The sequence below is a fragment of the Polaribacter sp. MED152 genome, assembly GCF_000152945.2.
GTDB lineage: Bacteria > Bacteroidota > Bacteroidia > Flavobacteriales > Flavobacteriaceae > Polaribacter.
Window position 1 is genome coordinate 57,672 of sequence record NC_020830.1, and the last position, 57,671, is coordinate 115,342.

Here is a 57,671-nt window from a genome sequence, read left to right on the forward strand (position 1 = left end):
GAGGAAATGAAAAAAGAGCTTACTAGTAAAATTAGATCTAGTGATCGCTTACAGCTTTCTGAAAAAGCAGTTGTAAATAGATTAAAAAAAGAATATAAGATTAAAGAATTCGATAATGCTAAAAGCATTTTTAATAATCTAAAATTAAGAAGCATACCAAGTGATTCTTTACAATTACCAATTCTAAAAATAAACGAGAAAAGCTATACTCAAGCTGATTTTGTAAACTACATCAAAAGAAGAAATAATAAGCCAGTTTTTGACTTGTTTAACGATTTTAAAAGTCAAGAAATTTTAGAATATTATAAAAGTAACTTAGAGAAAACAGAACCAGATTTTGCACATATATTGCAAGAGTATGAAGATGGTTTGTTGCTATTTGAATTAATGCAACAAAAAATTTGGGATAAAGCTTCTAAAGATACTTTAGGGCTTAAAAATTTTTATCAAAAGAATTTAACAAAGTACAATAACAGAGAACTAAATAAAATTAAAGGAGAGGTTATGAATGATTATCAAAATCATTTAGAACAACTCTGGATTGCAGATTTAAGAAATAAAACTGCAATTGAAGTCAACAAAAAACAACTTAAAAAACTCATTAAATATTACAAAAAGGAGTAATGAATAGAGGTCTAATTTTTATCGGAATTTTATTGCTCTTCGCTTCTTGTGATTATTTGACTGTACAGGAAAAAGAAAGTACAGCTTCAGAAATTGTTGCTATTGTAAATACCGAAAAATTATTTAGAGAAGATATAAGAAAGTTTTTGCCCAAAAACATTAGCAAAGAAGATAGCTTAGTTTTGGTAAAGGGCTATATAAACGATTGGGCCATAAAACAACTATTACTTATAAATGCAGAAAGTAATAGTTCTTTAGACGAAGTAAATAATATAGATGCTTTAGTAAGAGACTATAAAGAGAGTTTATTAATTAATAATTATAAAGAAAGATTAATAAAACAACAATTAGATACTACAATAGTAGACGAAGAAGTAGAAGGTTTTTACGAGAAAAATAAAGAGAATTTTAAACTGAATGAAGAGTTATTAAAAATTAAATACCTTCATTTAGATGATAAAATTATCAATAAGAAGGAACTTACCAAGCTATTTAAGTCAGATAATATTGAAGATTTAGAAGAATTAGAAAAACAACAATTAAGCTTTAAAAATTATCAGTTTAATGACTCTATTTGGACACCTTTAGATAAGGTTTTGTTAAAACTGCCATTTTCTAAAGAAAATCTGTTAAATAAAACTAAATTCCTTGAAAAACAAGACTCATTAGGTTTATATTTGGTGACCATAAAAGATGTTTTAGTTAGAAATGATACAGCACCATTAAGCTATATTAAGCCTACAATAAAACAAATGATTTTACACAGACGTAAAATCGAATTAATAAGAGATATAGAAAAAATTTTAGTACAAGATGCAACAAAGAACAACAATCTTAAAATTTATTAAATCAGCAATACTAGTCGCGTTTTTTGGCTTAGTTAGCACATATACATCAGCTCAAATTAAGATTGATGGTGTAGCTGTTGTAATTGGTAAAAACATTGTTTTAGATTCAGATATAGAAAAATTTAAGCAAGAAGTAGAAGTAAGATCAGAAGGAAAAATTAAAATTTCTGATTGTGAAATGTTAGAAGAGTTAATGCAACAAAAATTACTTGCACATCATGCAGTAATTGATAGTGTAACAGTTTCTGATGAAGAAATTTCAAGCAGAGTAGAAAGAAGTGTTGCGTTTTTCACAGAACAATTTGGCTCTGTAGATAAAGTGATAAAAGCTTACGGATTTAATGATTTAGATGATTTAAAGAAAGAACTTTATTCTGTTCAGTCAGAAAATGTGTTGATAGAAAAAGAGCAGTTAAAAATTACAGATAAAATAGATGTAACTCCAGAAGAAGTGCGTTTGTATTATGTAGGTTTAAAAGAAGATGGTGAATTGCCAGAGTTTTCAGCAGAAATAGAGTTGGCACAATTGGTAATTAAAGCAAAGCCAACAGAAGAAGAAAATCAACGAATTATTAATAAGTTGAATGAACTTAAAAAAGAAATTGAAGATGGAGCTAACTTTAAAATGAAGGCTATTATAAACTCAGATGATCCTGGTGTAACAAATAATGGTGGTAGATATGAGGTTACAAAAGAATCTCAATTTATTAAAGAATTTAAAGAAATGGCTTTTTCTTTAGATGTTGGTCAGGTTTCAAAACCTTTTAAATCAGATTTTGGTTATCACTTAATGCAATTGCATGAAATTAAAGGTAATATGAGAATTGCGTCTCATATATTAATGCAACCAAATGTTCCTGAATCATTATTAACAGAAACTAAAGAAAAAGCGATAAAAATTGCTAATGACATTAAACTTGGTAAAATAACATTTACAGAAGCAGTTAGAAAATATTCTGATGATGAAGACACCAAAAATGATGATGGTTTATTAATGAATCCTTACACAGGTGAAAATACTTGGGATTTAACAAGAATGGATCCTGCATTATATGCAAGAGTAGCAGAATTGCAAAAAGGGGAACTATCTGATGTTTATTTTGATGAAAATAGAAGTGGTGAAAAGATGTATAAGTTTATCATAATGAGAGATAGAACTAATACGCACACTGCAGATTTAGTAAACGATTATGTAAAAGTGCAAGAATTAGCTTTGGCTAAGAAAAAAGAAGAGGCTATTACAAAATGGGCTAAAGAAAAAATTTCAGACACTTACATCAAAATGTCTGATGAGCATAGAAAATGTACTTTTGAAAAAAATTGGAAAAAAGAAACAGGTAGATAATGTCTGACGTTAAAGCTGTAAACGATTTAGTCGTAAAATACAATACATTAAAATCTGAAATTAGTAAGGTAATTGTTGGTCAAGAAGATGCTGTAAACTTTACCTTATTGTCTATATTTTGTGGTGGCCATTCTTTATTGATTGGTGTGCCAGGTTTGGCAAAAACCTTATTGGTAAATACAGTATCTAATGTTTTAGGTTTAAACTTTAAAAGAATTCAATTTACTCCAGATTTAATGCCTTCAGATATTTTAGGTAGTGAAATCTTAGATGAAAACAGACATTTTAAATTTATAAAAGGCCCAATATTCTCGAACATCATTTTGGCTGATGAAATTAATAGAACTCCGCCAAAAACACAGGCAGCACTTTTAGAGGCAATGCAAGAACGTTCTGTAACTGTATCTAATAATCATTATAAGTTAGAGTTGCCATTCTTTGTATTGGCTACTCAAAACCCTATTGAGCAAGAAGGTACTTACCCATTACCAGAGGCACAATTAGATAGATTCATGTTTTCTATTCATTTAGAGTATCCTTCTTTTAAAGAAGAGGTACGTGTTGTAAAAGCAACTACCAGTAATGTTTCTACAAGTGTAAATGCAATTTTATCGAGCGAAGAAATTATTGCTATTCAAGAATTGGTTCGTAAAATTCCAGTTACAGACAATGTAATAGAATATGCAGTAGGTTTAGTGGGTAAAACAAGGCCAAAATCTGATGCTGCTACAGAATTGGTTCAGAAATATTTAGATTGGGGAGCTGGTCCAAGAGCATCACAAAATTTAATTTTAGCAGCCAAAGCACATGCAGCTATAAATGGTAAATACTCTCCAGATATTGAAGATGTTAAAGCAGTTGCTGTTCCAATTTTATCTCATAGAATTGTAAAAAACTATAAAGCAGAAGCAGAAGGTATTACAATACAAGCTATTATAAAATCTTTGCTTTAATCTTCCTCTTCTAAAGCAGGATTTTCAAAGAAACTGAATACATTTCCTCCATATCTCTTATCATATGCATGATTATTGTGCGATGAAATATCTGTATGTTTGGAATGTTCTACAATTAAAACACCCTCTTCTTTTAATAATTCGTTTTTGAATATCAAGTCTACAATTTCTAAGAACTTTTCAGTAGTAAAATCATAAGGAGGATCTGCAAATATTATATCTGCTTGTAAGGTAGTTTTATCTAGAAATTTGTACACATCACTTTTATAGGTGTTAATGTTTAAATCTAGCTCTTTAGCAGTGTTGTAAATATAACGAATGCAGTTATGGTTTGCATCTATAGCATAAATGTTTTTAGTGCCTCTAGAAGCGAACTCGTAACTAATATTTCCAGTTCCAGAAAATAAATCAATTACATCAATACTATCAAAATAATAAGTATTGTTAAGTACATTAAACAAACCCTCTTTTGCCATATCTGTTGTAGGACGAACAGGTAAGTTTTTAGGCGCTTTTAAACGTCTTCCTTTTAATTTTCCTGATATTATTCTCATTATCCTAGTAAAATATAGTTAGTATGATGTGCCAGCTCTAAATTCTTAAAAATAGCATTAGTGTTTTTGACGAAGTCTACATTTCTTACAAATTGATACGTAACTTTAAATAGCTCATCATCTTTTGCAATGATTCCACTAAAAAGAAGTTTAAATTCTTCAGGATTTAACGCTAATTGCTCAGCAGTAAATAAGATGTAGTAGATGAAATCTTCTTTAGTTTTGAAGTGAAATGAATTTAAAAACACAAGGTTATTATTGTGCAATACAATTACATCAAAATAATGTCTGGAAACATTTACATACATTATTTTATCTTCTGAATTAGGCAGCTTTAAAAGCTTTTCTAATAAAACCGTTTGATGATGTTGGTATTCAAATTCACCAAAACTATTAAATAAATAGTTGTTGATATTTACATATGGAATGTAAACATTATTGATTCCTAAAGATTCTATTTTATCAAAGGCAATAAAATCATTCTTATAGGTTTTTATTGATAAGTTTAAATAAGAAGCTAAAGTGCTTTCATCAAAATATTCATTCGGTACAATAGTAGATAAGTGATTTTCATGAATTACTTCAATAGAATCAAAATCATATTGTAAATGCTTATTTTCTTGAAAAATACGTTTTATATTTTCTAATAAACTTTGAGGCGTTTTTAAAGTTTCTTCAAAGTTGTAATTAGATAAATATAAAGACTCTTTAGTGTCTGTATTTCTTATACAAAAAGAAAATCCATCCAAACTAAATTGGATGGATAATGCTAAATTTTTTGTATTCAGTAAAGCTTTTGTACTATTCTTTATCTGCAATTTTTCTGTCATATGATGGTGGCCAATTACCTCCAGTAGTTACTTCTTCTAAAGAACCTACAGAAACATACTCACCTTTAATTTGGTCTGTTTCAATTGCCTCTAATTCTTGTTTTACTAAAGACTCATTCATACCATCTAAAATTCCTCTTTTAGGAGTTCTAGCTCTGAATGTTGGTTGCATTAAACCAGGTACTTTTTCTACTTCACCAATTTCTAGTTCAAATTCAGTGTTAGGTACGCCTGGTACATTAAACATTGTTTTATAGTCTCTATCTCTAAAGTACTTAATTACTGGTTCGTAACCAATAGTATCAGTAACTCTTTTTTCTTCATCTACAATAATACCACCACCTTTATTAACTTGCTCTACAATAGTTTTAGTTTCAGTTAACGCTAATTGTGCAGTATCTATAAACTGTATTAAACCAGCTTTATCTTTAGTGTACTTACCATAAACTTCATAATACTTTACCTCAGCATCTCTAATAATTTTTAAGCTATTAACAACTTTAGCATACTTTACTATTTTTTGTTCATTAAATTTAATTGGCTCCATTATTCCACCATAAATTTGAAAGCCTAAGAAAATTGCTAAGGCTAAAAGTAAAATAGAAGGAATCCATCTTAAGTTTAGAGGTAAAAATTTAACGATTACATAAGCTACTAGAACTGCTACTAACACAGCTCCTAAAATCATTAGTATTAAATTCATTATAAATTTGTTTTTAATAGTATTAACGCAAATCTACAATTTTTTTTCAATGATAAAAATTTTTCTTTATAAAGAAATGTATCTTTGATATTTTAAGATTTATATGATAAAAAACCCTGCTAAATTCAATAAAGAGCTACACCAAAAGTTTCCTCATACACCAACAAAAAAACAGGGAGAATTGCTTAATTTACTAAGCAATTTTATCTTTAATGAGGATAAGAATACCTTGTTTTTATTAAAAGGTTATGCAGGTACTGGTAAAACCACTACTATAAGTACGTTTGTAAATTCTTTATGGTCTGCGCAAAAGAAATCTGTTTTGTTGGCACCTACAGGTAGAGCTGCCAAAGTAATTTCTGTTTATTCAAAAAGACCTGCCTATACTATTCATAAAAAAATATATTTTCCTAAGAAACAAGCTAATGGTGGTGTAGATTTTGTTTTGCAACAAAACAAGCATAGAAATACCATTTTTATTGTAGACGAATCTTCGATGATTCCAGACTCTAGGCAGAATCAAAAGCTTTTTGAAAACGGATCTTTGTTAGATGACCTAATAAATTATGTAGACAAAGGGCATCAATGTAAATTAATATTTATTGGAGATACAGCTCAATTGCCTCCTGTAAAACTTACTTTAAGTCCTGCTTTAGATGCAGATACTTTATCAATCGATTATCAAAAAAATGTTATTGAGATAGAGTTAGATGAAGTTATGCGTCAGCATGAAAACTCTGGAATTTTAGCGAATGCAACACAATTAAGGTTTTTAATTCAGAATGATGGTTTAGATTTTAAGTTTGATCTAGATTATCCAGACATTATAAGGTTAGAGGATGGTTATGATATAGAGGATGCACTAGTTTTAGCATATGAAAATGATGGAGTAGAAGATACTGCCTTTATTGTGCGTTCTAATAAAAGAGCAAATCAATACAACCAACAAATTCGAATGAATATTAGAGGGCAAGAAAATGAAATTTCTGCTGGTGATTTTGTGATGGTTGTAAAGAATAATTACTTCTGGTTAAAAGAATCTTCGGATGCTGGATTTATTGCAAATGGTGATATTTGTCAGGTTCTAAAAATCCTATCAATTAAGGAGTTGTATGGTTTTAAATTTGCTGAGGTAGAATTAAGAATGATAGATTACCCTAACATGGCTCCTTTTGAAACGGTATTGTTATTGGATACCATTTCTAGTGAAAGCCCTTCATTGACGTATGAAGAATCGAATAAGTTATATCAAGCAGTTAAGGAAGATTATGCAGATGAAAAATCGAAGTACAAGCAGTTTTTAGCTATTAAAAAGAACATATATTTTAATGCTTTACAGGTAAAGTTCTCTTATGCAATGACGTGTCATAAATCTCAAGGAGGACAGTGGAAAACTGTATTTATTGAGCAGCCTTATTTGCCAAATGGAGTTTCTAAAGAATATTTTAGATGGTTGTATACAGCTATTACAAGAACTCAAGAAAAACTATACTTAATAGGTTTTAAAGATGAGTTCTTTTTAGATTAACGAATTAAATAACTTACGATTATCGTTCCATATTTATTACCATAAGTATATCTTAAATCTTCAGATTTACTAGTATTATAATTAAAAGCATAGCCAAAATTAAAACGATTTGCGGTAAACTTTAGACCAACCTCAATATCAAAAACAACAGGAATCAATTCTTTAGTGACCTCACTACCTTTGTTTAAAAAGCTACCCTGTAAAGTAGCATCATAAAGTGCATACCTAACCATTGGTTTTATATAAAAGAAAGATTCGCCCTCTCTTTTATAAATAGTATTGTTGTTATTTAGGTTTGTGTTGTAAGCTATGGTATTCATTAAATCTTGAAGAGGTATAAAACCTAATCTTAGATTTAAACCAGCTGAGATATCTGTATAAATAGTTCCTATTTGTGCTTTTGTTTCTAAATTTAAGTCAAAAGTTTTGCTTTCGTTAGTGGCTAATCTCTGAATGTAAGATGCTCCTAAATTGAAACCTAATGCATTTTGAATTTGGTGTTTCCAGCCTTCAGCTTTCTGAAATCCGTAAATATTATGAATAAACTCTTGCAATTCTTGGCCATATGCATTTGGTCCTACAATACCAATTTGAACTCCGTAGTTTAAAATTTTATTTTCTTTGTATACATTTTTTATTGAAAATCCTCCATATAAATAGCCTGCAAAGGGTCTATCATGATCGCTAATATCTGTTACAATAGCTTTATATGGTGTAAACATTTCATGACCCAATTGCCATTCAAATATTTTCTTGGCAAGTTTATCATTAGAAGTGTTGTTAATATATCTGTAATTTAAAAACATTCCATTTGTATAATATCGATCTCTTTTAAAAGAAACATAAAGGTCATTGTCTGTAACAAAACTAAATTCCTTAGAAAACTTATCTTGAGAAAAAATGAGAAATGGAATTAAGAAGAAGGCAATTGCAAAAGCGTTTTTCATAGGTTACAAATATAATTTTTACTATTTAAAATGATAAATATTTAACACGATAATAAAAAAAAGGTTTTATTTTTAGGGTTCTTAATTTTAAAGAAAAGATCTATGGGAAGATTAACGGAAGAAGATTTCGAAACCATTAGCACTAGCGAAGATTTATTAAAGCTAATAAAAGAAAAGAATGTTTCGTTTTCTAAGGTTAAAAAAACGCTTTCTTATAATGAGGAGTTACGTCTGTTACAAATAGAATTGGTTAAATTACAAAACTACATTTCTTTAAATAATAAAAGAGTTGCCATAATTTTTGAAGGAAGAGATGCAGCAGGTAAGGGTGGTAATATTCGTAGGTTTATGGAGCATTTAAACCCAAGATCTACTAGGTTAGTGGCTTTAAATAAACCTACAGAAGTAGAAAAAGGGCAATGGTATTTTCAAAGATATATTAAAGAACTTCCAAATCCTGGTGAGATTGTGTTTTTTGATAGAAGCTGGTACAATAGAGCAGTAGTAGAGCCTGTAATGGGTTTTTGTACAGAAAGTCAGTACAAGCAATTTTTAGTTCAAGTTCCTGAGTTTGAGCATATGATGTATGAAGATGGTGTAATTATTATCAAATTTTGGTTATCAATCACAAAAGAGGAACAAGGAAAACGATTTGAAGGTAGAAAAGAAAATCCTTTAAAAAGATGGAAATTTAGTCCTGTAGATAGACAGGGTCAAATTTTGTGGGATAAATACACACATTATAAAGAAGAAATGTTTTCTAAAACCCATACTTCTTATAGTCCATGGGTTATTATAAAAACAAACGACAAAATGTCTGCTAGATTAGAGGCAATGAGGCATGTACTTTCTCAATTTGATTATGAAGGAAAATCTGAGGCAGGTACAGCAGTAAATCCAGATCCTAACATTGTAATGCGTTATTACAGATCTAGTATTCATAAAATAGATTAAAAGAGTATGAGTCATAAATTATCAGAATCAGATTTAAAGAAATTAAATTCTAAAAAGGGTTTACTTGCACTCTTATCTAAGCAACCATTGAGTGTTGAAAAAGCCTTGAGATATGTCACCTATCAGAAAAAATTAAAAAAGCTTCAAGTAGAATTAATTAGAATGCAAACTTGGGCTATAAATAATGATGAAAGAATTATTGTAGTTTTTCAGGGAAGAGATGCAGCAGGAAAAGGTGGTGCTATTCGAAGAATTACAGAAAGAATTAATCCACGTTTTATGCGTATTGTGGCTTTACCAAAACCTACTAAAGATGAGCAGAGTCAATGGTATTTTCAAAGATATGTAGAGCAGTTGCCTAAAGCAGGAGAAATGGTTTTCTTTGATAGAAGTTGGTACAATAGAGCAGTAGTAGAGCCTGTAAATGGTTTTTGTACTTTAGAAGAGTACAATACTTTTATGAATCAGGTAAATGATTTTGAAAGAATGATTTTAGAATCGGGCATTCACTTGGTTAAAATATACATGTCAATTTCTAAAAAGGAACAAGCTAAGCGTTTTGCAGATATTAAGAGCGATCCTTTAAAACAATGGAAAATGACTAAATTAGATGAGAAGGCTCAAGATCTTTGGGATCAATACACAGAATACAAAAATGCCATGTTCGAAAAAACCAATACAGTTTTATCTCCTTGGAAAATTATAAGAGCAAATAGAAAGACAGAAGCAAGAATAAATGTCATTAATCATGTTTTAAAAAGTATTCCCTATGATAAAAATTTAGAAATTTAGTACATACTATTTTCTATAAAAATGAGTTATACTTTAGACCTTGAGTAAAGTTTTATGAAAAAAAACCAATCTAAACTACTTTTTTTTTTCTTATTCTTAGTACAATTTGCATGGACTCAAACAGCTCCAGAAGCAAATAATGACAGCAATACAACAGAGCAAAATACCAATTTAACGGTCTCATCTCCAGGTTTATTAGGCAATGATACAGATCCAAATGGAGATACATTATTAGTAACCGAATTTTTAATTAATGGCACAACCTATAATGCAAATGAAACTGCATCAATTATAGAAGGTGATTTAACAATTAATGCTGATGGAAGTTATAATTATGAACCTGCACAAGATTTTTTAGGTAATTTCCCTACGGTTACGTATACCATTTCAAACGGAGTTGAAACAGATTCTGCTAATTTAAATATCACTGTAATTTTACCTCCAATAGCTCCAGAAGCTAACGATGATACTTACGAAACTGAAGTAAATACACCTTTAAATATATCATCTCCAGGAGTTTTACAGAATGATACAGATGCAAATGGAGATACATTATTAGTAACCGAATTTGTAATTAATGGTACAACCTATAATGCAAATGAAATTGCAGCAATTGCAGAAGGTGATTTAACCATAAATGCTAACGGAAGCTTAAACTTAAACCCTACTTTTAACTATGTAGGAGATTTACCAACCATAATTTATAGAATTTCAGATGGTTCACTTATAAGCGCAGCAAACATAAATATAGCTGTTGTTTTTCCGCCAACTGCTCCAATTCCTATGGATGATTATGACACTGTAGAAATCAATACTACATTAAATGTTGCTGCTCCAGGTGTTTTAGCAAACGATACAGATATTAATAATGATGTTCTAACAGTAACTGAATTTGTTATAAATGGTGTAGGGTATCCTGCAGGTACTGTCGCTGTTTTTGCAGAAGGTAGTTTTACTATAAATGCTGATGGTAGCTATCAATTTGTGCCAACACCAAACTATTTTGGAGATGTACCTGTAATTACCTACAGAATTACAGATGGTACTTTTCAAGGACAAGCATTATTATTCTTTACAGTTGAACGTATTACAGATTTGTTGAATATTGCCAGTTTTAATAGTTGTAACCAAGGTTATACAGTAGATGGCACTTATAAAGTTCGTTATACCATGGTTTTGGAAAATACCAGTACAGCAAGAGATTATAACGAGTCTAGCCTATTAAGAAATATAGATATAGTTTCAGATTTACAAGGTACATTTGGAACGGGTTGTGTAGTGGAGGTATCCGAATTTAATATTGAGAATAATACCTTTACTAGAGATTTTGTAAATGATGGTGCCTACCCTAGAGAGTTTACAAATGCAGCTATGAATGGAAGTTTTTTAAACAGTACATCTACTTCTGTTTTTAACCAGAATGCTATTGATAATTTAACTTTGTACCCAAGGCAAAATGTCACTGTTAGTTATTGTGTTACTATAGATCCTTTTTGTGATGGTAGATCAAATCCTACTCCTGCAGGTTCTGGACTTGATTTTACCAACGATATTAACATTACAACAAATAGAGGTAATGATTCTGAATCTCTTACCCTAACCGATTTTCATACTACAGAAGCTATTGTTGCAGCAGGTTTATTTATTCCTGAATTTAATGATTCTTTAGATCCACCAGGTGTTATTAATTCAGATGGTACTTATGATTATATCAATTCTGTAATTATTACAAACGAAGGTACAGCTACTGCAAACAATATTAATTACAACATGGGTTTAGGTAATTTTATTGATAATGGAATTACCTTCACAGAACTCAGAATTCAACAAGCTTCAGGCCCAACTGTTACCATCAATCCTAATTATAATGGAGAGACAGATACATTTTTATTAGCACCTAATAATTCATTAGCTCCAGGAGAAGTTGTAGTATTAGAGTTATTTTATCTGATAGAACCATATGCATCCACTAGATATAGCTTTTTCTATCAAAATGGTAGGTCTTTTACCCAAGGAGCAGATGATAATTACGATGAAACAACTGCTGCAAGAAGAAGATCGGATTCTTATGTAACTTGGTCAGATAATTTGGGAGATCACTTAGATAGATACTATGTAGTAGGTTCGCCTACAGAAATCCCATCATCAGCCAATCAATGTGAATGTGTTACAAGCAGCATGCGTTTTCTGTTTGATACAGATACTGATGTATCAAAAACAATTACCTCAGTAAATGAAATGCCAAATGATATTTTAGAACATGAAGAGGTTACTTTCGAAATTACTTTTGAGAATAGTAGTGAAGCTGTTCAATTAACCAATTTACAATTGGTAGATGATTTAACCAATAGTTGTGGTGGTAATATTGTATCTGTAAATCCACCAATAATTTCAAGTTCTACAGCTACTACAAATCCTACACTAAATGCCAATTTTAATGGTGTTTCAGATACTGATATTTTTATAGGTACAGATGGTGTTCTTATGGCAGATGAAACTATTACTGTACAATTTTCGGTAGTCTATTCAGAAGCTTGTATTGGCGATAATATTGCTACATTTTCTGCAAGAGATCCTTTAGGTTCAGCTGCAACCTCTAGTGCAACCATTACTGTAGATGCTTCTACAGATTCAGATGGAGATTCTATTATAAATTCTATTGATTTAGATGATGATAATGATACTATTCCAGATACTGAAGAGTATAATGGTCTAGATCCTTTGCAAGATGATGATGCCGATTTTATACCTAATTATAGAGATACAGATTTTGATGTAGATGCAAACGCAGATGGAATTGTAGATCTTTTTGATTTTGATAACGATGGTGTACCTAATCACTTAGATTTAGATTCTGATAACGATGGAATTTTAGATATCAACGAAGCAGGAAATGCAACTGAAGATACCAATAACGATGGTGTAACAGATAATAATGTTGGTGCAAACGGATTAGATAATTCTCTAGAAAGCGATGATTCTGCAACAGCAACTATCAACTATACACTTTTAAATTCTGATACCGATATTAACTTTAATTATCTAGATATAGATTCTGATGGAGATGGAATTGTAGATAATATAGAAGCACAATTAACCACAAATTACATCACCTTAAATGGTGTTGTAAATAATTTGGGTATAGATACTGCATATCCAAATGGTTTAGATCCTATTGATACAGAAAATGATGGAATAGCAGATTATTTAGATCTAAATTCAGATGATGACATTCGTGAAGATATCATTGAAGGTTGGGATACTGATGCAGATGGAACAGCTGAAACTATTGCTTCTAATTCAGATGTTGATAATGATGGGTTAGATGATGCTTTTGATACTGATGATACTATTGTAAACCCTACCAATAATCAAACACCACTTAGCTTTCCAAATGAAGATAATATAGATACTGAAGAAAGAGATTGGAGAGAAATAATTGCTATAGAAATATTAATTTCTGATGTAACAGAAACCGAAGGAAATATCTTTGATTTTGTGTTGACTTTGGTTACTAAAAGAGATAATTCTGTTTTAATAGAAAGTGCCTCTCCAATAGTAATTAACTTTTCTACTGCAGGTGGTACAGGAACAACAACTCAATTTGAAGTTGCTACAGCACCTTTTGATTTTACACCTGTAAATAATGTAGATTTTACAATTCCACCATTCACAAACACAACACAATTTTCTGTAACTTCTTTAGAAGATAACATTGCTGAATTATCAGAATTATTTTCTTTGAATGGAGCTGTAACTTCCAACAATACAGATAATACTACAATTACAGGAATTGGAACTATTTTAGATAATGATGATCCTCCTTCAATTACCATGAACGATTCTAGAGAAGATGAAGGCATAGATTTGGTTCATACCATTACAATTAGCAATCCATCCTCAACACCCATTGCTATTAATATCAATACTAATGATGATTTAGCCATAAGTCCAGATGATTATACTGCGATTTCAGATGTTGGAGTGATTGAAGGTACAGTAGATCCTAACAATGCAAATACGCAAGTCTCCTTCTCAATAAGTTCTAACCTAGATAATTTAAATGAGTTAGATGAAGAAAATTTAGCTGTTATAGGTGTTGTTACAAGTAATAATGTGGGTGTAGAAGATTTATCAAAGGTGGCAATTATTGTTGATGTTGATCCAAATCCGTTTATAGAAATTACAAACCCTATAGTAGAAGAAGGGAATGTATTAGAATTTACCATCACTTTGCTAAATGCAAACGCTGAACCTATGCAAAATTATTTACCAATCAATATCATTTTAGAAACGATAGATGATACTACTTTTGCAACAGAAGATTATGAACCTATAAATATTTTAACGAGCATACCTGCTTTTACATCAACAATAAGCCAAAATGTAATTACTGTAGATGATCGATTGAATGAAGAAACAGAACAACTGTTTTTACAAACAACCACTAATTTAGATAACATCGCAAATACAACTATGCCAAGAGGTATAGGTACTATTAAAGATAATGATTATCCTAATTTGTTTTCTCCAAATGGAGATGGAGTAAGTGATGTTTTCAAAATTTCTGGAATCGTAGAAGATTATCCAAATTTTAGGTTGGTTATCGTAAATCGATTAGGAAATGAAGTGTATAACTACAGCAATAATGGAAATGTAAATCCTTCTTGGTGGGATGGAACTTTCAACGGAAACCCTGTTTCTACAGGAGTATATTTTTATACCTTAGATTATAATGATGGTGTTACCAAACCAAAATCTAACTTTATACAGCTAATAAGATAATGAGAAATGTAAAATCATTTATCGGAAAAATAAAATGCCAAAAGCAACCGTTTTTGAGTGTTCTGTTTTTGCTTATTAGTTCTTTTTGTCTGTCTCAACAACTGCCCAATTACACACAATATTTGTATAATATGCAAATTATAAACCCTGCTTATGTTGGTACAAGAGCAGAATTAAGTATGTCTGCTTTGTCTAGAGAACAGTGGGTTGGCTTAGAAGGTGCACCAACTACAAGAACGTTTTCTGTAAATGGACGAACTAGAAGAGGTCTGGGTATAGGAGCTACCTTTGTAAATGATCAAATTGGTTTAACTACTACTAATAATGTAAATGTTGATGTTTCTTACACTTTAATAACATCAAAATACAGCAGATTGTCTTTCGGTTTAAAAGGGGGTGTCACTTTTTTTGATAACAATTTGGCTAACGCAATTACGCCAGATAATGAAATAAATGCATCCATTTCAGGTAACTATCCTAATGTTGGTTTTGGTGCCTTCTTTTACAATAGAAAGTTTTATGCAGGTTTATCTATGCCTTATATTTTAGAAACACCACAATTTTATATAGAAGAAAATTTTTCTGAGGCAAGGTTGGCTACAAATGCAAATTACTTTTTAACTACAGGTTATCTGTTCGAATTGAGAGAAGGTGTAATTTTTAAACCATCTACAATGGTTAGGTACACAGCTAACTTACCTTTATCAATAGACTTAAATGCTAATATTTTCTATAAAGATAAAATTGAAGCAGGCTTGTCTTATCGTCATCAAAATTCTTTAAGTGCTTTGTTTGCATTAATAATCAAAGAAAAGTTTAGAGTAGGGTATGCTTATGACCATAGGTTTGAAGCTTTTGGAGGTAATTTTAGTACACACGAATTCATTCTTCATATAGATATCAATCTAAAAAGAAACACAAGGTGGTTGTTAAGTAATAAGTGTTATTTCTAAGAAATAATTTCTTTTACTGCAGCAAAAATATAACCAATTTCTGTAGCTACTTTTTCACTTATTGCCAAATAGTTAGCCTCTTGTTCATTTGTACCATCAAAAGTTTTGAGCTCATTTAAAGGTAAATGATAACACTGAATTGCATTAGATATTAATGGGCAATGTTCTTCAGCTTTCTTGCTAGTAGTAATTGCTATAAATGGCTCTTTATTTGCTGAATTATCATACAATTTAGAAAAAACAATAATTGAATTTCTAGAATCACTGTAAGAAACACTGTATTTTGGATTTTGATGCGCAAAGTCTTCTAATTGAAAACTAAAACCAGTTTTCTGTAAGGTTTTAATTGTATTTCTATGAAAAGAAGATACCTCTAAACCACCAGAAAATGAATGTATATTCAGTCCATAATGATGTGCAGCTAAAAAAGCCCATGCTTGGCAAAGTTGACTTTCTCGAGAGTTGTCAGAGCATATAAAATTAAGATTAACAATCTCATTTTTAGTATATTCTTTGGCTATAGACTCTGCAATTTGAAGCAATAAATTTCTTCTACCTTCTAAGAAATTATTTTTCTTAGTGGCGTTGATAAAGAAACTTTTTGCAGAAATATTAGAAGTCCTCAACATCATTAATTATTTTTACTGCAAAAATAAGACTTACCATTATTTTTCGAAATTAAGATACAGTTAAGAATGCGTTTAGAAATTGGAAACAAAGTGGCTGTTTTAGATGATGTTTTAAAAGGCATTGTTGTTGCTATTGATGGTAATTCTATAACCATTGAGACTGAAGATGGAATGCTATTTAAGTTTGCTGAAAACGAGTTGGTTAAAATAGAAGCAGATCAATACGAATTGTCCAAATTTTCAGACATTAATAATCCACTTTTAAAAGAGAAAATTAGCGATTCAAAATCTAAAAAAAGCCTTTTTACTAAGACTAAAAATGAGGTGATTTTAGAAGTAGATTTACATATAAATCAACTTGTAAAATCTACGAGAGGATTAGATAATTATGATATGCTAAACCTACAGTTATCTACTGCAAAAAGAAAAATTGAGTACGCAATTTCTAAAAGAATTTCTAAAATAGTTTTTATTCATGGAGTAGGAGAAGGTGTTTTAAGGGCAGAACTTACTAGCCTTTTAAACAGATATCCTGTAAAATATTACGATGCTTCGTATAAAAAATATGGCTTAGGAGCTACAGAAGTTTATATCTATCAAAACGTGAATTAATTGTACTTTTGCAGTATGAATGCCATTTATTTAGACAATGCTGCTACAACCAAAATAGATGACGAGGTTTTACAAACGATGCATAAAAGTATGCAAGATGTTTTTGGGAATCCGTCTTCCACGCACCAATTTGGTAGAAAAGCAAAATCAGCAGTAGAAACTGCTAGAAAAAATATAGCAAAATATTTGAATGTAACTGCTAGTGAAATTGTTTTTACTGCAGGAGGTACAGAAGCAGATAATTTAATCTTAAAAAATGCTGTCTTAAATTTAGGAGTAAAAACTATAATTACTTCTAAAATAGAGCATCATGCAGTTTTACATACTTGTGAATTTTTAGAAAAATCAGAAAATATTTGTTTAGAATTTGTTGATGTTAATGCAGATGGTACAATCGATTTAAAGCATTTAGAGCAATTATTATCTAATGCTTCAACAAAGGTCCTTGTGAGTCTTATGCATATTAATAACGAAATTGGTACTATTTTACCGCTAAAAAAAGTTAGCTTACTTTGTAAGACTTATAATGCTTATTTTCATTCAGATACTGTACAAACTATTGGTCATTTTGCTTTAGATTTAGCTGAGGTAGCAATAGATTTCATTGCAGCAAGTGCACATAAATTTCATGGGCCAAAAGGTGTTGGTTTTGCTTATTTTAAAAAAGGATCTGGAATTTTGCCTATGTTTCATGGTGGAGATCAAGAAAGAGGAGCAAGGTCTAGTACAGAAAACGTACACAGTATTTTAGGTATGCAAAAAGCAATGGAAATTGCTTACACAAATTTAGAGAATGATAAAAAACACATTATAGAATTAAAACAATTTTTTGTTGATGGATTAAAAAATATCTCAAAAAATATTAGTTTTAATGGTAATTCTAATGAAGCTGATAAAAGTACTTATACTATTTTAAATGTGCGTTTTCCTTTACAGAATGATATGTTGTTATTTAGTTTAGATATGTCAGGAATTGCAGTTTCAGGAGGTTCTGCTTGTCAAAGTGGAAGCAATAAAGGATCTCATGTTTTGGCAGAAATACTTTCTGATAAAGATGCGGATAACACTTCAGTGCGTTTTTCTTTCTCAAAATTTACTACAAAAGATGAGTTAGAGATTACGCTAAAAAAAATAGAAGAGCTACTATAAAGCAGCTCTTCTAAGGTTAAAAAGAATTTTAAATTAATTGATAATCAATTTCTTTAAAATTTTGCCCTCAACATTTTGAGACATTACAATATACAAACCTTTTTCTAAATCATTGATAGAAAACGCGTTATTTGGTTCAAAATTTCCAATAAATTCTTTGATTTGCTTTCCATTAACATCAAAAATTACAACTTTTGATGCTGATACAGATAGACTAAAAGCTTCCTTTGCAGGGTTTGGGTATAATGAAACTGAATCATCGAAAAATAGATTTTCGGTAGATAAAACTGCTGCTTTATTACCATAAACCTTAAATTCTCCTGGAGCTAAGCTTATTAAATTATTGGTATTGCTAACATTTAAAGTTGCATTATCCTCTAACAAATCATACCAAATACCTGTTTGTTGAAATACAGGATTGATATTCTGTGTAGTTAAACCAAAATTACCAACCACAGTAATGTATTGCATATCTGAAGCAGATGCATCAGATAGTTGAATCTTTTTCAATCCATTTGAATTCGAAGCATCGATAGTAAAATCTGAAGTTTTAAAAACATCGTATTTTAATTTTAACTGAATTAACTTACTCCAAGTATTGTAGATAGATTTTCGGTTTTCATCATCAAAATAGTTCCATAAAATAGGTTTGTTTCCAGTTCTTCCATTTTGGTTGATGCTGATATCATACCCTAACTCACCAAATTGCCAAATCATTTTAGGACCAGGTACTGTAAAGTAAAAAGCACCTGATAACTCCATTTTTTCTAAGGCAGTTGTAGTGGTTTTTATATTATAAGAACCATTAGAATACCCATTGGTTATTGCAGCATAGGTAAGTCTTTCTTCATCATGACTCTCCATATAACTAACGTTTGCAGGTACAGACCAACCTCTGTTTTTGTAAGAAATCCAGTCAAAATTAGAAGCACCACTAGTATTGTTTCCAATGGTAGCATTGGTGTAACTTCCATGATGATTTCCCCAAACCATGATTCCTTTTCCTTCATCAAGTCTGTAGTTAATCCATTTTGTTTCTTCAGAATTTTGACCTAAGTGTTCAAAAATGATGTAAAAATCTGGATCAATTTCCCATTGATAATCTGCATACTCTTTTAATACTTCAACTCTATCTGCTTGTTCAGAGTTTGTACAACCTTCATCTGAGCTAGAGCAATTTTGTGTAAAACCTTTAGTTAAATCCCATCTGAAACCATCAATTTTGTATTCTTCTATTAGGTATTGAGTTGTTCTTTTTACATAGTCTTTTACACCTTGTTTTTGATGATTAAAATCATTAAAAACACTATAACTATGTGTAGCTACTACATTAAAAAATGGGCTGTCTGCACTTGCTTGTCCTTGAGTACCTCCATTATCTGTATTGTACATTCTATAAAATGGATGCTGACCTGTTGCATGGTTATATACCACATCTAAAATTACAGCAATTCCTCTTTTATGACATTCATCTACCAATTGTTTAAAAGCAGTTCTAGAACCATAATATTTGTCTATTGCCATGTGAAAAGAAGGATTGTATCCCCAAGAAAGATTACCATCAAACTCGTTTATTGGCATAAATTCAATTGCATTAATACCTAAACCTTCTAAGTAATCTAACCTTGCTTTCACAGCATCAAAACTATGTAGGTTATCAAAATCTCTAACAAGTAATTCATAAATTACTAAGTCAGTTTTAGCGGGCTTGGTAAAATTAGTAGTTTGCCAAACATAATCTGGTTCGCCAGTTTTAAAGAACGTTACAGCATCTGTTGTTTTGTTAGAAGGGTAAGAAGGTAAATTAGGATAGGTTGTACTATCAATATAAATATCTTCTGTAGGATCTAAAATTTGTGTAGAATAAGGATCTGCAATACGAATTTTTGCATCTACCAAATATTGATACATATGATTTGTATCTGGATTTAAGCCTGTTAGTTCTATCCAAAAACGATCTTTACTGCTGTCTTTTTTTAGTAAATAATTATTGTCTATTTCCCAATTATTAAAATCACCAATTACGTGCACAAATTCTTTATTTGGTGCATATAAAACCAATGTAGCTTTAGTATTGTCAGTAGAATTAATAGTTAAACCATCTTTTATATTTAATGGTAATGCAGCTTCTGTAACTGTTGGTTTTACAACCACGTTAAATTCTGTGGTTTGAATATCACCATTATTGTTTGCTTCTAATACAAAAGCTGTGTTTTCTGTAGGCGTTAATGAAAAACTATAATTTGTATTATTCATTTGTTGATCTATAGAAACACCATTTGCTTTTAAATTAAAGTTAGCTTGCAAAGAGGTTGTGGCTGTAATTTGAAAATTGGTTCCACTATCTAAAATGGTTGTAGTTTGTGAAGGTGCAGTTAAATTGATTTGAAACTTTCCAACATCATACAATTGATCTTGAGATTTTTTATCTCCTTCACCATTCTTTGCTTTTACCAAAAAACCGATTCTACCTATACCAGTTCTATTATAGAAATTTGCAGGAGTAAAGCTAATCGAATAAGTGCCATCACCATTATTGGTTAATTTTTGAGCTTCATTAGAGTTTGTCCAAGTACCATTTGTTGGAGAATCTGCAATGTTCTCAAAATTTGAATCGAAAGACCAAGCCCATAAATAAATATCTGAAACACCCCAAGTAGCAGGATTTACATCAGCTACTGTAATTGTAATTTCTTCGTTTTCTTCAAATGTTGCTGGGCTAACAGAGAAGTTAGCATTTTGAACTTGCGCAAATGCAAAAGATGAAATAAAAAGGAATAAAATGTATATATTTTTTTTCATAAGAATTTGATTAAAAAATAAGAGCTACCTAAAAAGATAGCTCCTAAAATTTTTAAAAGAATATTAATTCTTGGTATAAGTCGGTGCATCTGGATCAGAAAAATCTAATACAAACGTATAAGTACCAGCAGTGGTATTTAAGTTACCACCATTTAATTCTAATACTCCATCACCATCAGAATCTCCATAATTAGTTCCCCAATCATTGTTAGCTCTAAATTTATATTCACCATCAATTAAGGTAACGTTTTCTAAAACCCAAACATCATTAAAAGGTTTAGACCAGTCTCTTCTAAACTGTGCATCTGCAGTAGCACCCCAATCATTATAAGCACCACCTACAAGACCCCAAACATTTGTTACAGGCTCTAAAGTGTATGTTAAATCATTTAGATTTACAGTAGCAAAATAAGTACCAGCAGTTGCAGCAATATTTGCTCCTCCAGGATCTAAAGTTCCATCTACACCATCATCACCCCAATTGGTTCCCCAATCGTTGTTTAATCTGAACTTCATTTCACCATCTGTTAAAGTAACTAAACCTCTAAATACATCTGAAAACGGATCGTATTCTAGCATTAAATCTGGAGTAGCACCCCAATCATTAGCAGCAGAGCCAACGATACCTAAAGAGAAATTCTCAATAGAATAGGTCATGTTATTTAAATCTAAGCCAATTTTATAAGAACCAGCAGAAACAGCAATGTTTGCTCCATTAGAGGTAACTGAACCTCCAGTTGCGCTATCACTACCTAAGTTGTTGCTCCAATCGTTATTTTCTCTAAACTTAAATTCACCATCAACTAAATTTACATAGGCTACTAACTCACCATCTACATCTGTTTTAAAGAATGGTAAATCTGGAGTAGCACCCCAATCATTAGCCGCAGAACCTACTATACCCCAAGTGGTTGATAAGTCTAAAACTGTTAAATAGGTAGTTACATTAATAGTTACAGTTTCAGTAGTTCTTTCTAAAACAGTACCTGATGCAGCATCAGTAATAACAGATCTTAATCTCATTTCTAAATCTCCAGCAGCATCTACAGCAATACCAGATTGAATAGCAACACTATTAAGTTGTGAATTAGTTAATGAAATAGCATTCATATTACGTACAGAACCAACTTCTATAACATCTGCAAAAGACGTATTTGGAGCTGCAGCTTCTAATGTGTAATCTATATCAATAGATAAAGTTGAATCTAAAATAGGATCATCCCAAGTTACGTTTACAGCCTCTAAATCATTGTTATCTAAAGTTAAAACAAACGAATCTCCATCAGAAATACTAGCAAACTCAGGTGCATCTACAGGATAAGTTGTTACTAATAACAAGATAGAGTTAGAAGTATTACCACCTGATTGTACTCTCATATAAACTGCAACATCTCTAAAATTAGTAACGCCAGCATTATTTATGGCATCATTAAAATCACTAACAGTCATAGAGAAATTGCTGTTTGTAGTAGTTCCTAATGTTATAGGACTTGTAAATTCGGCATCTGTAGCCATTTCTACAGTGTAGTCTGACCCTGCTTTTAATTCATCTTGCCAAGAAATAGTAAAGGCAGGATTACTTGGAAGTGCAAAGTTTAAAAACACACTACTAATACCTGGTGTATCTAATGTAAATGCAGCTTCTGGGCTTGTTAATGTTAAGCTATCTTCAACTTCACAAGAACCTAAAAGTAAGGTTAATGAAAGTAGGAGGTAACTTACTCTTTTTAAATATTTTTTCATTTTATATTTTTTAAGATTTGTTTATTATAAGTTTAAAGGAATTAAAATATAACGTCCTGTTAAGTCATTAAACCAAACATCGTAATCATCCTCTACAATAACAGGTATTGCACTACCTCCATTTGTAGCTACTCCAGAAAATGAAGATTCGCTACCCCAATTTGCACCACTATCTGTAACAAAAGAAACTTCTCCAGGAGTAAGTCTAACACTATTTGCATACCATAAGTGCCCATCAAAAGATAATTGGTTCATTGCTATGTTTGCTGTACTTGAACCTTGTAAAGTTAAAGATGCAGGACTTGTAATTCCTGATGCATCAAAACTATCGAAGCTAAAAGTGTTGCTAGCAAAATTGATTTTAAAAGTATAGAAACCTTCAGGTATTCCATCTCCTCCTGCATAAGGAAAACGTTCTGGGTCAGAACCACTTCCTAAGTTAGCACCAACATCTCCAGATGATGTTCCATCAGGATTTTTAGAAGCACTATCTGTTCCATATTGAGGTTGCCATAAACCTTTTGTAGAAAGTACTTTGAAATGACCGTTTGCTGAAAATTTTCCAGTGTAGTAATACACATTACTATCACTTGCATCTCTAAAAAGAGCTGGATTATTATTGTTGTTATCCCAACCTGGAGCGGTTGCATCACCTACCAAATAAAAGTCATTGAATATATAGTTAAAGTAAGGATACACATTAAACTGAATGGTATTCGAAATTGAACTTTGAGAGCTTTGAGAGCCTAAAGTTGAAATTACACGTGTATACAATGGTGCCCACTCAAAAGGGTTTAACCCTGCATTACCTGCTGCTGAATTTACTTCGTTTACAGATAATGTAACCGATGTTCTACCTGTTACAGTAGCAGCTACAACTGGTGAAGTAAATGCTTCATCCATAGAAAACTCTATGTTGTAATTAATAGAGGCTTGTTGTCCATAATCAGCTTCCATCCAATTTAGAGTTACAGCAGGATTGTTTGTGTTTACAGCATCTAATTCAAGTTCTGTAAAGCCAAGCTCTGCCAAAGTTGGTGGAGTTGGATTTGTTATGGTAAATAATTCAGAATTATCATCACATGAATTAAAGATTAACATAAATAATCCAATAAACGTAATTGCTGAAAATCTTTTTATATTTTTCATCATTTGTAATTTATTTAATAGTTAGTACCCAGGGTTCTGAGTTAAATTTGGATTAGAAGCTAAACTTGCAGATGGAATAGGGTATAAGTTTAGGTTACTTGGTAAAGCAATTCCGTTTGTACCATTACCTTTCCAAACCCAGTTATATGCACCTCCAGTAAATAAACCATATCTAACTAAATCTTGTCTTCTATGAGCTTCCCAATGCAATTCTCTAGATCTTTCATCTAAAATAAAATCTAAAGTAATGTCAGAAATTGTTAAATTATTCTGAGGATTATTTGCTCTACTTCTTAACGAGTTGATATAAGCTGCAACGTCTGCATCATTTGCACCAGAACCACCTCTTAAATGAGCTTCTGCATACATTAAATACACATCTGCTAATCTAAATAATGGGAAATCTGTATCTACAAATGTTTGATCTACACCAAAACTTCCTGTTGAAGTTGCATTAGAGTATTTCTCTAAAATGTATCCTTGATCTCTATCTGAAATATCTGTAATTTCTATATCTCTACCAGAAGAAATAATAGTATTTCTAGTATCGTTATTAAAAATACTTGGCTCAAAAAGTAAAGCTAATTGCTTTCTTACTCTTAGAGCTCCACCCCAACCACCAGCACTAACTCCTAAAGGAGCACCATTGGCTTCAATGCTTCCAACAGAACCGTTAATCATAACAGTAGTAGGACCAAAGTTTTGTGTGAAAGTTCCATCAGAAATTAGAGGAAAAATAATTTCATTAGCAGCTGAGTTTGTGTTGTTATCTGCCATAAAATTGTGCAAATAATTAGAGGCTAATGTATAGCCACCACCAATAATTTTATTACAATAATCAATACACTCTGTATATTTAGCTTGACCAATATATACTTCTGCATTTAAATAGATTTTTGCTAAAATCATCCAAGCAACTCCTTTACTTGCTCTTCCATGCTCTACAGCCATAGGGTCAGCTAAATCTGCTTCAATAGCAGTTAATTCCTGCTCTATAAAATCAAATAATTGAGCTCTATCGTACACAACAGATTGTTGGTTTATAGCATCGTCTTCAGTTAAGAAGTTTGCTTGACCAAAAAGATCCATCATGTAGTAATAAGACATTGCTCTTAATAATCTTGCTTCTGCTCTGTATGCTGTAATTTCTGCTCTTGTTGCTGCAGAAACATTTCTTTCGTCTAATTTTGCATCTGTAGTTTCTCTTAAGAAATTATTTGCGAATGCAATAGTTACGTGACTTCTACCAAACATTCCTAAAATGATAGGATCATCTGCATTCCAAATATTTCTTTGAATTTCACGGGTTCCAGGGTCATTTTCATAAGACCAAATCATTTGATCTGCAGATAATGTCTGTAGGTATAATAAAACTCTACCAAACTGACTTGTACCAGCATCTAAACCATCTATATTAGAAGAACCTGGGCCATCTACACCTGTTAAAGATAAGTTTGCATAAACACCTGCAAGTAATTCTTTGTAGGCAGTTTCATTGGCAAAGAAATCTTCTCCTAATAAATCTTGATCATCTTGAGGAGTAATGTCTAAATCACTAGTACAAGAAGATAGCGCAATTACTAACACCAAAAGGAAGGTTGTAATTTTGTCTATTTTTAAAATTCTTTTCATCATTAATTCTTTATTAATTAAAATTTAATATTTGCACCTACCAAGAATGTTCTTGGTCTAGGGTAATTTGTGTTATCTATACCATTACCAGCTAATTCAGGATCTAAACCAGAATAGTTTGTAACTGTAAAAACATTTTGCATACCAGCCCATAAACGAATGCTATTTGATGCAAATTTTTTGATAGGTCTATCAAAAGTATATCCTAATGTTATATTGTCCATTCTTAAGAATGAAGCATTTTCTAAATAATAATCAGAAATAATAACGTCTGATGTACTGTTAAAGTTAGTGTCTAAAACTGATGTTGGTATATTACCTAATACAGCATTGTCTTGTAATAAATCGTATTGAGCTAAACTTGAATTAACATTGTTGTAAACATAATTACCAACACTTGCTCTTAAGTTAAAGGCTAAATCGAAATTTTTATAATTGAAGTTAGATTGAAAACCAAAAGTAAAATCTGCTTGAGGGTTACCTTTTAAGTATCTGTCTTGTGTATTTATAATTCCATCTCCATTTAAATCTGCATAAGCACCCTCAATTGGGTTACCTGCAGTATCATATAATTGTTTGAAAACATAGAATGAGTTTGGTGCAAAACCTTCTCTAAATAATTGAATAAAGTTTCCTGTACCACCTGCAATACCACCAACTGTAATATCTTGACCTAAAGCTAATTCTTTAATTTCTCTATCTAAATAAGTAGCATTGAAGTTAAAGTTCCAGTTCATGTCTTCAGTTCTTACTAAATCTGCATTTAAAGAGAATTCAAGACCATTTACTTGTAAATCACCAATGTTTTGTAAAACTCTGTTTGTAAAGTTAGAACCATCAGCAACTGGTGCATCAGAAATTAAATTTGTAGAGTTTTTCTGGAATGCGTTAATAGAACCTGTAAATTTATTGTCAAATAAACCAAAATCTACACCTACTTCTATAGTAGCAACATCTTCCCAACGTAAATTACTTCTTTCAGAAGGAATTGTAGATTGAATTGGGTTACCTCCAAAAATGTAACCTGATCCTTGGTTTCCAAAACGATATCTATCTAAATATAAGTCTCCACTAATACCTTCTTGCTGACCATTTAAACCATAACTGGCTCTTAATTTTAAATCAGAAAATACTTTGCTGTCTTTTAAGAAATCTTCATCGCTAATTCTCCATGCTAAAGCAGCTCCTCCAAAATCTCCCCATCTGTTTTCTGGGCCAAATCTAGAAGTACCATCTCTTCTATAGTTTAACGTTAATAAGTATTTTTCGTTAAACGTAAAGTTTGTTCTACCTATAAAACCAATTAAAACTACTGGTGTGTTTGTATATGTTGTAAAACCTGCATCATTAGGGTTTCTTAAATTTCCTGTATTGTTACCTGAACCGTTAAAAGATTGATAGTTGTAACCAACCATTGCATCTAGTTTAACTTTACCAAAAGTATTGGTATAGTTTAAGTAAGCATCTAAGTTTTCATTATTAAATTCATTTAAGAAAGTACCTTCTGCACCTACAAATAGATCTGTATAATTTGCAGGGCTATTTAATGGGCTAAAGAAAGAACCTTCTTCTGTAGATTTGTCAAAACCTACTAAAAAAGTAGCAGTTACTTCTGGTAAGAAATGTAATTTATAATCTACTTTAAAGTTACCAAATTGTCTGAAAGTGTTAGATGTGTTGTTGTTTTGTAGTAAAGCAGCAACAGGATTTCTAGTACCATTTTCAATTAAAATTCCTCCAGGAGTTCTGTTAATGTGTTGATAAAATCCTCCAAAAGGAGAGCTAGAATCATAAACAGGTTGTGTAGGATCGTATCTTAAAGCAGCATTTATTTGACCTGCATCTGCAGATCTTGAGTTTACAAATGCTCTATTATAGTTTAAACTTACTTTTAAATGATCATCAAAAAATGATGGATTCATAGATAAAGAAACGTTAGCTCTATCAAACTGAGACGTTAAAATATTACCTTCAATTTCTGAAAAGTTAACAGATAGTCTTGTAGGTATTCTATTAAATACTTGACCTCTAACACTTAAATTATGTTGTGTAGATACAGATTTCTGTAAAACTTCATCTTGCCAATTTGTATTAGCTGAACCTAATAAACCAACATCTTGTGGTCTTTGTTGTGCAATGATGTTTCTAAATTCATCTGCACTAAACACATTTATTCTGTCTTTTATTTCACCAAAAGCAACTTGAAAATCGTAATCTAAAGAATAATCACTTCTACCTTTTTTAGTAGTAATGATAATAACTCCGTTTGCACCTCTTGAACCATAAATTGCAGTTGCAGAAGCATCTTTTAATACTGAGAAAGACTCAATATCATTTGGGTTAATACTAGATAAGTTAATTCCTGATAATGGTAAACCATCAATAACGATTAACGGATCATTAGAAGCATTTAAAGAAGAACCTCCACGAATTCTAATCTGAGATCCAGAACCTGGTGCACCACTAGTTGTAATGTTTACACCTGCAACTCTACCACTTAATAAGTTTTCTGGAGTAACAATGTTACCTTTTGTAAACTCTTTGGCTGTAATTGCCTCTACAGAACCTGTAGCGTCTTTAACAGTAGTTGTACCATAACCAACAACTACAATTTCTTCTAATTGTTCAGATGATTCCTCTAATAGTACTGTTAAATTAAAATTAGTACCTAATGTAACTTCTTTGTTGGCATACCCTAAATATCTAAATACAAGTACATCACCTGTATTTACTCTTTCAATACTAAAGTTCCCATCAAAATCGGTTTCTGTACCTCTTGTTGTTCCTTTAACTACCACACTAACACCAGGTAATATTTCTCCTGATGATTGTTCTTTTACAACACCTCTTACAGTTTGCTGCGCAAACGTTGCAAAAGACGAGGATAAAAGAATTCCAATTAACAATAATTTAAATTTTTTCATGTATAATTTGTTAAATAATAACTGTAAATTTGATTTGCTTAACAATAAATTTACATTCCACATAGTAAATATAGGTGACATGAGTTCATTTCCAATATATTTTAACTTACGAAAACGGTTTCGTGTTGACAACTTTTTTCATCTAAAAATCGTTAGATTAGCAATAAATAGATAACTATTATTTCTTATTAATAAAGAATGAAGCAAAAAATTACCATAAAGACAATTGCAAAGGAATTAGGGGTGAGTACATCTACTGTGTCTAAGGCTTTAAAAGATAGTCATGAAATAAGTAAAGATACAAAAGATAAAATTCAGGCTTATGCTAATTTGTACAATTATAAACCCAATCATTTAGCGTTACAATTAAGAAATCAAAAAACGAAAGTTATCGGAGTAATTTTGCCTAAAATTGTTCACCATTTCTTTTCGACAGTTATTAGTGGTATAGAAGATGGAGCCAATAAAAAAGGCTATAATATTATGGTTTGTTTTTCTAACGAATCTTACAAAAAAGAAGTAGAAACTTTAAAGGTTTTGTCTAATGGAAGTGTAGATGGTATCATACTATCTGTTGCAGGTGAAACCTTAGAAAATAAAGATTTTAATCATTTTAAAGGCTTGGTCTCAGAAGAGATTCCGTTTGTTTTATTTGATAGAGTAGTAGATGAAATTTTATGTGATAAAGTAGTGGTTGACGATGTTGGTGCAGGTTATAAAGCTACCCAACACTTATTAGAAAATGGCAGAAAAAATATTGCTTTAATTACTACTCCAAATCATGTGAATGTAGGTGCTTTAAGAAGGCAAGGTTATGAGAAAGCATTGATTGAGAATTATATTAAAACTGACAAGGATATTATTGTGGAGGTTGATGAAAAGCTACCTTTAAAACCACAAATAGAAAAAGTGTTCGAAAAAGACATTGATGGTGTTTTTGCTGTAAATGAAATATATGCTGCAAATGCAATGAGAGTGGCTAAGGAGAAAGGTAAAACTGTACCTAAAGACATCTCTATAATTGGTTTTACAGATGGTTTAATTTCTGAATATTCTTCACCTTCAATTACTACCATTGCTCAACATGGATTTACTATGGGGCAACAAGCTGTAGATTTATTAATTCAACGAATTGAAAATGAAACCACAGATTTTAAACCGAAAAAAATAGTGATTTCAAGCGATTTGAAACTCAGAGAATCTACGAAAACGTTATAGTAGTGTTTTTTAGCAATTTTTTACTACGAAATCGTCGTCGTAAAATAATAGTGCTATTTTTATCAACTATGTAAAAAAAACATATATTTGTTGCCATATTAAGATTTATCAATAAATTTCATTCCACACTTTTAATAATTGATAAGTCTAAAAACTTGTCGTAACTAATTAATAATTACGATAATGCAAAAGCGTAAACTAAGCTTCTGGCAAATTTGGAACATGAGTTTCGGATTTCTAGGAATACAAATGGGCTTTGCCCTCCAAAATGCTAACGCCAGTAGAATTTTACAAATCTTTGGTGCAGATGTACATGAACTTTCTTGGTTTTGGATTATTGCTCCTTTAATGGGCTTAATAGTGCAACCAATAATTGGTCATTACAGTGATAAAACTTGGAGTAAATTCGGTAGAAGAAAACCATACTTTTTGGTTGGAGCAATTCTGGCTTCTATAGGTTTAATTTTAATGCCACAAGCAGATTTATTCATTGCGTTTTTACCAGCTTTATGGGTTGGTGCAGGAATGCTAATGATTATGGATGCTTCTTTCAATATTGCAATGGAGCCTTTTAGAGCGCTTGTTGGCGATAATTTACGAACAGATCAAAGAACTTTGGGATTTAGTGTACAGACTGCTTTAATTGGTTTTGGAGCTGTTGTTGGGTCTTGGTTACCTTATGCTCTTACAAATTGGTTTGGAGTGTCTAACGAAACTTCTTCTGGAGTTGTGCCACAAAATCTAATATGGTCTTTTGTAATTGGTGCTGTAATTTTAATGATATCAATTTTAATTACCATTTTTACAACTAAAGAATATTCACCAGCAGAATTGGCTAGTTTTGATGAAAATGCAACTACTAATATTGAAATAGAAGAAGAGAGTTCTAGTTTAATGGATATTTTTGAAGATTTCAAAAAAATGCCAACTACAATGCGTCAATTAAGTTGGGTGCAATTCTTTTCTTGGTTTGGCCTTTTTGGAATGTGGGTTTTTGCAACACCAGCAATAGCACAGCATATTTACGGTTTACCTTACACAGATAGCAGTAGCAAAACTTATCAAAATGCAGGAGATTGGGTTGGTATCCTTTTTGGAATTTACAACCTTGTATCTGCGTTTTATGCCTTTGCTTTACCATTTATTGCAAAGAAGATTGGTAGAAAAAGAACACATTCTCTATCTTTAATTATAGGAGGTTTAGGGCTTTTATCAATTTACTTTATGCCAAATGAAAACTGGCTAATTATTTCTATGATTGGAGTAGGTATTGCTTGGGCTAGTATTTTAGCTATGCCTTACGCAATTTTGGCAGGTTCAATATCTGCTAAGAAAATGGGAGTTTACATGGGGATTTTTAATTTCTTTATTGTAATTCCGCAAATTATTAACGCCTTAATTGGTGGTCCATTAGTAAAATACGCTTATAATAATCAAGCAATTTACGCGCTACTTATTAGCGGTATTAGTTTCTTATTAGCAGCAGCTTTAGTCTACAAAGTAAAAGATGTAGATGATGTAGTAAAAACAAATTAGATGAAAAAAGGATTTATTTTCGATTTAGATGGTGTAATCGTAGACACTGCAAAATACCACTATTTGGCGTGGAAAAAATTAGCCAATGATTTAGGTTTCGAATTTACCAAAGAGCAAAACGAATTGTTTAAGGGCGTTAGTAGAAAACGTTGTTTAGAAATTTTATTAGAAATTGGTAATAGAGAAGCTACTCAAGAAGAATTTGATACTTGGATGATCGAAAAAAATATAGATTATTTAAAGTATATAGAAAATATGGATGCATCAGAAATTTTACCAGATGTACCTAAAGTATTAGAATACTTAAAAGAAAATAATATACCAATTGCCTTAGGTTCTGCAAGTAAAAATGCAAGACCTATTTTAGACAAAGTAGGCTTATTGCCTTATTTTGATGCAATTGTAGATGGTAATAATGTTACCAAAGCAAAACCAAACCCAGAAGTGTTTTTACTAGCTGCAACTCAATTGAATGTAAAACCAGAAGATTGTGTTGTATTTGAAGACGCAGTTGCTGGCATACAAGCAGCAAACGCAGCTAAAATGCTAAGTATTGGTATTGGAGATAAAAATGTGCTAAATGAAGCAAATCATAATTTTAATGATTTTACAGAAATGAGCATCGAATTTTTAAAAGAAATAATAGAAAAATAAAAAGTTTTAAGAGTCTATATTTTTGAAATACAGTCTCTTTCCCTCTAAAAATAAAGAAAATGAATCAAGATTATATACAACCAAATGCATGGTCTATTCTTGAAGAAGGATTTAATGCAGAAAGAGTAAAATCTTCAGAAAGCTTGTTCAGTATTGGAAATGGTGCAATGGGTCAGCGTGCAAATTTCGAAGAAAAATATACAGGACCAACGTTTCAAGGTAGTTATATTGCAGGAGTTTATTATCCAGATAAAACAAGAGTTGGTTGGTGGAAAAACGGATATCCAGAGTATTTTGCCAAAGTATTGAATGCACCAAATTGGATTGGTATCAATGTAAAGATTAATAATGAAGATTTAGATTTGCATACCTGTAAGTCTGTTTCAAAATTTAAGAGAGAACTCAACATGAAAGAAGGTTGGTTAGCTAGAAGTTTTGAAGCTGAACTACAAAATGGAATAAAAATTAAAGTTGATGCAAAACGTTTTCTAAGTTTAGAGTTAGATGAGGTTGGTGTAATTAGTTACAACATAACTTTATTAAATTCTGATGCTACAATTACATACACACCTTATTTAGATGCAAGCATTACTAATGAAGACACCAATTGGGATGACCAATTTTGGGATGTTTTAAAAGTAACTCAAAACAATCAACAATCATTCATAGAAGCAAAAACGATGAAAACTAATTTTCATACGTGTACTTTTATGCAATCAAGATTATTTATCAACCAAGAAGAAGTTTTAATTGATTGTGATAATTCTCAAACTGAAAAGGAAGCATTTTGTAATTATACACAAGAGGTTAAAGAAAATCAAACCTTTACAATCCATAAATTTGGAGGTTATGTTGTAGATAGAAATCATGATAAAGATGCATTAGTTTCAGCAGCAAAAAAAGCTTTAGATAAGGCAGTTAGTTTTGGTTTTGAAGCTTTGTTAGAAACTCAGAAAAATTCTTGGGCTAAAATTTGGCATACTTCAGATATTACTATTGAAGGCGATGTGAAAGCACAGCAAGGAATCCGTTTTAATATTTTTCAATTAAATCAAACTTATTTAGGTACAGATGCTTCTTTAAATATTGGGCCTAAAGGATTTACAGGAGAAAAATATGGAGGTAGTACCTATTGGGATACAGAAGCTTACTGTATACCATTTTATATGGCTACTAAAGACCAATCTGTGGCTAGAACATTATTAGAATACAGGTATAATCATTTAGAAAAAGCCATAGAAAATGCTGAGAAATTAGGTTTTACTAATGGTGCTGCATTATACCCAATGGTTACCATGAATGGTGAAGAATGCCATAATGAATGGGAGATTACCTTTGAAGAAATTCACAGAAATGGGGCTATCGCATTTGCCATTTATAATTATTTTAGATACACTAATGATTATTCTTATATTCCAGAAAAAGGATTAGAGGTTTTAATTGGTATTGCACGTTTCTGGCATCAAAGAGTAAACTTCTCTATGGATAAGAAGAAGTTTGTAATGTTAGGTGTTACAGGACCAAATGAGTACGAAAATAACATCAATAATAACTGGTATACAAATTATATTGCAAAGTGGTGTATAGAGTATGCTTTAGAAAATATAGAAACTGTAAAAATTGATCATATTTCTGATTATATCAGAATTAAAGAAAAAACCAATTTTACAGATGAAGAGCTAACTTCTTGGAGAAACGTTGCAGAGAATATGTACTTTCCTTACTCAGAAAAACACCAAGTATATCTTCAGCAAGATGGTTTCTTAGATAAAGAATTAATTACAGTAGAAGATTTAGATAAAAGTCAAAGACCTATAAACCAGAAATGGAGTTGGGATAGAATTTTACGCTCACCATACATCAAGCAAGCAGATACTTTGCAAGGTTTTTACATGTTCGAAGATCATTTTTCGAAAGAAGAATTAGAACGTCATTTTGATTTTTATGAACCTTTTACAGTTCACGAAAGTTCACTTTCACCTTGTGTTCACAGTATTCAGGCTGCTAAATTAGACAGAATGGATCAAGCCTATACTTTTTACTTAAGAACATCTCGTTTAGATTTAGACGATTATAATCACGAAGTAGAAGAAGGATTACATATAACTTCTATGGCTGGTACTTGGATGAGTATTGTAGAAGGTTTTGCTGGAATGCGAATTGTAGATAATACACTATCATTTGCACCAAAAATACCTAAACAATGGCAGTCATTTTCGTTTAAAGTAAACTTTAGAAATCAGGTTATTAAGGTAAACGTTAAGCAAGGAGAAACCTACTTTGAAGTTGAAGGTAATTCAGACGTAAATATTTTAGTAAATGGAGAGATTACTAAGGTATCACCAAATAACTTACAAACTGCATAAATTTTAAACAATGAAACCCATCAGAAACATTTTTTTTCTCATTGTAATTATAGTTTTATATTCTTGCATCAATCAAGAAAATTCTAAAAGTGTTTCTGAAGTTTCAGTTTTTAAAAAACCGAATTTCTTATTTATCATTACAGATGATCATGCTTACCAAGCTTTAAGTGCTTATGACAATAAGTTAATTAACACACCTCATATAGATAGATTAGCTAATGAGGGGATGTTATTTAAAAAAGCATTTGTTACAAACTCAATCTGTTCTCCAAGCAGAGCAGTGGCTTTAACCGGCAAATTTAGCCACCTTAATAGTGTTAGAGACAATCTTGATGTTTTTGACACACTTCAAGTTACGTTCCCAAAATTGCTTCAAAAAAATGGTTATGAAACAGCTATTTATGGAAAATGGCATCTAAAGTCTAAACCAAAAGGTTTTGATTTTTGGGAAGTTTTACCTGATCAAGGTCATTATTATCATCCAAATTTATTAACTAAAAATGGAATAAAATCTACTAAAGGTTATGTAACAGATGTAATTACGGATAGAGCAATTAATTATTTAGATTCGATAAGAAATATAGAAAAACCTTTTATGTTAATGTATAATCATAAAGCTCCTCATAGACAATGGTGGCCTTCTATGCATGATTTAGAGGATTTTAAATATCGTAAAATTCCTGTTCCAGAAACACTTTTTGATGATTATAAAACAAAAAGTAAAGCCTCTTTTGATGCTGAAATGAGAATTTCTGATCATATGGCTTTAAGTGCTGACAATAAAATTGATCCTAAAATATTAAAGAAATTAAACTACAATGAATTTTTAGATTGGTACGAATCTAGTTATATAGAAAGATTTAATAGATTAAATGCTGACGAACAAAAACAATGGAAAACAGTTTACGGACCAATAAATAAAGAGTTTGAAAAACTTAAACCTAAAAGCAAGGCTTTAACACTTTGGAAATACCAAAGATATCTTGAAGATTATTTGGGAGTTATAAAAAGTGTTGATAGGAATATAGGTAGAGTTTTAGATTATTTAGATAAAAATAATTTAGCTAAAAACACAATGGTTATTTATACATCAGATCAAGGTTTTTTTCTTGGTGAACATGGCTGGTTTGATAAGCGTTTTATGTATGAAGAATCTTTTAGAACTCCACTTTTAATAAAGTTTCCAAATAAAATTAAACCAAAATCTATTAATTATGATTTAGTTCAGAATATAGATTTTGCACCAACAATATTAGATGTTGCTAGAGTTGATATACCAAAAGAAATGCAAGGTAAAAGTTTAGTGCCTTTGTTTAAAAATAACAACTCGAATTGGAGAGACGCTTTATACTACCATTATTACGAATATCCAGGAATTCATATGGTAAAAAGACATTATGGCGTAAGAACAAATAGATACAAACTCATCAAATTTTATTATGATGTTGAAGCATGGGAAATGTATGATTTACAAGAGGATCCAAATGAAATGAAAAATATATATGGAGATTCTAATTATAAAGAGATTCAATTAGAATTACATAAAAAGCTTGAAGAATTAAGAGTTAAATACAAAGATTCTGATAGTTTAAATCAGAATTTTATTGAAAGCGATTTAAAACGTTTAAAAACATTATAAATATAAAAATCTACTCATATGAAAAAAATAATTTTCTTTTTAGGACTCGTTTTTATGATTTCCTGTAATACTTCTGAAGATAATATAAAAGTTACTCCAGCAGAAGTAAAAAATCAATTTTTGAATAGAGTGGAACCAACAAATTGGTGGGTTGGTATGAAGAATACAAAACTTCAATTGTTAGTGCATCATCCAAATATTTCTGAATATAATGCAGAAATTAATTATGCAGGAGTAACCTTCAAGAACGCTACAAAAACTACAAAAAGTAATAATTACCTTTTTTTAGATTTAGAAATTTCAGAAACAACAACAGCTGGAAAATTTGACATCACATTTAAAAAAGAAAATTCTGAAACTTTAACACATACCTATGAGTTAAAATCTAGAGAAAAATCAGCAGATTCTTATAAAGGTTTTGATAGTTCTGATGCTATTTATTTAATTACTCCAGATCGTTATACAAATGCTGATGAATCTAATGATCGAATCCCAAATCTAAAAGACCAATCTTTAGACAGAACAGATGGTTACAAAAGGCATGGAGGAGATTTACAAGGTATTACAAATGGCGTAGATTATATTTCAGACTTAGGTTTTACAGCTATTTGGCCAACTCCTGTTTTAACCAACGATATGCCAAGAGGCTCTTACCATGGTTATGCAATTACAGATTACTATCAAGTAGATCCGCGTTTTGGAAATTTAGAAGATTATAAAAATCTATCTAAAAAATTACGAGAAAAGGATATGAAATTGATCATGGATCAAGTTGCAAATCATTGTGGTTTAGAACATTGGTGGATGAAAGATTTACCTTTTAATGATTGGGTGAATGACCAAGCATATTATGAGAAAAACAAAGAGAATTGGACTCAAAAAATCGTAAACAGATCCAATCATAGACGAACTACAAATCAAGATTTATACGCTTCAAAAGCAGATAATAAAGGAAATAATGAAGGTTGGTTTGTTTCTGGAATGCCAGATTTAAATCAAAGAAATCCGTTTATGGCGAATTATATTATTCAAAATAGTATTTGGTGGATAGAGACTTTAGGACTAGGAGGGATTAGACAAGATACTTATCCGTACCCAGATAAAAAATTTATGGCAAATTGGGCTGGTGCAATTATGAACGAATACCCTAATTTTTCGATTGTTGGAGAAGAATGGAGCTACAATCCATTATTAGTTGGTTATTGGCAAACTGGTTCAAAAAACAAGGATGGTTATGAATCTAATTTAAAATCAACTATGGATTTTCCAATGCAGAAAGCAATCATAGATGGTATTAATGAGGAGGAATCTTGGGGAACAGGATTGGTAAAAATCTACGAAGGTTTAGCAAATGATTTTCATTATGCTACCCCTAAAGATATTATGGTTTTTTTAGATAATCATGATGAAGGAAGAATGTTTACAGCTTTAAATGAGGATGCTACAAAAGCAAAAATGGCGTTAAGTTATATGCTAATGATGCCAAGAATTCCTCAAATTTATTACGGAACAGAAATATTAATGGATGATACTGCTAATCATGGAGATCATGGATTAATTAGAACTGATTTTCCTGGAGGTTGGAAAGGTGATACAGTAAATGCTTTTACAGGTGAAGGTTTATCATCGGATAAAAAAGAAATGCAATCTTTTGTAAAATCAGTTTTAAATTATAGAAAAGATAGTAAAGCAATTCAAGAAGGTAGAACATTGCATTTTGCACCCTTAAATGGTACATATTTTCTTTTTAGAATATCAAATTCAGAAACTGTTGTTCATATTATCAATAAAAATAACGAACCAGTTGTTATAGATTTGAAGCGTTTTAAAGAAGTTGGTTTAACTAATAAAACATTAAAAAATATTGTAACTGGAGATGATTTTATTTGGCAAGATCAATTAGAATTAGCACAAAAAGGAAGTCTTATTTTAACTACAAAGAATTAGTTTTAATATAAAACCTCAATAAAAAAGAATTAAATCCAATCCAATGAAAAAAGTCGTATTTATTTTGATATTTCTAATATCAATTTCATGTAAATCTCAAGATCAAACAAAAGCTGTAATTAAGGTATATCAGTTAGAAAATGCTGTTTTAGCTGGTGGAAAATTAATGAGAGTAGATTCTTTTCCATCTCAATTTATAACTCCAAGACCTGTAGATGTTTGGTTGCCAGATAATTATTCTTCAAACAAAAAATATGCAGTTTTATACATGCATGATGGTCAAAATTTATTTGATGAAACTACAACTTGGAATAAGCAAGAATGGAAAATAGATGAAGTAGCAACCAAGTTAATGAAAGATGGTGTTACTAGAGATTTTATAGTTGTTGGTGTTCATAATATTCCAAAAATTAGATGGCAAGATTTGTTTCCTGAAAAAGCAATGAATTTTGTGCCAAAGGAAGAAAAAGAGGCTTTATATGCAGAAGCGAAAAAAAATAATTTTAGTGTAGATTTAAATGGTGACGATTATCTAAGATTCATCGTTAAAGAATTAAAACCTTATATAGATCAAACCTATGCTGTGCATACAGATATACAGAATACGTTTGTAATGGGTTCATCTATGGGCGGTTTAATGAGTATGTATGCAATTGCTGAGTATCCAGAAATTTTTGAAGGTGCAGCATGTGTTTCTACGCATTGGGTAGGTGCTTCACCAAGTAAAACAAACCCATTGCCTGATGCTATATTTAAATATTTAGAAAAAAATATTCCAAGTTCAGAAAACCATAGAATGTATTTTGATTATGGTAATAAGACTTTAGATCAATTTTATCCTCAATATGCACCAAGAGTAGATAGTATATTTCTAAACGCGGGTTACACAAAAAATAATTTTAAAAATTTGTTTTTTGAAGGCACAGATCACTCAGAAAATTCATGGCAGAAAAGAGTAGATATTCCTTTAACATTCTTACTTAAGAAATAGTTTAATATCACTACTAACATTTTAATTTTTAAGTAATACAACACTAATAATTATGAAAATATACAGGTTTCTAATTTTCTTTTTTTTAGGATCATTTGTTGCATTTTCTCAGAACCCCAATAGGGTTTATAAGTCACACAATGAAGAAAATGATGTTTTTACTGTAATAACCAATGATGGTAAATATTCTTTTGAATTCTATACGAATTCTATTTTAGAGACTACGTTTATTCCAAATACTGAAAAGAAAATTAAAGATAGTCACGCAGTTGTATTAAAGCCGAAGAAAGTTAAAACAACTTATAAATATGTGGGTGATACCATTTCTTATTCTAGCAGTTCAATAAGTATTCAAGCTGTAACAGAACCTTTTCAAATTATTTACAAAGACAATAAGAATAAAGTAATTACATCAGAAAAAAGAGGTTATTTTAAATCTAAGCATACTCCTTTAGAAATGGTTAAAGGAAATATTAAGTATGATACCACAGACAAAATCGAATTTAATTTAACTGAGGACGAAGTTTTATTTGGTGGTGGAGCTAGAGCCTTAGGCATGAATAGAAGAGGTAATCGATTACCACTATACAATAGAGCTCAGTATGGTTATCAAAATCATGCACCACTTATGAATTATACAATGCCAATTGTTATTTCATCGAATAAATACATGCTCCATTTTGATAATGCACCTATTGGTTATTTAGATTTAGACAGCAAAAAAGACAATACTTTAACGTACGAAACTATTTCTGGTAGAAAAACGTATCAATTAATTGTTGGTGATTCTTGGGAAAACCTAATGGAAAATTATACAAATTTAACAGGGAAGCAACCTTTACCTCCAAGATGGACTTTAGGTAACTTTTCAAGTAGATTTGGTTATCATTCACAGAAAGAAACAGAAGCAACTATTGCTAAGTTTAAAAAAGATTCAATTCCTGTTGATGCTGTGATTCTTGATTTGTATTGGTTTGGAAAAACCATACAAGGAACAATGGGTAATTTAGAAACATATAAAGATTCTTTTCCAGATTTAAAGGGTATGATTTCTCGTTTTAAATCAAAAGGAATTAAGACAGTTTTAATTACAGAGCCATTTGTGTTGTCAACTTCTAAAAAATGGAAAGAGGCTAATGAAAAACAAGTTCTAGCCAAAGATACTATTGGAAATTCAGCTAAATATGATTTTTATTTTGGGAATACTGGTATTGTAGATTTATATAAAAAAGAGGGTAGAGATTGGTTTTGGAATATTTATAAAAACATCTACAATTTAGGAGTTAAAGGTATTTGGGGAGATCTAGGTGAACCAGAGGTATTACCTTCTTGGGTTAATTTTGGGAATCAGAAAAAAGCTGATGAAATTCATAATATTTATGGCCATGATTGGGCTAAATTGATTTTTGAGAACTATCAGAAAGATTATCCAAATGAAAGACCATTTATTTTAATGAGAGCAGGTTTTTCTGGCTCACAACGTTTTGGAATGATTCCTTGGTCTGGAGATGTCAGCAGAAGTTGGGGAGGTTTACAATCTCAGCCAGAAATTGCGCTGCAAATGGGTATGCAAGGTTTAGGTTACATGCATTCAGATTTAGGAGGTTTTGCAGGCGCTAATTTAGATGATAATTTATATGTAAGGTGGTTGCAATATGGAGTTTTTCAGCCAATTTACAGACCTCATGCACAAGAAGATGTGCCAAGTGAACCTGTTTTTAGGAGTGATTATGCTAAGAAATATGCTAAAAAAGCGATAGAATTACGTTATAAAATGTTGCCTTACAATTACAATTTAGCATTTGAAAATAATCAAAAAGGAACCCCTTTAATGCGACCTATATTTTTTGAAGAGGATAAAAAGGAGTTAATGGCTAATTCAGAAACTTATTTATGGGGAAAAGATTTTTTAATATCACCTATTTTAAAAGACTCTGTAAAATCTATAGAAATTTATTTTCCAAAAACAGCAAATTGGTTTAATTTTTATTTTGATAAAGATAAAGTGGTTGGTGGCCAAACAAAATCTGTAAAAGTCAAGAATAAAGCCATTCCAACCTATGTTAGAGGTGGAGTAATTATACCAATGACGAAGGTAGTACAAACTACAGATGTTTATAAAGGTGATGTTCTAGAGCTGCATTATTGGTTTGATGCAACTGTGAAAAAATCTACAAGATCAATGTACAATGACGATGGCTTAACTGCAAACGCATTCGAGAAAGGGCAATATGAATTGTTAGATTTTGAAGTTGAAATAGATAATAGATTTATTGAAATAGACTTAGAAGCATCTTTTGGAGAAAATTGGAATCCCACAGAAAAAGAAATTGAATTAGTAGTTCATAATATCGATTGGAATCCAAAGAAAATAAAAGTTGATGGTAAAAGAGTAAAAATCTCATCAGAAGAGAATCAACTTAGAATTCCAGTTCAATGGAATCCAAAAAAGGAAAAAGAAATAAAAATAACACTAAAATAAAAATCAACCATGAATAAAATACATAGCATTTTAGTGGTTTGTATCATATCATTAATTGTGGGCTGTACCACTAATAAAAAGGAGGGTAAAAAAGTAATGCAAGTAACTTCTAATAGAAAAACAGTTGTTTATCAGGTATTTACAAGGTTATTTGGTAATACAAATACCAATAACAAACCTTGGGGTACAATTGAAGAAAATGGAGTAGGTAAATTCAATGATTTTACAGACAAAGCACTTCAAGAAATAAAAGATTTAGGTGTAACTCATATTTGGTATACAGGGGTTCCTCATCATGGGGTTATAACAGATTATACTAAATATGGCATTTCAAATGATGACCCTGATGTGGTTAAAGGTAGAGCTGGTTCACCTTATGCAGTAAAAGATTATTACAATGTAAATCCAGATTTGGCTGAAAATGTAGAAAACAGATTAGAAGAGTTTGAAGCTTTAATAGAAAGATCTCATAAAGCAAATTTAAAAGTAATTATAGATATTGTACCTAATCATGTTGCACGTAATTACCAAAGTTTAAGTAACCCTGAAGGTATAAAAGACTTTGGTGCAGATGATGACACTTCTGTGGAATATGCATTGAATAACAATTTTTATTACGTGCCAAACAAACCTTTTGAAGTGCCAGATTTTATAAACGATTACAAACCTTTAGGAGGTGATACCAATGCTTTAAGTGATGGTAAATTTGAAGAAAATCCTGCAAAATGGACAGGAAATGGGGCTAGAACGCCTAAACCAGGTTTTTACGATTGGTATGAAACTGTTAAAGTAAATTATGGTGTTACTCCTGCAGGAGAAAAGCAATTTGATGAATTACCTACTGGTTTTGAAAATGAAAATTATGAATCACACTATAATTTTTGGAAAGATAAAAATGTACCAGATTCATGGGTGAAATTTAGAGATATTGCTTTGTATTGGACAGATAAAGGAGTTGATGGTTTTCGTTTTGATATGGCAGAAATGGTTCCTGTAGAATTTTGGAGTTATATGAATTCAGCTATAAAAACTAAAAATCCTGAGGCTTACTTATTAGCAGAAGTTTATCAACCGCATTTGTATAGAGATTATATTAAGAAAGGTAAAATGGATTATTTGTACGATAAAGTTCAGTTATATGATACCATTAAACACATTATGCAAGGTCATGGATTAACAGATAATATTCCACAAATTCAAGAAGATCTTAAAGATATAGAACATCATATGTTGCATTTTTTAGAAAATCATGATGAACAAAGAATTGCAAGTCCTGAGTTTGCAGGTAATGCTTTAAAAGCAAAACCAGCAATGGTAGTTTCTGCAACAATTTCTACCTCTCCAACTATGATTTACTTTGGTCAAGAATTTGGTGAAGATGGTTCTGAAAACGCAGGTTTTGGAGCACCATCTAGAACATCAATTTTTGATTATATAGGTGTGCCTAGTGTACAAAGATGGGTAAATAATAAAAAATTCGATGGTGGTCAATCTACAGAAGAAGAATTGGCTTTAAGAGATTTTTATAAACGCTTATTAAATTTTACAATCAATAGTGATGCACTTATGGGTGAGTATCAAGATATTCATCAATTTAATAGAGAAAATACAGAGTGGTATAATGATAAAGTGCTGTCTTATGTGCGTTATAAAGGCGATGAAAAACTTATTGTTGTATCCAATTTTAATGCAGATAATACTTATGGTTTTGAGTTGGCTGTTCCTAAAAACATTATAGAAAAATGGAATTTAACTGAAGGTGAATATCATTTAGAAGATCAGCTTTATAAAACGTACACAACTACCCTTAAAGTTACTGAAAATGAAGCTAGAGTAAGGGTTGACGTAAAACCATTAGAATCATTTATACTTAGAGTAAATACTAAAAAATAATTCCATTTTATGAAAAATTTATTAATCATTCTTTCGCTTTTCTTCATTTTTAGTTGTCAAGAAAAATCAGAATCAAAAAAGATTGCAAAATCAGATACTCAAGAGTTTGTTTGGGAAGGAGCAAACGTTTATTTCTTGCTAACAGATCGCTTTAATAATGGGGATGTTTCAAATGATTTAAATTTTGGCAGAACCCAAGAAACAGGTAAACTTCGTGGTTTTGAAGGTGGAGATATTAAAGGTATTACCCAAAAAATCAAAGAGGGTTATTTTACAGATTTAGGTATCAATGCTATTTGGATGACACCAGTTGTAGAGCAAATTCATGGAGGTACAGATGAAGGTACAGGTATGTCTTATGGCTATCATGGTTATTGGGCTAAAGATTGGACAAATATTGATCCTAATTATGGTACTAAAGAAGATTTGAAAGAGCTAGTAGATTTAGCGCATAAAAACGGAATTAGAATTTTATTAGATGCAGTTATTAATCATACAGGTCCTGTAACAGAAAAAGATCCTGTTTGGCCTTCTAATTGGGTTAGAACAGAGCCTCAATGTGAGTATAGTAATTACGAAAATACAATAACTTGTACTTTAGTTAAGAATTTACCAGATATTAGAACAGAGAGTAATGAAAATGTAGAATTACCTCCTCAGCTAGTTGCAAAATGGAAAGCTGAAGGACGCTATGAGCAAGAAGCGAAAGAGTTGGATGCCTTTTTTGAGAGAACAGGTCATCCAAAAGCACCACGATTTTATATAATGAAATGGCTTACAGATTATATTATTGAGTTTGGTATAGATGGTTATAGAGTAGACACTGTAAAACATACAGAAGAATTTGTGTGGCAAGAATTTAAGCAAGAATGCGATTTTGCCTTTGAAGAATTTAAAAGGAACAATCCAGATAAGGTTTTAGATGATACTAACTTTTATTTAGTAGGAGAGGTTTATAATTATGCCATTTCACATGGTAAAGCTTTTGATTTTGGCGATAAAAAGGTGAATTATTTTGATAATGCGTTTAATAGCTTAATCAATTTTGAGATTAAATGGAATGCAAAACAAATGGAAGCGAATAAAGTATTTAAAAAATACGATTCGTTACTAAATACAAGTTTAAAAGGCTATGGTGTTTTAAATTATATGACATCTCACGATGATGGTCAGCCTTTTGATAAAGACCGTTCACAACCTTATAAAACTGCAAATATGCTGCTGTTAACACCAGGAACTTCTCAGGTGTATTATGGAGATGAATCTGCAAGAGATTTAACTATAGAAGGTACAGTTGGTGATGCTACCTTACGTTCTTTTATGAATTGGAATGATATCCATAAAAATGAGGACACCAATAAGGTTTTACATCATTGGCAGAAGTTAGGACAATTTAGAGCAAATCATATGGCTGTTGGTGCAGGTAGGCATCAATTAATCTCTAACGATAATGGTTTGGTATTTTCAAGAGTAAGAAATGGAGATAAGGTTGTTATAGGTTTACATTTAACAAATCAGAATGTTACTATTGATGTTTCAAACTTATATGAAGATGGAGATCAGATTAGCGATTTTTATTCAAATAAAGTTTTTGAAGTAAATAACGGAATGTTAGAAATTACAACAGACAACGATATTTTTCTGCTAGAAAAGAAATAATAGAAATACTAGAAAACAAAAAAGCGACTATCTAATTTTAGATAGTCGCTTTTTTAGTATATAAAAAGTAATTAGTTTTTTCTTACTCTATCAAATTCTCTTATCATAAAAAAGGCCCACAGAATAACGCAAACCCCTACAAAAAGAGAAAAGTATAACACTATATCATCTGCGCTCATTCTTAATAAGTTTAAGGTAAATTAAAACACCTAATAATGTTGGAGCCCAAAGGCCCAAAAAGATTCCATGTAATTTATCACCAGTTAAAAAAAGATACTCTGCAACTATAATTATTAGTAAGCATAACAACAGCATCAATAAGTTTGCTCTACCTATATTTTTAATAAAATTCATTCAATATATTAATCTGCTATAAAATTAAGTAATTAAATGAGATGACATAATAAATTAGAGATTAATAATATTGATACTTACATTATCAATAATTATTCTTTGCAATTCTATTCCTATACATTTTTAATGATGAACTATACATTATAATAAATTCACTAAATTCGTAACCAAACAAAACTATTATGTCAAAAATTTTAAGAATTTTTATTATTTCTATATTTTTTGCTTCTTTTAATAGTTATGCTCAAGAAATTCCGCCTATAAATATTTTTACACCAGAAAATTATGGAGCAGAAAATCAGAATTGGGCAATTTCTCAAAGTGCCAATAAATATATTTATGTAGCTAACAATAAAGGTTTATTAGAGTTTAATGGAGCTTCTTGGCAGTTGTATGCTTCTCCAAATGAAACCATTATGCGTTCTGTAAAATGTCATGATAATTTGATTTATACAGGTTTGTATATGGATTTTGGTTTTTGGCAGAAAGATGAATTTGGGCAATTACAATATTCTTCTATTGTAGAAGACAACAAAATCACCATGTTAGAAGATGAGCAAATTTGGGAAATTTGTGAGTTAGATGGTTGGATGATTTTTAAATCGCTCGAAAGAATTTACCTATACAACATTGAAACTGGAGAATATAAAATAATAAATGCAACTGATAGTATTTTAAAAATTTCAAGGGTAGAAAACAGAATTTATTTTCAAGAATTAGGTAAAGGTATTTTTGTAATTGAAAATGGTCAGCCAAAATTAATTGCAGATAACACCATTCTAAAAGAAAGTAGGGTAGTAGAAATTTTAAAGAAAGAAGATGGTTTATTTTTTGTGACTCAAAAAGATGGCTTTTATTATTTAGAGAAAGATGTGCTTAAAAAATGGTCTACAAGTTCAGATGCACTGTTAACCTCTAAAACAATTTATAGTGCAAAACAATTAGAAAATGGTAATTTAATTCTAGGTACAATTTCTAGCGGAATTATTAAAATTGATAAAGCTGGTAATCTGTTGTATCATATTACTCAAGATGTTGGCTTAAGTAACAATACAGTACTATCTACTTTTGAAGATGTAGATAATAATATCTGGCTTGGTTTAGATAATGGTATAAACTCGATCAACTTAAAATCTCCTTTCAAACAGTACTTAAAAAACGAAAACTTTTGGGGTACAATTTATGCTTCCATCATTCATAAAGATTACCTGTATATTGGCACAAATCAAGGTTTGTATTCGAAAAAGAAGGATTCTAAAGATCCGTTTATGCTTGTCGAAAATACACAGGGTCAAGTATGGAGTTTACAAGAATTTAATGAAACACTATTCTGTAATCATGATTCAGGAACCTTTGTTATTAAAAATAACAAAGCTAAAATTATTGAAGGAACCTTTGGTTCTTGGAGATTAAAACAAGTAGATGAAACCAAGCTCATATTAGGAAATTACGAGGGTTTATATGTTATTCAATACGATAAAGGAAATTGGCTTCTTAAGAATAAAATTAAAGGATTTTCAAATTCTAGTAGGTATTTTGAGCTGGTTGATAAAAATCGAATATTTGTTAACCATGAATACAAAGGTGTTTTTAAATTAAATGTAGATGAGAGTTTAAAGAAGATTAATAAAATAGTAAAAGACAATTCTGTAGAAAAGGGGATTCATTCTAGTTTAATAAAATATAATAATTTCATTCTTTACTCAAGTAAAAACGGAGTTTATAAATATGATAAGAAACAAGATAAATTTCTAAGAGATTCAATTTATAGCCAGTTAATACCAAAAGGTAAATTTTTATCTGCTAAATTAATTAATGATAAGGCTAACAATAAACTTTGGTCTTTTACAAAAGATGATATCAGATACCTAATTCCTGGAAAATTTAGTAATCAACCAGATCTAGAAATAATATCTGCAAAAGGTTCTTTATTTAAAGGTGCTTCTGGTTTTGAAAATTTATTAAACTTAAAAGATAAAGTTTATTTAGTAGGTACAACAGAAGGGTATTTAATCATCGATTTAAACTTGGTAAAAGAACCTTCTAAGTTTTATATAGCCATAAATAAAGTTTTAAATAATGAAATAGATGCTCCACAAGAGTTAGTAATGTTGTCAGAAAATCAAACATTTAGTAAAAAACAAAATAGTTTTCAGTTTTTCTACAGTGTTCCTAATTATAGTAAAAGTTCTTCTGTAAAGTATCAATTCAAATTAGAGGGTTTAAATACAAAATGGAGCTTACTTTCAGAGAGTAATAATTTTCTTTTCAAAAATTTGGATGCAGGTGATTATAATTTTAAGGTCAGAGCTTCAATAGATGGTAAATTAAGTGAAAATATAGCAAGCTATTCTTTCGAAGTTTTAAAGCCTTGGTATTTTTCAAATGCATTGATTTTATTTTATGTTATTCTATTTTTAATTTTTCTTTATGTGCTGCATTTATTCTCTAAAAGATACTACAAAAAGCAAAGAGAAGAGCTTATAGAAAAGGCTAGAATTGAGTTAGAACTGAAAGAATTAGAATCTTCCCAGAAAATTATTAAGCTGAATAATGATAAGTTAAGAAGTAATATAGAGAGCAAAAATAGAGAGTTGGCTACATCTACAATGAGTATTATTAAAAAGAACGAATTCTTAAATACTATTAAACAAGAACTTACTGCTAATGGAAATTCAGGAATTCCAAAGGTTATAAAATTTATAGATAAAAACCTTAACAATACAGACGATTGGAAAATGTTTCAAGAAGCGTTTAATAATGCCGATAAAAAGTTTCTGAAAAAGATAAAGGCAAAACATCCTGAGTTAACACCAAATGATTTAAGGCTGTGTGCTTACCTTCGATTAAACCTATCATCTAAAGAGATTGCACCTCTTTTAAATATATCTCCTAGAAGTGTAGAGGTGAAACGTTATCGACTTCGAAAGAAGATCAATTTACCTCATGATGCAAACTTAACAAACTATATTCTGGAAATATAGTACCTATATATATTTAAAAATAGACACAACATTACCACAACATTTTAAAATATACTGGTTTTAAGAGTGTTAAAATTACTTTTTTAAAAATCCATTTTCTTAAGTATAGCAGCTGTTTGATGCGATGTATGTTTTTTGTTGAGGTTTATTTTACGATAATAACAAATTATTAACCCTAATTTTACAAAAAACATAATTATAAATAACTAAATTTTTGTTTATGAGTAAAAAGATAATATTGTTACTCCTTTTCTTATCACCGTTTTTGATGCAGTCGCAAACGATGAGTGTGAGAGGTGTTGTAAAAGATGCTTCGAATGGTGATGTTTTGCCAGGTGTAAGTATAAGTATTAAAGGAACCACTATAGGTACGCAAACAGATTTTGATGGTGTATATAGTCTTGCTAACGTAAAAAGCGGAGCAGTTTTAGTTTATAATTATTTAGGCTATGAGGTAAAAGAAGTTGTAGTAAATCAAGAAACAATAGATGTTTTGTTATCTCAAGCTACAGAATCTTTAGATGAGATTGTAGTAATAGGGTATGGTACTCAAAGTAAAAAAGAAGTTACTGGTGCAGTATCTGTAGTTTCTAGTGCTACTATTGAAGATTTAAATCCTACAAGAATTGAGCAAGCTTTACAAGGGCAAGTCGCAGGTGTAAATATTACACAATCTTCTGGTTCTCCTGGTGCTGGTTCTAACATTCGAATTAGAGGGGTTTCTACAAATGGAGACAGTAGACCTTTAATTCTTTTAGATGGTAGGGTTATAGAAGATTTAAGTGTGGTGAATCCATCAGATATTGAATCTATAAATATTTTAAAAGATGCGTCTGCAGGTATTTACGGTGTACGTGCTGCAAACGGAGTTATATTAGTAAAAACTAAGTCAGGAAGAAAAAATACAGATTTTCAATCTATATTAAACATTTCTGCAGGGTTTCAAAATACAACAAGAGAAATCCCTCTTTTAAATGCAACAGAATATGCTTTGCTAGCTAATGAAGCTTATGCTGCAAATGGTGAAGCTTTGCCATTTGCTACTGTAAGTGGTTTGGGGCAAGGTACAGATTGGCAAAATGCGGTGTTTGAAACAGCACCAATTTATAGTATAGACTACACCTTAAATAAAGGTACAGAAAGATCTACTTATTCTTTAGGGCTTTCAGTTACCAGTCAAGATGGTATTGTAGGTGGTAGTAAAGCTAACTTCAACAGAAGAAATATTCGTTTTAATTTTGATACTGACTTAACAGATAATCTAAAATTTACATCTTCTACTATTTATACAAATACAAATAAGAAGAATTTAATAGAAAATGCTTTAGGATCTATCTTATTTAATGCTTTAAATATGCCACCAACTACTTCTGTTAGAGATAGTAATGGTAATTTTTCTTTACCTCCAGTAATTGGTACAGGTATAGAAGTAGCAAACCCATTAGCTCAAATAGACAATGCGAATAATAGAACTTGGGTTAATAAAATTTCTGGTAGTTATGGTTTAAGCTACAAGTTTTTAGATTATTTCACAGCAGAAACTAGATATCAAGCAAATTATGCAGTTTCTACTGCAAACACTTATAATAAGGTAGCTAATTTTGGTAACAACAATGTATTTAATGTTGATTTAGGTACGTTTACAGATTTTAGCCAAAGCTTTTTCGATTATACTTTCGATGCTTTTATCAATTATGAAAGAGTATACAATGATGTACATAGTGTAAAAGCGATGATTGGTACTTCTGTGTTTAAAACTACTGGTAGATTCCAAACAATTTTAACAAGTAATGCAGAAGGAGATGATTTAAATAGCGTAATTATTGGAACTCCTGTTTTAAATGGAGATGGTTTAGAAATTTTTAGAAACAATAATAATGGAGATAATTTAGTGTATGATAGTAGATTATTATCATACTTTACAAGATTACAATATGCTTATGATAGCAAATACTTATTCTCTGCAGTTTTAAGAAGAGATGGTTCTACTAATTTTGGTCCGAAAAACAAATTTGGATTCTTCCCAACAGCATCTTTAGGTTGGGTAGCTTCAGAAGAAGATTTCTTACAAGATTCAGATATTATTAGTTTCTTAAAGTTGAGAGCAAGTTATGGTATTATTGGTAATGATAGAATACCAGGATTTAGATTTGTTTCTGTATTAAATGGAGAAGCAGAGTATGTTTTTGATAATCAATTAGCACAAGGTATTGCATTAGGGCCAATTGCAAATCCAGAAATTAAATGGGAGGAACAAAAGCCTTTAGATATTGGAGTTGATTTAGAATTATTTGATAAAGTAAACATTACTATGGATTACTTTAAGAAAACAACAGAAGACTTATTAGTTTCTGCACAAACATCAGGTATTATTGGTGTGGCAGCTCCAGGTTCTTCAGTACCTGTTGTAAATGCAGGTACAGTTGTAAACTCAGGTTTTGAATTTGCAATTGGCTATAGAGAATCAATTTCTGAAGACTTCGATTTTAACGTAAATTACAACTTCACAACATTAGATAACAATGTAACTTTTGTAGGTAATTCAACAGGAATTATAGAAGGAGGTTCATTTGGTGTAGGTCAAGATCCACCTTCAAGAATGGAGGCAGGTTTTCCAATTGGTTATTTCTACGGTTATCAAACAGATGGTTTATTCCAAACACAAGCAGATGTTAATGCACACGCAACACAAACAAATGCTGCACCTGGAGATTTAAGATTTGTAGATGTAAATGGTGATGGAGTTATTGATGCTGATGATAGAACTTATATAGGAGATCCAATTGCAGATGTAACAATGGGTTTAAACTTATCATTCAATTATAAAAACTTCGATTTTAATGCGTATGCATTCGCTTCATTAGGAAACGAAATTGTAAGGAACTACGAAAGAACACTACCATTAACTAACAGAGCCACTTATTTCTTAGATAGATGGACAGGTCCTGGAACAAGTAATACAGTACCAAGAGTTACAACAGGTGCTACTGGTAACAACTTATTCTCAGATTTCTTTGTAGAAGATGGTTCATTTTTAAGATTACAAAGTGTACAATTAGGATATAGTGTGGGAGATGCAGCTTTAGAAAAACTACAGTTCAATAAACTTAGATTCTATGTTTCTGCTAGTAACTTATTTACACTTACTAAATACAAAGGTTATGATCCAACAACATCAAATGGAGCTCCAATTGGTGGTGGTATAGATCAAGGTTTTTACCCAAGTCCAAGAACATTTTTATTCGGAATGAATGTTAACTTTTAATTAGATATAAGATGAAAACAATAAACATAAAAAAATATTTAGTCGCAATTTTATTTCTAGCAGTAACTATTTCTTGTAGTGATGATTTTGTAGATGTACAACCTACAGGAGATAATTCAGAAGATTTCTTTAATTCTGAAGAAGATTATCAAAATGCCTTAATTGGTGCTTATGATATGTTACAATCAAGCTACTTAAATGTAATGTTAGGTGAAATTGCTTCAGACAATACCTTAGCAGGTGGTGAGAGTGCTACAGACGTTTTAGGTATTCAAGAAGTAGATGATATGGTTCACACTCCACAAAACGTGCAGTTAAGAGATATCTGGAGCTGGATGTATGCAGGAGTTAACAGAGCAAACTATATCTTAGAATTTAAAGATAAAACCGATTTTGTTGGTAAAGAGCAAGTAATCGCAGAAGCTACATTTTTAAGAGCTTACTATTATTTTGAATTAGTGAAGTGGTTTGGAGATGTGCCTTTATCAGTAGATAAAAGAATCGAGTTTGGAGAGCAATTTACAATTGATAGAACTCCAAAAGCAGAAATTTATACGCAGTTAGAAGCAGATTTAACTTTTGCTGCTGCAAATTTACCTTACGTGCAAACTCAAGCAGGTAGAGTAACTAAAGGAGCTGCACAAGCTTTATTAGGTAAAATCTATTTATTTCAACAAAAATACGATGAAGCTGCTACTGTTTTAGACGATTTAATTTTAAATGGTCCATATGATTTAGTAACAGATTACAATACCATTTTTGAAGAAGCTGGAGAAAACAATATAGAATCAGTATTCGAAGTTCAGTATTTTGAAGGTCAAGGAGCAGGTTTTGGCTGTTTACAGTGTTCAGAAGGTAATGTAGCAGTAGGTTTTAGTGGAATTAGAAACTACACAGGTCCAGAGTTTTCATCAGGATTTAGCTTTAACGTGCCAGTTCAAGAAGCTTATAATGCATTTGAAGCAGGAGATTTAAGAAGAGACGTTGCTATTTTAGATATTAATGCTTGGGCAGCTTCTACAGGAGCTACTTTTGGTGAAGGATATGAGCATACAGGATATTTTAATAGAAAGTATTTACCAAGAACTAGAAGTTCTAACGCTCAAGGAGATAGAAACTTAACAAATCCAAACAACTATAGAGCAATTCGTTTTGCAGATGTATTGTTAATGGCAGCAGAAGCTTTCAATAGAAGCTCTACTCCAGATGATACTAAAGCGCAAGCTTACTTAAACAGAGTAAGAGAAAGAGCTTTTGGAAATGCTACTAGAAATATTGTTGCAACAGGAGATAACTTGTACAATAATATTTTAGAGGAAAGAAGAACTGAATTAGTGGGTGAAGGTCATAGATTTTTTGATTTGGTAAGAACAGGTAGAGCTGCACAATCAATAAACGGATTCGTAACTGGCAAGCATGAAGTTTTTCCAATACCAGCAATTGAAATTCAATTGGCAGGAGATCGTTGGTCACAAAATCCTAATTATTAAAAAATTACAAGAATGAAAAAAATGAAAAATATTTATAAATTCTTCTTTCTATTATTGGTGGTTGTTGCCTGTGAAGAAGATTTAAGAGACACGTCTTTTGCAGATAATATGGCCCCTCCAACAGAGGTTACTGCTAGTTATGCAATTACACAAGACAATACAGGTTCTGTAACAATTACACCAACAGCACAAGGAGCTGTTAGTTTCGAGGTTTTCTTTGGTGATAATTCAGATTCAGCAACATTAAGTCAAGGAGAAAGTGTAGAACACATTTATGCAGAAGGTACATATCAAGTAGTTATAGCAGCTTCTAACTTAGCAGGAGATGTTGTAGAAACAGTTCAACAATTAGTAGTTTCATTTCAAGCACCTCAAAATTTAGTGGTGGTTTTAGAAAATGATGTTGCAGTTTCTAAACAAGTTAATATTACAGCTACTGCAGATTTTGCAGCGATGTTCGAATTTAATTCTGGTGAAACAGGTGTTTCTCAACCAGTAGTTACAGGTAACATAGGCGAGACTATTTCTTACGTTTATGCTGCTCCAGGAACATATTCTGTTGTAGTTACAGCAAAAGGTGGTGCAATTGCAACTACAGATTTTGCCGTAGATTTCGAAGTAACAGAAATTCTTGCACCTACAGAAGCAGCACCAGTTGCTCCTGCAAGAAATGATTCAGATGTTGTATCTATTTTTAGTGATGTTTATACAGATGTAACTTTAAATGAGTTACCAACCACTTGGTCTGCAGGTAATTTTGAGGCAATTTCTATTGCTTCAGATAATGTTTGGAAACTTACAGCCCTAGACTTTTTAGGAATAGTTACAAACTACGATAATGGAATTGATCTTTCTGGAATGGAAATGATGCACATTGATTATTGGGTTCCAGAAGGAACTACAAATGAATTGTTCGTAAAGATTGTAAATACAGTTGATGGAGGTGAAGATATTGAGTCTTTAGGAACTACAGTTGGTGGTTCTTGGCAAAGCGTTGATATTGACATGACTGGTTTTGATGGTGGTAACCTTGCTAACAAAGAAAAAATTACACAAATCTTAATTGATTCTGATGGAATTTCTGGTAATGTTTATGTAGATAACTTCTATTTCTACAAAGCACCTTCTAGCACTGTAACTTCATCTGTACAAGATTTTGAAGGTACTGCACCAACATTTACGGTATTTGGTAATATTGCAGCAACAGAAGTTATTGCAAATCCAGATGCTTCAGGTATTAATACATCTGCAAATGTTGCTAAGCTTACAAAAACTTCTGGTTCAGAAATTTGGGCAGGTACTTTCTTTGAAACAACTACACCTTTAGATTTTAATAATTACAGTAAAATAAGTGTAAAAACATGGTCTCCAAAAACAGGAGCTCAAGTTAAATTAAAACTAGAAAATGCAGATGCATCTATTACTCACGAAGTAGATATGAATACTACAGTTTCTAATACTTGGGAAGAGTTATTATATGACTTTAGTGCTGCACCAGCTGCAGATTATGTAAGAGTAGTAATATTCTTCGATTTTGGAAATGCAGGTGATGACTCTGTGTATTATTATGATGATATTAATTTAGTAGACGATTCTGGTGTTTCTGCAGGGTTAACTTTTCAAGACTTTGAAGGTGCTGCACCAACATTTACAGTTTTTGGTAATATTGCAGCAACAGAGGTTATTGCAAACCCAGATGCTTCAGGTGTTAATACAACAGCAAATGTAGCTAAGCTTACAAAAACTTCTGGTTCAGAAATTTGGGCAGGTACTTTCTTTGAAGTTGGTTCAGCTTTAGATTTAGATAACTATTCTTCTATCAGCGTAAAAACTTGGTCTCCAAAAGCAGGTGCTCAAGTAAAACTTAAGTTAGAAAATGCAGATGCATCTATTACTCATGAAGTTGATTTAAACACAACTGTAGCCAGTTCTTGGGAAGAGTTAACCTACGATTTTAGTGGAGCTCCAGCAGGTGATTATGTGAGAGTAGTTATTTTCTTCGATTTTGGAAACGCAGGAGATGATTCTGTTTACTATTATGATGAATTACAATTAAAGAATTAATTAAATAATTTAATTATGAAAAACATAAAAAATATATTCTTAAAAACATTTTTACTTTCTATGATTGTAACTTTCATAGGATGTCAAGAAGATGAATATTCCTTTGGTGAAATTATAGCACCAACTAATATTCAGATTACTGCAGAAATTGTTGGTGCAGATGCTGCTAATCCTAATGGAGATGGAAGTGGTGTGGTTAACTTTTCAGCATCAGCAGACAATGCAGTTTCTTATAAATATTCTTATGATGGAGTAGAAGTAGTTGCATTATCAGGTGAAACTTCAATAAGCTTTAGTGAGTTAGGTTTAAATACTTATACAGTTACTGTTGTTGCAACAGGTACTGCAGGTATTGCAACTTCAAAATCTATAGATGTAGAAGTTTTATCAACTTATGCACCACCTGTAGAATTAAAAACTAAATTATTTGGTTTTGATCCTGCAGATCCAACTGCGGTTACTTCTAGAACTTGGAAAGTTCATGCTGCTAAAGCTAAACATTTTGGTTTAGGTCCTGTAGCAGGTAGTACTATTGCAGAATGGTATGGAGCAGGTCCAGATGAAAAAACAGGTGTTGGTATGTATGATGATAGAATTACGTTTTCTTCAGATGGTACTTTTTCTTATGTAACAAACGGAACTATTTTTGGTAGAGATCCTTACATCGTAAATGATTTAGGCCCAAATGTTTCAGGAACTCCAAATGGTGCAGATATTGAAAACTATGCATTTTTAGATTATACAGAAACGTATGCATTAACAGCTCCTGGAGGTGTAGAAACTATTAGCATTTCTGGAAACGGATTTATAGGTTATTACACTGGTGGTAGTCATAATTACGAAATTTTTGATAGAGGAACTCCAAATGAATTGGTTTTAAGAACAACTGATGGAAATGCAGAGTTCGATTGGTGGTTCATTATCACTTTAGAATAATATTTTGAATTAATTAATTGAAAGTTCGAAACCAGTAAAAGAATTTTTTTGCTGGTTTCATTTTTTAAAACTTTAATTAATACTAATTTATTTTCATGAAGACATCAACTAAGTATTTATTAATCTTTCTTATTTGTCTGTTTGCGCATCAAACTAATGCACAAAAGCAAACAGAGGTTTCAATTGTTTCTGATGATTTAGGAATGAAATTAAAAGTGAATGGAAAAGATTTTATGATTAATGGTATGAACTGGGATTATATTCCTATTGGCACCAATTATTCATTTAGCTTATGGAATCAATCAGACGATTTTATAAAAAAAGCCTTAGAAAGTGAAATGTCTTTATTAAAAGATATGGGTGTAAATGCAATTCGTGTTTACACAGGAATTCAGCCTAAATGGATTTCTTATATCTATAAAACTTATGGTATTTATACAATGCTAAACCATTCTTTTGGTAGGTATGGAGTAACTATAAACGAAGTTTATAAACCAGTTACAGACTACAGAGATAAAGCTACTAAAGAATTACTGTTGCAAGAAGTATCTAGCCTTGCAAACGAATATAAAAATACAGAAGGCTTATTACTTTATCTTTTAGGTAATGAAAATAATTACGGATTATTTTGGGCAGGTGCAGAAACAGAAGACTTTCCTGATGATGCAGAAATGAAAAAAGCAATGGGTGAAAAACGAGGTAGACCCATGTACAAACTTTTCAATGAAGCTGCATTGTTAATGAAACAAATAGATAAAAATCATCCAGTAGCCATGTGTAATGGAGATCTTTTATTCATTGATATTATAGCAGATGAGTGCCCAGATGTAGATATCTATGGTACAAATATGTATAGAGGTAAATCGTTTGGAGATGCTTTTGAAGAAGTAAAAAATAAATTGAACAAGCCAATTCTGTTTACAGAATTTGGTGTAGATGCTTTTAATGCACTTGAGAAAAAAGAAGATCAACAAATGCAATCTTTTTATGTTTTAGAAAACTGGAAAGAAATTTATACAAATGCTTATGATTTAGGAAAATCGGGCAATTCTATTGGCGGGTTCACTTTTCAATTTAGTGATGGTTGGTGGAAACTTGGTCAAACTATCAATTTAAATAAGCATGATGAAGAAGCAAATTGGACGAATAATGGCTATACATTAGATACTAAAAATAATAGTCCAAATATGAATGAGGAATGGTTTGGAATTGCTGCCAAAGGTTTTTCAAATGAGGAAGGTTTGTATCAATTATACCCAAGAGCAGCCTACTATGTATTGCAGCAAGCACATCAAATTAATCCTTTTAGTAAAGGAATATCAGTAAAAAAAATAGAGCGTAAGATTTGTAAAATAAATCAAAAGAAAGCGGTTAAAAAAGGCTTAGCGAATAAAAAGCTTTTAGAAATTACACAAAAACAATAAACAACCAATATAAAAATATATTTATACTAATTATATGAATACAGATTTAAACCCTCAAGTTAAAGGTGAATTAGTAACCTTAGCCAACGAATCTTATTACAAAATTTCTAATAGTCACACAATGCGTCCTTTTTTTATGACGATTGTTTCAGACTCAAATCATTGGATGTTTATTTCAAGTAATGGTGGTCTTACTGCTGGTAGAAAAAATGCAGAATATGCTCTTTTTCCTTATTATACAGATGATAAGATTACAGATTTAGCAGAAACTACAGGTTGTAAAAGTATATTTCATATTACTAAAAATGGTAAG

The 57,671-nt window shown here is 31.0% G+C and carries 39 protein-coding genes (2 of these 39 cut by a window edge); 28 read left to right on the plus strand and 11 right to left on the minus strand.

What is annotated here, in order from left to right:
• The 4 genes in view from MED152_RS00270 to MED152_RS00285 are tightly spaced (each overlapping or abutting the next) and all read left to right on the plus strand, a layout consistent with a single transcriptional unit that may run on beyond the window.
• Positions 1-624, plus strand: partial view of a peptidylprolyl isomerase gene (locus MED152_RS00270; protein WP_015479830.1) — the end only. 1,011 nt of this gene lie to the left of the window's left edge; the window shows 624 of its 1,635 coding nt (coding positions 1,012-1,635); its start codon lies off the left edge, out of view; the stop codon is at positions 622-624.
• Positions 624-1,472 (plus strand): hypothetical protein, encoded by an 849-nt coding sequence (locus MED152_RS00275; RefSeq protein ID WP_015479831.1) that lies wholly within the window; start codon positions 624-626, stop codon positions 1,470-1,472. Before MED152_RS00270 ends, MED152_RS00275 begins: the two co-directional genes overlap by 1 nt.
• Positions 1,438-2,817 (plus strand): peptidylprolyl isomerase, encoded by a 1,380-nt coding sequence (locus MED152_RS00280; protein WP_015479832.1) that lies wholly within the window; start codon positions 1,438-1,440, stop codon positions 2,815-2,817. Before MED152_RS00275 ends, MED152_RS00280 begins: the two co-directional genes overlap by 35 nt.
• Positions 2,817-3,770: a MoxR family ATPase gene (locus MED152_RS00285; RefSeq protein WP_015479833.1), complete on the plus strand. Its 954-nt coding sequence runs from the start codon at positions 2,817-2,819 to the stop codon at positions 3,768-3,770. Before MED152_RS00280 ends, MED152_RS00285 begins: the two co-directional genes overlap by 1 nt.
• On the opposite strand, the gene MED152_RS00290 is transcribed toward MED152_RS00285, so the two are convergent.
• The 3 genes from MED152_RS00290 to MED152_RS00300 are packed head-to-tail and all read right to left on the minus strand — an operon-like array spanning position 3,767 to position 5,857.
• Positions 3,767-4,324: an RsmD family RNA methyltransferase gene (locus MED152_RS00290; RefSeq protein ID WP_015479834.1), complete on the minus strand. Its 558-nt coding sequence runs from the start codon at positions 4,322-4,324 to the stop codon at positions 3,767-3,769. The two genes, MED152_RS00285 and MED152_RS00290, sit on opposite strands and share 4 nt — an antisense overlap.
• Complete coding sequence (locus tag MED152_RS00295; protein ID WP_015479835.1) at positions 4,324-5,154, minus strand: DUF3822 family protein; 831 nt, start codon at positions 5,152-5,154, stop codon at positions 4,324-4,326. The genes MED152_RS00290 and MED152_RS00295 overlap by 1 nt, the downstream gene beginning before the upstream one ends.
• On the minus strand, positions 5,126-5,857 hold the full coding sequence (locus MED152_RS00300) for a hypothetical protein (RefSeq protein WP_015479836.1): 732 nt from the start codon (positions 5,855-5,857) through the stop codon (positions 5,126-5,128). The genes MED152_RS00295 and MED152_RS00300 overlap by 29 nt, the downstream gene beginning before the upstream one ends.
• A 103-nt stretch (positions 5,858-5,960) precedes the next feature.
• On the opposite strand from MED152_RS00300, the gene MED152_RS00305 reads away from it, so the two are divergent.
• Positions 5,961-7,385 (plus strand): ATP-dependent RecD-like DNA helicase, encoded by a 1,425-nt coding sequence (locus tag MED152_RS00305; RefSeq protein WP_015479837.1) that lies wholly within the window; start codon positions 5,961-5,963, stop codon positions 7,383-7,385.
• On the opposite strand, the gene MED152_RS00310 is transcribed toward MED152_RS00305, so the two are convergent.
• The gene (locus MED152_RS00310) at positions 7,382-8,332 is read right to left on the minus strand and encodes a lipid A deacylase LpxR family protein (protein WP_015479838.1); all 951 of its coding nucleotides are present in this window, start codon (positions 8,330-8,332) and stop codon (positions 7,382-7,384) included. The genes MED152_RS00305 and MED152_RS00310 overlap by 4 nt on opposite strands.
• 102 nt (positions 8,333-8,434) lie before the next feature.
• Here MED152_RS00310 and ppk2 (MED152_RS00315) point away from each other — a divergent pair, with 102 nt between their 5' ends.
• From ppk2 (MED152_RS00315) to MED152_RS00330, 4 genes are read left to right on the plus strand one after another with little or no spacing between them, the layout of a single operon-like run.
• A complete protein-coding gene (ppk2, locus tag MED152_RS00315; protein ID WP_015479839.1) occupies positions 8,435-9,286 on the plus strand; it encodes a polyphosphate kinase 2 in 852 nt (283 codons plus the stop codon).
• 6 nt (positions 9,287-9,292) lie between these two features.
• A complete protein-coding gene (gene ppk2, locus MED152_RS00320) occupies positions 9,293-10,078 on the plus strand; it encodes a polyphosphate kinase 2 (protein ID WP_015479840.1) in 786 nt (261 codons plus the stop codon).
• Positions 10,079-10,132: 54 nt separating this feature from the next.
• Positions 10,133-14,863: an Ig-like domain-containing protein gene (locus tag MED152_RS00325; RefSeq protein WP_015479841.1), complete on the plus strand. Its 4,731-nt coding sequence runs from the start codon at positions 10,133-10,135 to the stop codon at positions 14,861-14,863.
• Positions 14,863-15,816, plus strand: coding sequence for a type IX secretion system membrane protein PorP/SprF (locus MED152_RS00330; RefSeq protein ID WP_015479842.1), 954 nt, complete (start codon positions 14,863-14,865; stop codon positions 15,814-15,816). Before MED152_RS00325 ends, MED152_RS00330 begins: the two co-directional genes overlap by 1 nt.
• On the opposite strand, the gene MED152_RS00335 is transcribed toward MED152_RS00330, so the two are convergent.
• Entirely contained in the window at positions 15,813-16,448 is a 636-nt protein-coding gene (locus MED152_RS00335; protein ID WP_238559147.1) for a hypothetical protein, read from the minus strand. The genes MED152_RS00330 and MED152_RS00335 overlap by 4 nt on opposite strands.
• 63 nt (positions 16,449-16,511) lie before the next feature.
• Between MED152_RS00335 and MED152_RS00340 the strand changes: the two genes are divergently transcribed.
• A complete protein-coding gene (locus MED152_RS00340) occupies positions 16,512-17,057 on the plus strand; it encodes a Smr/MutS family protein (protein WP_015479844.1) in 546 nt (181 codons plus the stop codon).
• Positions 17,058-17,072: 15 nt separating this feature from the next.
• Positions 17,073-18,206 carry a cysteine desulfurase family protein gene (locus MED152_RS00345; RefSeq protein ID WP_015479845.1) on the plus strand — a complete coding sequence of 378 codons (1,134 nt, stop codon included), beginning with the start codon at positions 17,073-17,075 and terminating at the stop codon, positions 18,204-18,206.
• 33 nt (positions 18,207-18,239) lie between these two features.
• On the opposite strand, the gene MED152_RS00350 is transcribed toward MED152_RS00345, so the two are convergent.
• From MED152_RS00350 to MED152_RS00370, 5 genes are all read right to left on the minus strand, one after another.
• Positions 18,240-21,008: an alpha-amylase family glycosyl hydrolase gene (locus MED152_RS00350; RefSeq protein WP_015479846.1), complete on the minus strand. Its 2,769-nt coding sequence runs from the start codon at positions 21,006-21,008 to the stop codon at positions 18,240-18,242.
• Positions 21,009-21,071: 63 nt separating this feature from the next.
• Positions 21,072-22,751, minus strand: coding sequence for a SusE domain-containing protein (locus tag MED152_RS13315; RefSeq protein ID WP_015479847.1), 1,680 nt, complete (start codon positions 22,749-22,751; stop codon positions 21,072-21,074).
• 24 nt (positions 22,752-22,775) lie between these two features.
• Positions 22,776-23,903, minus strand: coding sequence for a SusE domain-containing protein (locus tag MED152_RS00360; protein WP_015479848.1), 1,128 nt, complete (start codon positions 23,901-23,903; stop codon positions 22,776-22,778).
• An 18-nt stretch (positions 23,904-23,921) separates the two neighbouring features.
• The gene (locus MED152_RS00365; RefSeq protein ID WP_368085804.1) at positions 23,922-25,535 is read right to left on the minus strand and encodes a RagB/SusD family nutrient uptake outer membrane protein; all 1,614 of its coding nucleotides are present in this window, start codon (positions 25,533-25,535) and stop codon (positions 23,922-23,924) included.
• Between the two features lie 14 nt (positions 25,536-25,549).
• The gene (locus tag MED152_RS00370) at positions 25,550-28,456 is read right to left on the minus strand and encodes a SusC/RagA family TonB-linked outer membrane protein (protein WP_041383744.1); all 2,907 of its coding nucleotides are present in this window, start codon (positions 28,454-28,456) and stop codon (positions 25,550-25,552) included.
• A gap of 198 nt (positions 28,457-28,654) precedes the next feature.
• Here MED152_RS00370 and MED152_RS00375 point away from each other — a divergent pair, with 198 nt between their 5' ends.
• From MED152_RS00375 to MED152_RS00420, 10 genes are all read left to right on the plus strand, one after another.
• On the plus strand, positions 28,655-29,674 hold the full coding sequence (locus MED152_RS00375; RefSeq protein ID WP_015479851.1) for a LacI family DNA-binding transcriptional regulator: 1,020 nt from the start codon (positions 28,655-28,657) through the stop codon (positions 29,672-29,674).
• A 183-nt stretch (positions 29,675-29,857) separates the two neighbouring features.
• Entirely contained in the window at positions 29,858-31,210 is a 1,353-nt protein-coding gene (locus tag MED152_RS00380) for an MFS transporter (protein ID WP_015479852.1), read from the plus strand.
• Positions 31,211-31,864, plus strand: coding sequence for a beta-phosphoglucomutase (pgmB, locus tag MED152_RS00385; protein ID WP_015479853.1), 654 nt, complete (start codon positions 31,211-31,213; stop codon positions 31,862-31,864).
• Between the two features lie 59 nt (positions 31,865-31,923).
• Positions 31,924-34,230 carry a glycoside hydrolase family 65 protein gene (locus MED152_RS00390; protein WP_015479854.1) on the plus strand — a complete coding sequence of 769 codons (2,307 nt, stop codon included), beginning with the start codon at positions 31,924-31,926 and terminating at the stop codon, positions 34,228-34,230.
• A 10-nt stretch (positions 34,231-34,240) separates the two neighbouring features.
• Complete coding sequence (locus tag MED152_RS00395) at positions 34,241-35,869, plus strand: sulfatase (RefSeq protein ID WP_015479855.1); 1,629 nt, start codon at positions 34,241-34,243, stop codon at positions 35,867-35,869.
• 18 nt (positions 35,870-35,887) lie between these two features.
• Positions 35,888-37,816, plus strand: a complete 1,929-nt coding sequence (locus tag MED152_RS00400; protein ID WP_015479856.1) for a glycoside hydrolase family 13 protein — start codon at positions 35,888-35,890, stop codon at positions 37,814-37,816.
• Positions 37,817-37,859: 43 nt separating this feature from the next.
• The gene (locus MED152_RS00405; protein ID WP_015479857.1) at positions 37,860-38,807 is read left to right on the plus strand and encodes an alpha/beta hydrolase; all 948 of its coding nucleotides are present in this window, start codon (positions 37,860-37,862) and stop codon (positions 38,805-38,807) included.
• A 52-nt stretch (positions 38,808-38,859) separates the two neighbouring features.
• Positions 38,860-41,289, plus strand: a complete 2,430-nt coding sequence (locus tag MED152_RS00410; protein WP_015479858.1) for a TIM-barrel domain-containing protein — start codon at positions 38,860-38,862, stop codon at positions 41,287-41,289.
• 9 nt (positions 41,290-41,298) lie between these two features.
• A complete protein-coding gene (locus tag MED152_RS00415; RefSeq protein ID WP_015479859.1) occupies positions 41,299-43,182 on the plus strand; it encodes an alpha-amylase family glycosyl hydrolase in 1,884 nt (627 codons plus the stop codon).
• 9 nt (positions 43,183-43,191) lie between these two features.
• Positions 43,192-44,841 (plus strand): alpha-amylase family glycosyl hydrolase, encoded by a 1,650-nt coding sequence (locus tag MED152_RS00420; protein WP_015479860.1) that lies wholly within the window; start codon positions 43,192-43,194, stop codon positions 44,839-44,841.
• Positions 44,842-45,006: 165 nt separating this feature from the next.
• Here MED152_RS00420 and MED152_RS00425 read toward each other — a convergent pair whose 3' ends face one another.
• Positions 45,007-45,195 (minus strand): hypothetical protein, encoded by a 189-nt coding sequence (locus tag MED152_RS00425; protein WP_041383244.1) that lies wholly within the window; start codon positions 45,193-45,195, stop codon positions 45,007-45,009.
• A 182-nt stretch (positions 45,196-45,377) separates the two neighbouring features.
• On the opposite strand from MED152_RS00425, the gene MED152_RS00430 reads away from it, so the two are divergent.
• The 7 genes from MED152_RS00430 to MED152_RS00460 all read left to right on the plus strand — a co-directional run.
• On the plus strand, positions 45,378-48,179 hold the full coding sequence (locus MED152_RS00430) for a triple tyrosine motif-containing protein (protein ID WP_015479861.1): 2,802 nt from the start codon (positions 45,378-45,380) through the stop codon (positions 48,177-48,179).
• 220 nt (positions 48,180-48,399) lie between these two features.
• Entirely contained in the window at positions 48,400-51,444 is a 3,045-nt protein-coding gene (locus tag MED152_RS00435) for a TonB-dependent receptor (RefSeq protein ID WP_015479862.1), read from the plus strand.
• 11 nt (positions 51,445-51,455) lie between these two features.
• A complete protein-coding gene (locus MED152_RS00440) occupies positions 51,456-52,934 on the plus strand; it encodes a RagB/SusD family nutrient uptake outer membrane protein (protein WP_015479863.1) in 1,479 nt (492 codons plus the stop codon).
• A gap of 12 nt (positions 52,935-52,946) precedes the next feature.
• Positions 52,947-54,998, plus strand: coding sequence for a hypothetical protein (locus MED152_RS00445; protein ID WP_015479864.1), 2,052 nt, complete (start codon positions 52,947-52,949; stop codon positions 54,996-54,998).
• Positions 54,999-55,013: 15 nt separating this feature from the next.
• Positions 55,014-55,934, plus strand: coding sequence for a hypothetical protein (locus tag MED152_RS00450; RefSeq protein ID WP_015479865.1), 921 nt, complete (start codon positions 55,014-55,016; stop codon positions 55,932-55,934).
• Positions 55,935-56,029: 95 nt separating this feature from the next.
• The gene (locus MED152_RS00455; RefSeq protein ID WP_015479866.1) at positions 56,030-57,358 is read left to right on the plus strand and encodes a glycoside hydrolase family 2 TIM barrel-domain containing protein; all 1,329 of its coding nucleotides are present in this window, start codon (positions 56,030-56,032) and stop codon (positions 57,356-57,358) included.
• A gap of 34 nt (positions 57,359-57,392) precedes the next feature.
• Positions 57,393-57,671, plus strand: the 5' portion of a protein-coding gene (locus MED152_RS00460) for a hypothetical protein (protein WP_015479867.1). It continues 3,147 nt past the right edge of the window; 279 of the gene's 3,426 nt are visible here — the first part of the coding sequence; the start codon lies at positions 57,393-57,395; the stop codon falls past the right edge of the window.

Excerpts from the sequence above, each read along its gene's own strand:
- MED152_RS00275 (WP_015479831.1), top strand. The coding sequence starts at position 624 with ATGAATAGAGGTCTAATTTTTATCGGAATTTTATTGCTCTTCGCTTCT.
- MED152_RS00280 (WP_015479832.1), top strand. The coding sequence starts at position 1,438 with ATGCAACAAAGAACAACAATCTTAAAATTTATTAAATCAGCAATACTA.
- MED152_RS00285 (WP_015479833.1), top strand. The coding sequence starts at position 2,817 with ATGTCTGACGTTAAAGCTGTAAACGATTTAGTCGTAAAATACAATACA.
- MED152_RS00290 (WP_015479834.1), bottom strand. The coding sequence starts at position 4,324 with ATGAGAATAATATCAGGAAAATTAAAAGGAAGACGTTTAAAAGCGCCT.
- MED152_RS00295 (WP_015479835.1), bottom strand. The coding sequence starts at position 5,154 with ATGACAGAAAAATTGCAGATAAAGAATAGTACAAAAGCTTTACTGAAT.
- MED152_RS00300 (WP_015479836.1), bottom strand. The coding sequence starts at position 5,857 with ATGAATTTAATACTAATGATTTTAGGAGCTGTGTTAGTAGCAGTTCTA.
- MED152_RS00305 (WP_015479837.1), top strand. The coding sequence starts at position 5,961 with ATGATAAAAAACCCTGCTAAATTCAATAAAGAGCTACACCAAAAGTTT.
- MED152_RS00310 (WP_015479838.1), bottom strand. The coding sequence starts at position 8,332 with ATGAAAAACGCTTTTGCAATTGCCTTCTTCTTAATTCCATTTCTCATT.
- ppk2 (WP_015479839.1), top strand. The coding sequence starts at position 8,435 with ATGGGAAGATTAACGGAAGAAGATTTCGAAACCATTAGCACTAGCGAA.
- ppk2 (WP_015479840.1), top strand. The coding sequence starts at position 9,293 with ATGAGTCATAAATTATCAGAATCAGATTTAAAGAAATTAAATTCTAAA.
- MED152_RS00325 (WP_015479841.1), top strand. The coding sequence starts at position 10,133 with ATGAAAAAAAACCAATCTAAACTACTTTTTTTTTTCTTATTCTTAGTA.
- MED152_RS00330 (WP_015479842.1), top strand. The coding sequence starts at position 14,863 with ATGAGAAATGTAAAATCATTTATCGGAAAAATAAAATGCCAAAAGCAA.
- MED152_RS00335 (WP_238559147.1), bottom strand. The coding sequence starts at position 16,448 with ATGATGTTGAGGACTTCTAATATTTCTGCAAAAAGTTTCTTTATCAAC.
- MED152_RS00340 (WP_015479844.1), top strand. The coding sequence starts at position 16,512 with ATGCGTTTAGAAATTGGAAACAAAGTGGCTGTTTTAGATGATGTTTTA.
- MED152_RS00345 (WP_015479845.1), top strand. The coding sequence starts at position 17,073 with ATGAATGCCATTTATTTAGACAATGCTGCTACAACCAAAATAGATGAC.
- MED152_RS00350 (WP_015479846.1), bottom strand. The coding sequence starts at position 21,008 with ATGAAAAAAAATATATACATTTTATTCCTTTTTATTTCATCTTTTGCA.
- MED152_RS13315 (WP_015479847.1), bottom strand. The coding sequence starts at position 22,751 with ATGAAAAAATATTTAAAAAGAGTAAGTTACCTCCTACTTTCATTAACC.
- MED152_RS00360 (WP_015479848.1), bottom strand. The coding sequence starts at position 23,903 with ATGATGAAAAATATAAAAAGATTTTCAGCAATTACGTTTATTGGATTA.
- MED152_RS00365 (WP_368085804.1), bottom strand. The coding sequence starts at position 25,535 with ATGATGAAAAGAATTTTAAAAATAGACAAAATTACAACCTTCCTTTTG.
- MED152_RS00370 (WP_041383744.1), bottom strand. The coding sequence starts at position 28,456 with ATGAAAAAATTTAAATTATTGTTAATTGGAATTCTTTTATCCTCGTCT.
- MED152_RS00375 (WP_015479851.1), top strand. The coding sequence starts at position 28,655 with ATGAAGCAAAAAATTACCATAAAGACAATTGCAAAGGAATTAGGGGTG.
- MED152_RS00380 (WP_015479852.1), top strand. The coding sequence starts at position 29,858 with ATGCAAAAGCGTAAACTAAGCTTCTGGCAAATTTGGAACATGAGTTTC.
- pgmB (WP_015479853.1), top strand. The coding sequence starts at position 31,211 with ATGAAAAAAGGATTTATTTTCGATTTAGATGGTGTAATCGTAGACACT.
- MED152_RS00390 (WP_015479854.1), top strand. The coding sequence starts at position 31,924 with ATGAATCAAGATTATATACAACCAAATGCATGGTCTATTCTTGAAGAA.
- MED152_RS00395 (WP_015479855.1), top strand. The coding sequence starts at position 34,241 with ATGAAACCCATCAGAAACATTTTTTTTCTCATTGTAATTATAGTTTTA.
- MED152_RS00400 (WP_015479856.1), top strand. The coding sequence starts at position 35,888 with ATGAAAAAAATAATTTTCTTTTTAGGACTCGTTTTTATGATTTCCTGT.
- MED152_RS00405 (WP_015479857.1), top strand. The coding sequence starts at position 37,860 with ATGAAAAAAGTCGTATTTATTTTGATATTTCTAATATCAATTTCATGT.
- MED152_RS00410 (WP_015479858.1), top strand. The coding sequence starts at position 38,860 with ATGAAAATATACAGGTTTCTAATTTTCTTTTTTTTAGGATCATTTGTT.
- MED152_RS00415 (WP_015479859.1), top strand. The coding sequence starts at position 41,299 with ATGAATAAAATACATAGCATTTTAGTGGTTTGTATCATATCATTAATT.
- MED152_RS00420 (WP_015479860.1), top strand. The coding sequence starts at position 43,192 with ATGAAAAATTTATTAATCATTCTTTCGCTTTTCTTCATTTTTAGTTGT.
- MED152_RS00425 (WP_041383244.1), bottom strand. The coding sequence starts at position 45,195 with ATGAATTTTATTAAAAATATAGGTAGAGCAAACTTATTGATGCTGTTG.
- MED152_RS00430 (WP_015479861.1), top strand. The coding sequence starts at position 45,378 with ATGTCAAAAATTTTAAGAATTTTTATTATTTCTATATTTTTTGCTTCT.
- MED152_RS00435 (WP_015479862.1), top strand. The coding sequence starts at position 48,400 with ATGAGTAAAAAGATAATATTGTTACTCCTTTTCTTATCACCGTTTTTG.
- MED152_RS00440 (WP_015479863.1), top strand. The coding sequence starts at position 51,456 with ATGAAAACAATAAACATAAAAAAATATTTAGTCGCAATTTTATTTCTA.
- MED152_RS00445 (WP_015479864.1), top strand. The coding sequence starts at position 52,947 with ATGAAAAAAATGAAAAATATTTATAAATTCTTCTTTCTATTATTGGTG.
- MED152_RS00450 (WP_015479865.1), top strand. The coding sequence starts at position 55,014 with ATGAAAAACATAAAAAATATATTCTTAAAAACATTTTTACTTTCTATG.
- MED152_RS00455 (WP_015479866.1), top strand. The coding sequence starts at position 56,030 with ATGAAGACATCAACTAAGTATTTATTAATCTTTCTTATTTGTCTGTTT.